This window comes from Providencia sp. PROV201, assembly GCF_028479545.1.
GTDB classification, from domain to species: Bacteria; Pseudomonadota; Gammaproteobacteria; order Enterobacterales; family Enterobacteriaceae; genus Providencia; species Providencia huaxiensis.
Map to the genome: position 1 here is coordinate 1 of NZ_JAMPNW010000033.1, position 43,978 is coordinate 43,978.

Consider the following 43,978-nt stretch of genomic DNA (forward strand, 5'->3'; position numbering starts at 1 on the left):
ACAAGCACCCTGTTTTTATTCTCTACTTATTTTTATTCAACTCACTTTGCCATTTCTATTTCGATTGCACCAGCAATCATATTAATATCAATGATATCAAAATAATCATAACCAACTGAATTTAAATATTTTTATTTAAAAAATGAACGACAAAAAGATTTGTTTAGAGTGAATTTTTGCTATGATTGCCGCGGGTGCTTGGATCATTTTGGTTCAAGCCTTGCGAGAGCCAAAAAGACGAAAGCCCCGAATTAGATGTTAATCTTAATCCGAGGCAGTCTCCAACTCTCAACAATTGGATTCTGTCTCCTTTTAAAAAAGGAGTCAAGAGGAATGGCCAAAATTGCCCTTCTGGGGCTAGTTACCGTGTGCCTTACGGTATTGTGTTTTTCGTTATTGATGCAAGAAAGGCTATGCTCTTTCAGTATCAGTAGCGGAAGCACGCTGGTTCAAGCTACGTTATTCTGCGATAACTAGCCTTGTGGGGGAGTTTTCCCCCACATTTCTCTCTGATGATGAGTTGGTGATGCAAGCACCCTGTTTTAAGCTACGGCCGATAAACCTTTATATTTTCATAACCTTGTTCCTTTAGGTATAGCGCTTGCAAGCGGCTCATTACCCCACGGTCACAATATAATAAGTAGGTTTTATCTTTTGGTAAGTCACCAAATTGCGTGCTCAACTTATAGAATGGAATATGCTTAACTTCCATTCCATCCACGTTTAATGGTTTATCTTCAAATTCATCAATTGAACGAATATCTAAAATCACTTCATTTTCAATTGAAAGCTCACTCACCATTTCAATTTCAGGGACTTTTTCAAGGCTTTCTTGTGCAATTTGGCGAATATCAATATTTTGCGCTTGTTCAACAACAGACTCTAAAATACCGAAATCAAAGTTGCCCTCTTCCGCTTCAATACGCGCTTTCACCGCTTTCACTGTTGGGCTTTTTGAAATCACACCACAATATTCAGGCATGGTTTTAGCAAAATCTTCAGTACCAATTTGGCGAGCTAGCTTGATAATGTGTTCTTTATCATGAGAAATTAGCGGCCTTAATACGAGGGTATCAGAAGCATTATCAATTAAGCGCAGGTTTGTTAGAGTCTGGCTTGACACCTGCCCCAGTGCTTCACCCGTAACAATCGCCTGAACGCCATAACGTTCTGCAACTTTAGATGCGGCTCTTACCATCATACGTTTGAGCACAACACCCATTTGGCCATCATCCACTTTTTCTAAAATTTCAGCCACAACTGGCTCAAAGTTGACAGCAATAAAACGAACTTTATGGGAGCTACCAAAACGGTTCCACAGATAATGTGCAATTTGTTTCACACCAATTTCATGTGCAGCGCCGCCTAAATTAAAGAAGCAATAGTGAACACGACAACCACGACGCATCAACATATAGCTCGAGACACCTGAATCAAAACCACCAGAAATGAGTGATAACACATCCTCTTGGGTCCCGATAGGGAAACCACCGATACCTTCAATACGTGCTTTAACTAAGATAAGTTTATCATCTTCGATTTCTAAGTGGATCGTGGTATCAGGATCCTTAAGCTTAACTTTTGCAGACGCAATGTGCTGGTTCAGCCCACCACCAATATAGCGTTCGGCATCGATGGATGAAAACTCATGTTTACCGCGACGTTTTACCCGCACACAGAATGTTTTATTTTCTAATGACTCACCATAGGCTTCGTGTGTCATTTCGTAAATATGATGTAGACTGGTAAATGGTTTTTCTTCCACTTCGAGAATATGGTGAATACCTGGGATACGCCCTAGCATGTCACAAATTTCGTCGTGTTTTGTTTCCCCCTTCACACGCACTTCAATGTTATCCCAATTACGGACAACCGAAATTTCTTCGCCAAGTGGTTTAAGCACGTTACGGATATTACTGGTCAAAATTTTAATGAAACGTAGCCTAACAGTTTGGCTTTTAATGGTAATTTCTGGGAATAACTTAATGATAAACTTCATAATAGCTGCATGTTCATGGTGGTTGGGGGCAAACGAATGTGCCTTAACAGAGACACATGACACGTTACCAATTGTCAATAATGAGGCGTATTATAACACTATCTTGCGGGTTGAATCTAAAAACCCCAATAATAAATTGTAACCGTAGCAAGACTGCGTTAGTCTGCTGAATATTTAAAATCCCTCGAATTAACTGATTTCACATTAGTGGCTAAATATTATGGCTAAAGAAAAAACTCAGCAAGTTCCAACTGTTAGTTTTGAAAACTCGCTTCAAGAGCTAGAGCAGATCGTCGCTCGCCTAGAATCTGGTGAGCTTCCCTTAGAAGATGCCCTTAATGAGTTTGAACGTGGTGTTCAAATTGCTAAACAAGGTCAAAAAGTACTACAGCAAGCTGAGCAACGTGTACAAATTTTGCTGAGTGATGACGAAAATAAACCTCTAGCCGATTTTTCACCTGATACTGAATAAATTATGTCTGAACAACATTTAGATAGCTTTACGCAGCAACAAAAACAGGCCTACGACAGAGTCAATCAATACCTATTAGATGCCTTAAACGCACTGCCATTTACAGACCTTCCACTTGCACAAGCAATGCGTTATGGCACATTATTAGGTGGAAAACGTTTACGCCCATTTTTAACTTATGCCATCGGCTCTATGTTTGGTGTTAGCCAAGAAAATCTTGATGCCCCTGCAGCCGCCGTCGAATGTATTCATGCTTATTCATTAATCCATGATGATTTACCTGCAATGGATGATGATGATTTGCGTCGCGGCCAACCGACTTGCCACATTAAATATGGTGAAGGTAATGCGGTACTTGCTGGAGATGCATTGCAAACATTGGCATTCCAACTGCTGTCATCGGCACCTATGCCAGATGTTACTGATAAAGACCGCATAGCGATGATTGCAGAGTTATCATACGCAAGCGGTTTAGCTGGTATGTGTGGTGGGCAAGCTCTTGATTTAGATGCGGAAGGAAAGCAAGTTAACCTTGAATCCCTCGAGCGCATTCATCAACATAAAACAGGTGCATTGATTCGTGCAGCAATCCGTCTTGGTGCTTTTGCAGCCGGTGAAAAAGGCCAACAATTACTGCCTGTTTTAGACAAATATGCACAATCCATCGGCCTTGCCTTTCAAGTACAGGACGATATCCTAGATGTTATCGGTGATAGTGAAGTTACGGGTAAACGCCAAGGAACGGATGCCGAACATGAAAAAAGCACCTACCCATCGCTATTAGGCCTTGAAGCAGCACAAAAAAAAGCACGTGAGCTATATCATGATGCGATAGATGCTTTAGAGACTCTCCAGTCCCATGGATATAATATAGAAATGCTAAGTGCTTTAGCTAATTTCATTATTGAGCGTAAAAGCTGACAATATGCTTTGCCTTTTAGCTACAAGAAGATCGATAATTACGGCAATTATTACCTTAATGCATCTTCGAATCATACCTATAGCCCCAAAAAATAGATGGATGACTTCTTAATCAATAGAGTTATAGGCAGACGATAAACGAAGGCAACCCAACAGCACATAGAAGCCTTATGTCGCTAAATACTGAGAATAGTCATTTTATTGTGGCTAAGTAAGTTGGGTTTTTTATTAATTATAAGTGAGCAACTAATGAGTATTGATATCGCTAAATATCCAACGCTAGCCTTGGCAGAGACACCAGATGAGCTTCGTCTGTTGCCTAAAGAGAGTTTGCCTAAGCTTTGTGATGAACTCAGACAATTTTTACTGAGTAGCGTGGGTCGCTCTAGCGGTCACTTTGCTTCTGGTCTCGGTGCTGTTGAACTCACCGTCGCATTGCATTATGTCTATAAAACTCCATTTGATAACCTTGTTTGGGATGTCGGCCACCAAGCCTACCCACATAAAATATTGACGGGTCGCCGTGACCGTATTGATACCATCCGTCAAAAAAATGGTTTGCATCCCTTTCCATGGCGTGAAGAAAGTGAATATGACATTTTAAGCGTTGGCCATTCCTCAACATCCATTAGTGCCGGTTTAGGTATGGCCATTGCCGCAGAAAAAGAGCAACAAAGCCGTAAGACGGTTTGTGTGATTGGTGATGGCGCGATCACTGCAGGAATGGCATTTGAAGCGATGAACCATGCAGGGGATGCCGCACCTGATATGTTGGTTATCTTAAACGATAACGAAATGTCTATTTCAGAAAATGTTGGCGCACTCAACAACCACTTAGCTCACTTGCTTTCTGGAAAGCTCTACACAACATTGCGTGAAGGTGGCAAAAAAGTTTTTTCTAACATGCCACCGATTAAAGAGCTACTGAAAAAGACAGAAGAACACATTAAAGGCATGGTTGTACCGGGAACCATGTTTGAAGAATTAGGTTTTAACTATATTGGCCCTGTTGACGGCCATGATGTTGTTGCCTTAGTTCAAACGTTAAAAAATATGCGTGATTTAAAAGGCCCGCAATTTTTACATATCATGACCAAGAAAGGCCGAGGTTATGAGCCGGCAGAAAAAGACCCTATTAGCTGGCACGCGGTTCCTAAATTTGACCCAAGCACATTCACTTTACCCAAAAGCAAAGAGACAGGGCCGACTTTCTCTAAAATTTTTGGTGATTGGCTATGTGAAGAGGCTAAAAATGATAGCAAATTGATGGCTATCACCCCTGCTATGCGTGAAGGGTCTGGTATGGTTCGCTTCTCTAAAGAATTCCCAGACCAATACTTCGATGTCGCGATCGCTGAACAACATGCGGTCACATTTGCAGCCGGCCTTGCCATTGGTGGCTATAAGCCTATCGTTGCCATCTATTCCACGTTCTTGCAACGCGGTTACGACCAAGTCATTCATGATGTGGCTATCCAGAAGGTTCCTGTCATGTTTGCGATTGACCGAGCTGGTGTTGTCGGGGCAGATGGGCAAACTCACCAAGGTTCTTTTGATATTTCATTTCTACGCTGTATACCAACAATGGTTATTATGGCCCCAAGTGATGAAAATGAGTGCCGCCAAATGCTACATACTGGCTACCATTACCAAGATGGCCCATGTGCAGTGCGTTACCCTCGAGGCACAGGAACAGGCGCTGAATTACAGCCATTATCACCACTACCTATTGGTAAAGGTATTATTCGTCGCCAAGGTGAAAAAGTCGCTATCTTATGCTTTGGCACATTATTAAGCCACGCATTAGTCGCTGCCGAGCAACTCAATGCAACTGTCATTGATATGCGCTTTGTGAAGCCTTTAGACGAAGCCCTGATCCTTGAAATAGCCGAGACTCATGATGTTCTTGTCACTCTCGAAGAAAATGCCATCATGGGTGGTGCAGGTAGCGGCGTGAATGAATTCTTAATGCATGAGAAAAAAATTATTCCAACCTTAAACCTTGGTTTACCTGATTATTTTATTTCTCAAGGTACCCAAGAGGAACTTATTGCTGAATTGGGCTTAGATTCCACTGGTATTGTTAATTCTATTAATAACTACTTAGCCAAATAATTTTTATCTTTAGGGCATTGCATTAACAATACAATGCCCTATTCAATCACAAAGCCAATCACTCTTATTCCTTTTCTTAATACACTAAAAAAGTATTTATCTCCCTGTTATTACTGACTCATTCATGTTCATTAAAAAAATATGTCACATTTTTATTATATTTCAAGATCATTAAAATAAAATATAAAACTAAATACAATCAGTTTATCTACAACAATATTCAGCTATTTACCTGAAATAAGAATATAAACAAAGCTTTTATCTTGAATGTGAGTTTTTACAATAAAGACATGCAAATTATTTTAAAATCTATTAATATGAACTTTGTCACTATAGGACTGAGTAATTTAGTCTCTGAGTTATATTCGTAAAATATCATTTTGAAAATGACAACTAATTTCTATAACGAATATATTATTTTAACAATTTTAACCGAAAATTAATAAGTAATTATTTTGTTTTCTTAATTAACAAACCAGGAAACAAATAAACGCTATTCCAACTACAATTTTCATATAGTTTATTTTTATTTAATCAATTTTAATAAATAGATTTGGGAGCGCTTATGTGTGGACAATTTATTAATGAACCCTTGTATTTATCTATTGCGAACTGGGTAATGAAACAAGGCCGCTGGACAACAGCTAGAGAGATATCTAACAACTTTGGTATCCCGCATCCTAATGCCGTCAATATTGTTTCTTATATTTTATCTGATGTTGCTGAAATTCAGTGTGAAGTAAAAATGATCCCAAATAAATTATCGGGACGAGGTTGCCAATGTCAGCGGCTTATTAAAGTTAAGAAAATTGATAACCAGCTTTATGCACGTTTAAGAAATCATCAAGCTGAAAAAGTCACTATCGATTCTCCTATAAAAGCAGCTTCTATGCCGCCAAGTGAATTAAATCGAGAGCAAAAATGGCAATGGATGCTATCAAAATCACAACGTCGCTAAACCTATTTCTTAGCTTCACACCAATAAAAAACGCAGACTTCACCAGCTGCGTTTTTTTATTTTACGGCCTTTTTGTGAATCACTGCCCCTTAGGTTTTACATCCGTTGTACCAAATAATTGGTGTCGATTAACTTCAAGCTCTGTTAAGGGCTGAGTTTCTTGTAGGTATTGCTGATACCGACCGGCTAAGTCTTGATATTCTTTAGTGTTTAACCGCTTCCAATGCAGTTCTTCATCAGTCACTGAGCGTAAAAAACGTGCTGGACTTCCGACTAACATCTGACGGCTTTCTCCTTGAAAACCGGCTTTAACAAAACTCATCGCAGCAACAATGCTTTCCTCACCAATCACAGCACCATCCATAACAACACTGTTCATTCCAACCAAAGCATCACGGCCAATAATGCATCCATGTAGAATAGCTCCGTGGCCTATATGTCCGCATTCATGGACAATGGTTTCTACATCACTGTAGCCATGCATGATGCAGCAGTCCTGAATATTCGCGCCTTTTTCTATGATCAATCGTCCATAATCCCCACGTAAAGAGGCGTTAGGCCCAATAAAAACTCCTTCGCCGATAATAACATCACCAATCACTACCGCTGATGGGTGTACATATGCGGTAGGGTGAACAACTGGGATCACCCCTTCAAAAGCGTAAAAGCTCAAAATTCACCTCGCTGCTAGCTTAACTAGCGCCCTTTCCAACTTGGTGAACGTTTTTCGGCAAATGCGAGTGGGCCTTCTGTTGCATCTTCGGAATGTAAAACCGCAGGGTAGTTTGTCAGTACACCGCTGCGCATGAGTTTATACCCCTCTTCAACAGTGAGCTCCCCTGTCGCACGGAAAATTTCTTTCAGTGCAGCGACAGCAAGTGGCGCACTTTGGGTGATTTGCTCCGCTAACTGACGCGCTTTGTCCATTAAGTTTTCAATTGGTACAACATCGTTAGCAATTCCCCAACGTAATGCTTCCTTCGCATCCATTCGCCTACCCGTCATTACCATTTCGTTCACAATGGGTGCTGGAAGAATTTTGGGTAAGCGTAAGACACCGCCGCTATCAGGTACAATGCCAAGTTGTGCTTCTGGTAATGCAAAGCTAGCATTTTCAGAACAAATAATCATATCTGCTGCTAAAGCCAGTTCGAAACCTCCACCAAACGCATAACCATTTACAGCTGCAATGACAGGCTTATTCAAATTGAAAATTTCAGTAAGCCCTGCAAAACCACCAGGACCAAAATCAGCATCTGGGGCTTCACCTTCTGCAGCAGATTTTAAATCCCAACCGGCAGAGAAGAACCGCTCGCCAGCACCGGTGATAATCGCAACGCGTAATGATGGGTCATCACGGAAGTTGAGAAAAACCTCACCCATTTTGAAACTGGTTTTCGCATCAATTGCATTCGCTTTAGGTCTATCAAGTACGATTTCTAAAATGGAGCCATTACGGGTAACTTTTAATGATTCGCTCATAGTGCAATCCTTTAGTGATCATGCGTTCGCATTTTGGCTGCAAATGGTTACAACCAAAACGTTCGCGTAATTAATAGAATTATTCGATTATTTCAGGTGTTTTTTCAGTACTTTCCCAGAACAGTTACGCGGTAAATCCTTACGTACCTCAACCCATGACGGCACTTTAAATTTCGCCATCTGCTTTTCACAGAAAGCGAAAAACTCTTCCTGCGTTAAGGTTTCACCCTCTTCTAGCACAATAAAGGCTTTAATTGCTTCATCACGAATTTCATCAGCAACACCTATCACGGCCACGTCAACGATAGCGGGATGTGAAGCAATGATATTTTCAATCTCACTGCACGAAACGTTTTCACCGCACCGTTTGATCATGTTCATGCTTCTATCCACAAAATAGAAAAAGCCATCGTCATCTTGATAAGCAAAGTCTCCGGTATGCATCCAGCCTTGTTTATCGAAAGCTTTCTCCGTTGCTTCTGGGTTGTTGTAATACTCTTTAAATAAGGTTTTTCCGCGTTCACCTTTAACACAGAGCTCGCCTACCACCCCTGCTGCAACAGGTTTGTTATTTTCATCCCTGATTTGTGCTTTATAGCAAAAACCGGGGCGGCCAATAGATGGCCAGCGACGAATATCACCGGGCCTATCGCCAATCAACCCCACGATGGTTTCCGTCATGCCATATGAGGTCAGAAAACTCTTCACCGCAAAACGCGCCATAAATTGTTCTTTTTCCTCATTACTCAAATTGAGATAGAACATCGCTTCACGTAAACAATGGTCTTTTTCGTTATCCGCCAGAGGTTGACTTAATAACGTGCGGATCATCATTGGGATCAACTCAACCACCGTCGCTCGATGTTTCACGACTTGTTGCCAAAAACGTCGTGCACTGTACCTTTCGAGTAACACAAAAGTAGCGCCCACCGAAAAGGCGGCCATGGACACGGTGCACTGGCAATCGATATGAAAAACAGGCATGACAGTCAGATAAATATCATCTGAGCGCAGGGTGTTCTGCCAAGAAGAGTAGTAACCCGCAAAACGTAAGTTATAGTGGGTAATGATCACCCCTTTGGGTTTTGAGGTCGTACCCGAAGTAAATAAAATTTCCGCAGTATCATCAACACTTAACGCAATGAGTTGTGTCAATTCAATGGGTTTTTGTGCTTGTTCAAGCAAAAAGTCTGAAACGCCGTTTTGTTGTTTAACGGGGGTATCTGAAATTAAAAAAATATGTTCAAGGCTGGTACTTTCATCATCAAGTACACGTTGATAAATATCTAAAAAAGTCGCACAAGTCACGACCATCCGTGGCTGGCAGTTTTGCATAATCCAAGCGGCTTCATTGTATTTATAACGTGCATTAACAGGGACCATAATCGCCCCAATTTTTGCCAAGCCAAACCAGCAAAAGAAAAACTCTGGGCAATTATCTAAATGTAAAGCAACCTTATCCCCTTTTTGAATGCCATAAGCTAAAAAGAGGTTTGCTGTGCGATTAATGTGTTCATTCATCTCTCTATAACTGAATTCACGAACATTTCCATCGCAGGATTCAAAGATAAGCGCCTTATTATTACCGTGGGTTAACGCTAAATCATCCCACATTTGACGCAAATTTTGTTTACCGATTACATCCATTAATTGCTTCCCATCATTTCCCTGATGAATATTCAGGCCAATGGATTAATTGACCTGAATATTCATTCAATTAATCCACTATTTTGGCCAGTCCTTTGTCGACTAACCCCCGAATATCTGTTTCGCTATATCCAATATTTTTCAATATATCAGTGGTATCCATGCCATGTGATGGCATACCGCGCCATATTTGGCCCGGATTATTTTTGAATTTTGGCATAACGTTTGGACCACGACATGTGCGCCCATCCATGGTCTGCCAACTGGTAATCGACTCCCGAGCTATGTATTGAGGGTTAGTATCTAGCTCAGGAATAGTTAATACTTTCGCACTTGCAATGTTCAGCTCAGCCAACCTTGCTAACACCTCATCAATCGAGCGTGCGCCTAGCCATTCATCGAGTTTTTCTTCCATTAAAGGTCCATAAGGACATTCAATTCGATGAATGAGCTGAGTCCCTTCGGGTATTTCTGGCGTTCCTAGTAAATGACCAAGACCAATATCTTTAAATATTTCTTGTACTTGAGTGATACCAACGACTTCCATCACAATATAGCCATCATTACAGCTATAGAGCCCACAACCCGCGTAGTACGGGTCTTTCCCTTTGGTCATACGTGGGCAAATTTCGCCACCATTGAAGTAATCCATCATGAAGTATTGCCCCATACGCAACATCACTTCGTACATGGCGATATCAATGCTTTCCCCTTTACCCGTTTCACGCGCTTTATACAGTGCTGCGAGAGCTGCTGTTGTGGCGGTCATGCCAGAAAAATAATCTGCGGTATAAGGGAAGGCAGGCATTGGCTGGTCTTTATCACCATTTTGGATAAGATAACCACTGAAAGCCTGTGCAATGGTATTGTAGGCCGCTAGGTTAGTGTATTGAGGGTCGCCATATTGTCCGAAGCCTGATAAATGAGCGATAACCAATTTTGGGTTGTGTTCCCAAAGTACCTCATCGGTGATCCCTCTACGGGCAAATGCGGGTCCTTTACTAGCCTCAATGAATATATCCGTTGTTTCCATTAGCTTCAGGAATGCTTCTCGCCCTTCATCTTTAAAGATATTCAGTGATAATGCACGCAGGTTACGCCTTGATAACTGAGGATAATTAGGCTGAACACGAATGGTATCCGCCCACGCTACGTTCTCTATCCAAATCACTTCTGCGCCCCACTCTGCAAACATTTGTCCTGCAAATGGGCCGGCTATTTCAATCCCTGAAAATACCACTCTGACCCCAGCTAATGGGCCAAACTCTGGCATAGGTAGATGCTCTGCCATGTTCTCGTCTCCTGTGAAACTTGGTTGGCTCGCTAAAAAAGCCAACCTATAAGCATTCAGTTATTAGCGGTACTGTTTCAGTACACTGCGGCCTAGTGTTAGTATTTGCATTTCATCTGAACCACCAGATACACGATCCACACGTAAGTCACGCCAGAAACGTGCAATTCGATGCTCACCTGCAATTCCGACACCGCCGAGTACTTGCATCGCAGAATCCACAACTTCAAACGCCGCATTTGCACAGAAGTATTTACACATCGCTGCATCACCCGAGGTGATCAATCCGTTGTCACTCTTCCATGCAGTTTCATATAACATGTTGCGCATTGAATTGAGCTTGATCGCCATATGTGCAAATTTTTCTTGAATTAATTGGTAACGACCAATTGCTTCACCGAATTGAACACGCTGATTTGCATAGCGAGCCGCGTCTTCGAACGCACACATTGCTGTACCGTAGTTAGTCAGAGCCACAAGGAAACGCTCGTGGTCAAACTCTTCTTTCACACGGTTGAAACCATTACCTTCACGGCCGAACATATCTTTTTCATCAAGTTCAACGTTATCAAACGTGATTTCACAGCAGCTATCCATGCGTAAACCCAGTTTCTCAAGTTTATTCACCTTGATACCCGGTTTGCTCATATCCAAGAACCACTCAGTAAAGACAGGTTTATCTGGCGAATCCGCATCACGGCTCATCACCACGATATACGGTGTGTAGGCACTACTGGTGATAAAGCATTTGCTACCATTAAGATAAACTTTGCCATTACGACGTTGATAAGTGGTTTGCAAGCTACCGACGTCAGAACCGGCACCCGGTTCAGTGATCGCAGAGTTCCACATTTGTTTACCTGTGCCGCGAAACGCCATAATTTTATCAATTTGCTCTTGAGTCCCTTCCCTCAGTACGGTGTTAAAACCACCCGGTAATTGGTACAGCACATAGGTTGGTGCACCTAGGCGGCCTAATTCCATCCATACTGCAGCTACCGTAATAAACCCTGCATCTAAGCCGCCATGTTCTTCTGGGATCAGCAGGTTATCGATTTCCATGTCCGCTAAGGCTTTTACAAAACGTTCAGGATATTGGCTGTCGCGGTCGCACTGTGCGAAATAGCTCTCCCAGTTTTCACTGGCCATCAGTTCACGGATCCCTGCGACAAACAACTCCTGCTCATCATTCAATCTAAAATCCATATCAATAACCTCTTACATGTTGTTTTTGAATAAATTAGTCATTTTTCCAATGCACTTTGGCATCTTTAATAAAGGAAAGCGTTACCATGATGTTGACGAAAAAAAGTGGGCATCCTCCAGCAATTATCGCGGTTTGTATTGGTTTTAATCCGCCTAGAGCCAGCAATACAATGCCGATAACACCGACTAAGACAGACCAACCGATACGTACTAATAATGGTGGCTCATCACCCTCTTTCACTGCGCGACAAGTCGACATAGCGAGAGTGTATGAACAAGCATTAATCAGTGTGACCGTGGCGATAAAGCAGAGGATGAAGAAGCCCCAAATTGTTACAGTGCTCAAAGGTAAGGCAGCCCATGTCTCAATGATGGCGCGTGCAACGCCGAATTCTTCAATCAGTTTTGGAATGTTGATAATGTCTTTATCAATCAGTTGTAGAGTATTACTTCCTAAAATAGTCCAAATTAATGTCGATCCTGCGGTTAAACCCGCAACCATACCAATACACAATTCACGGACAGTACGGCCTTTCGATATACGTGCGAGGAAGATACACATTTGAATGGCATAGATAACCCACCATGCCCAGTAAAATACTGTCCAGCCCTGTGGGAAACCACTTTTACCAACCGCATCTGTATAGAACAGCATACGTGGCATATACATCATTAGGACACCGATAGAATCGGTAAAGTAGTTAACAATAAAGCTAGCACCACCAACGATAAATACCCATCCCAACATCAAGAAACTGAGATAACTACGTACGTCACTGGCAATCTTCACCCCTTTTTGCAGGCCGAAAGCCACACAAATTGCATTTAGAATGATCCAGCAGAAAATGATGATGGCATCAAGTTGTAAGGTATGTGGAATACCAAATAAATATTGAATACATTCAGTAACCAACGGTGTTGCTAACCCTAGACTGGTTCCCATTGCTAATATCAAAGCAACGAGATAGAAGTTATCAACAAGAGTCCCAAACCAACCATTGACACGTTTTTCCCCTACCAGAGGAACTAACGTACTACTTGGACGAATAACATCCATTTTGCGGACAAAGAAGAAATAACCGAATGCGACAGATAAGAAGCTATAGGTCGCCCATGGTAATGGCCCCCAATGGAACAAGCTGTATGCAAGCCCGATATTTTTGGCCTCGTTTGAATAAGATTCAAAGCCAAAAGGCGGTGTAGAAACATAATAATAGATTTCAATCGACCCCCAAAAAAGTACCGCTGCAGAGGTACAAGATGCGAACATCATGAAAATCCAGCTCGCACGGCTAAATTCCGGCTTCTCTTCTCCTAAACGTTTTTTGGCATAAGGCCCCAAAATTAGCCAGAACCATCCACCAAACATCACAACCATGTACCACTCAAATGCCCAGCCCCACACATTAGTGACATAGCTGAAGACTTGGTTGATCACTTCATTTGAAGCATCAAGGTCACGGACAGTTAGCCAACACAATAGTCCAACAATGATCAACGGTGGAAAAAAAACTTTTGGTTCTATTCCACCCTTTTTATTTTCTTTGCTCATAGTTCGTTCCCAATTTATTATTTAATATATAAGCTTTAAGAATAGATATTATTTAACACCTCATTACTTATTTATTATTAAATCCCATAAACCCCTAAAAATTCAATTCCGCATTAATTCAATCACTATTCAAATCATGTCGATTCGTCATTAACAATTCTGTTATTAAGGTCACAATATTATTCGTGATAAATAATTGTTATTATTTATTCCATTTGAAATGATTTTAAATACCAATAAATACATAGAGATAAAATATTGTGTAACATTAATGTTATTAAATACCTTCAGTATTGGTGATTAGGGTAGCAATATTGAACATTTCGTTGATAACTTGATGATTTTTACAGTATTGGTGAGTAGGGTATCAGTATGAATATTTAAACCGACTTTATTTTAAGGTTTTCAATATTGGTGACCTAGGTTTTATTTTTAAATATCCAGTTCATGATAATTATATAATCCGAAACCGAAACGGATCATATTTATTAATATTATTTTAGGAGATGTAATGAATATTATTACATGCTATAAATCTGTTCCTGATGAACAAGATATTATTGTAAATAGCGCAGATGGTTCTTTAGATTTTTCACGTGCTGATACCAAAATCAGTCAATATGATTTAAATGCAATTGAAACCGCTAATCAAATAAAAGCGCAGCAAGCTGACAGTAAAGTGATTGCGTTAAGTGTCGGTGGTAAAGCACTGACCAACATGAAAGCACGTAAAGACGTTTTATCTCGTGGCCCAGATGAACTTGTGGTTGTTATTGATGACCAACTGGAACAAGCCTTACCACATCAAACGGCTCTGGCCTTGAGCTCTGCAGCTCAAAAAGTCGGTTTTGATTTAATTATTTGTGGTGATGGTTCCGCTGATTTAAATGCACAACAAGTCAGTATCTTGATGGGCGAAACACTGCAAGTTCCTGCCATCAACGGTGTGAAGAAAATCGTTTCAATCACCGCTGACACGGTAGTTATAGAGCGTGAGCTAGAAGATGAAATTGAAACGCTGTCCATACCATTACCAGCCATTGTCGCTGTTACCTCCGATATTAACGTTCCCGTTATTCCATCAATGAAAGCAATTTTAGGCGCGGCTAAAAAACCCGTTCAAGCTTGGACGATGGCTGATATTGGTTTAGATAACGTTGCAGCTCTTTCTGCGCAATCTATTGCGGCACCTAAGCAAAAAGTCCGCCAGCGCATCATCATTGAAGGTGATGGCGAAGACCAAATTGCACAATTTGCTGAACATTTAAGAAAAATTATTTAATCGGAGGCGTTATGAGCAAATTATCAACCGTTTGGGTATTTAGTGACATGACTTCTCGCTTACCTGAACTTATCGGTGGCGCCCTTGCTCTAGGAGAGCAAGTCAATGTATTAGCACTTGATGACACACAAAGCTCACAAGCTTTCCAACTCGGTGCAACGCAAGTTTTTCAACTGGCAGGTAAACCTGACGATCGCATTATTGAAGATTATGCGGACACTATCGTTTCAACCATCAAACAGCATGGCGATAACGGTTTATTGCTATTACCTAACACCCGTAGGGGTAAATTATTAGCAGCACGTTTAGGCGCTAGACTGCAAGCAGCCGTTTCTAACGATGCGGCAGCAATTACAGTCGAATCAGGAAAACCCGTTATTAAACATATGGTTTACGGTGGTCTAGCCTTTGGTCAAGAAACCTTAGAGAGCTCATTTTCGATTGCCACCCTCGCGACAGGCACATTTGAAGCTGCACAAAATGATGCATCACGTAGCGGTACGGCTCAAGCTGTACAATGGGTCGAACCAAAACAATCTATTGTACGTACCTCGGTTCAGAAAAAAGCAGGTAACTCCGTTGAACTAGACAAAGCGCGTCTGGTAGTCAGTGTGGGTCGTGGGATTGGTAGCCAAGAGAACATTGCAATAGCCAAAACATTAGCAGATACCATTGGTGCTGAAATTGCCTGTTCACGCCCAGTCGCAGAAAATGAAAAATGGATGGAACATGAGCGCTACGTTGGGATCTCCAATTTGATGCTCAAACCAGAGCTTTATCTCGCAGTAGGGATTTCAGGTCAAATCCAGCACATGGTTGGTGCAAATGGAGCCCAAATTATTGTGGCCATTAACAAAGACAAAAATGCCCCTATTTTCCAATTCGCAGACTATGGGATCGTTGGGGATTTATTCAAAATCCTCCCGGTACTCACTCAACAACTGGCTAAATAAACCAAATAACAGTGGGGCTTTAGCCTCGCTGTTTAGTGACCTTTGGAGAAACTATGTCCGACGATATTTTTGATGCGATCATTGTAGGCGCTGGCCTAGCTGGTTCGGTTGCTGCACTGGTACTTGCCCGTGAAGGTGCTCAAGTTCTCCTAATTGAACGAGGAAACTACGCGGGCGGTAAAAACGTAACGGGTGGGCGAATGTATGCCCATAGTTTAGAACGGATCATTCCTGGGTTTACCCAAGACGCACCTATCGAACGCATGATCACCCGAGAAAAGCTGTCATTCATGACAGAAACTGGCGCTGTAACCGTCGATTTCCAAAATGCAGCTGAACAAAAACCAGAGGAAACCTCTTGGTCTGTGCTACGTGGCAAACTCGACCCATGGCTAGTTGAACAAGCTGAAAATGCTGGTGCACAGTGTATTACGGGGATTCGAGTTGATAAGTTAGTTGAACGCGATGGCAAGGTAGTTGGTGTTGAGGCTGATGGAGACGTACTTGAAGCTAAAGTGGTCATTTTAGCGGATGGCGTCAATTCACTGCTTGCCGAACAACTTGGTATGACAAAACGCGTCAGTGCGGAACATGTCGCGGTTGGAGTAAAAGAGCTTATTGAACTACCGAAAGATATCCTGGCTAACCGTTTTAATCTTAAAGAAAAAGAAGGTGTTGCATGGTTATTTGCAGGGGCTCCTACTGATGGCCTAATGGGAGGCGGCTTCCTATATACCAACGAAGATACGGTTTCTTTAGGTCTAGTTTGTGGTTTACACCACATAAAAGACGCCAAAAAGTCTGTTCCTCAAATGTTAGAAGACTTTAAGAATCACCCTGCCGTCGCCCCCCTAATTGAAGGCGGGAAAATGCTCGAATATGCCGCACACGTCGTCCCTGAAGCGGGTCTAAAAATGCAATCCGAATTGGTACGCGATGGTGTTTTAATTGCTGGTGATGCTGCGGGTATGTGTATGAACTTAGGCTTTACCATTCGCGGAATGGACTTAGCGGTCGCTTCAGGTGAAGCCGCGGCAAATGCAGTACTCAACGCGATGAAAAAAGAGGACTTTAGTAAACAAGGACTCTGTGAGTACCTCAAATTACTCAACGAAGGCCCTCTTCGAGATATGAACATGTACCAAAAAATGCCTGAATTTTTGGATAATCCACGCATGTTCTCTGCCTATCCAGAAATGGCTGTCGGTATTGCGAAAAAGCTATTCACTATTTCAGATGAAGCTCCTATCCCGCTGCGTAAGACCATGTTACAACACGCGAAAAAAGTGGGCTTTATGAATTTGCTCAAGGATGGAATCAAAGGAGTCAGAGCAATATGAGTAATCCAGTCAACGTTGATATCAAACTCGGTATTAATAAATTTAATGTCGATGAAGAAAACCCACATATTGTTGTGAAAGAGCATCCAGACATGCAGGTGCTTGAAACATTAACCAAAGCCTGCCCAGCAGGTTTGTATAAAAAACAAGAAGATGGTTCAGTTCGTTTCGACTATGCAGGCTGCCTTGAATGTGGCACTTGCCGTATTCTAGGCCTAGATAGTGCATTAGAAAAATGGGAATACCCACGCGGCACATTTGGCATTGAATTTCGTTACGGCTGATTATTTCGTATTACTCTCGAAGTGACATGCTTCGAGAGCTTTTGAGCGGTTATTTGCGCTGATACAGGGATGCATAATGAAACCAAAAAGTTTTGATGACATTCAATTTTCTTCCGTTCACCGGCGGATCATGCTGTGGGGTAGCGGTGGGCCTTTTCTGGATGGTTATGTGTTAGTCCTGATTGGCGTTGCTTTAGAACAACTTACCCCTGTATTAAGCTTAAGTAGCGAATGGATTGGCTTACTCGGAGCAGCAACACTTGCGGGTCTCTTCATAGGAACCTCCCTATTCGGCTATATTTGTGACCAAGTCGGTCGCCGCAAAATGTTCTTAATTGATATTGTTGCCATTGGTGCTATTTCTGTTGCGACCATGTTTGTCTCAACACCGATGGAGCTGCTCATCATGCGGTTCTTAATCGGGATAGTAATTGGTGCAGATTACCCGATTGCAACGTCAATGATCACCGAATTCTCTAATACCAAACAACGCGCATTTGCTGTCGGTTTTATTGCGGCAATGTGGTATGTGGGCGCAACCTGTGCCAATCTCGTCGGTTATATGCTGTATGACGTTCAAGATGGCTGGCGCTGGATGCTTGGCAGTGCAGTTATCCCCTGCATCGTCATTTTAATAGGCCGTTTTGATTTACCGGAGTCCCCTCTTTGGCTTATTCGTAAAGGCCGGGTCAAAGAGTGCGAAAAAATGATGGAAAAGCTGTTTGGCCAGCCCGTGGTATTCGAAGCTGAAGAACAACAAAAAACACATTTCCTCCAGTTATTCACTAAGCGCCATTTTTCTTTCGTTCTATTCACTGCCATTATTTGGACCTGCCAAGTGATCCCGATGTTTGCAATTTACACCTTTGGCCCACAAATTGTTGGCCAGCTCGGTTGGGATCAAGGGAAAAATGCCGCACTGGGTAACGTGGTTATCAGCTTATTCTTTATGTTAGGCTGCTTACCCGCGATGTATTGGCTAAATAAAATGGGACGGCGGCCACTATTGATTGGTAGTTTTGCCATTATGACTCTTGCACTGGCGATACTTGGGCTATTCTCAAACCTCGGTATTTGCCTTGTGATTATTATGTTTGGCATTTACGCATTCTTTTCAGGCGGTCCCGGTATTTTACAATGGCTCTATCCTAATGAACTATTCCCAACAGATATCCGTGCCTCTGCCGTTGGGGTAATTATGTCCATCAGCAGGATTGGAACCATTTTTTCAACATGGGCACTACCGCTATTTATCACTAAATACGGCGTCAGTTCGGTAGTGCTGATGGGGGCGGGTGTTTCACTTATAGGGTTGATTGTCTCAGTTCTATTTGCCCCCGAAACCAAAGGCTTAACCTTAGCGCAAACCTCAGTGATGGGTATTCGGCGTGGAAAGAAGTAAGAGAAGCAAGAGAAGTTACTACGATGAGCAATTATATCCAATACGCTAAATAGTTTGGGTTGTGGCTAGGCGGCAAGTGAATAAGACCCTAGGAGCATACAAAAGTATGTGACTAGGGCGAATGAACGCGGCCAACAACGCCACAGCGCAAAATATGACGCGTATTTAGTTGGTTGAGAATGGCATGATCTCATACCAAACCAGCAACCAAATAGTCACATAGGCAAAAATCGCGGCAATAATATCATCAATCATAATACCAAAACCGCCGCTGACTTTTCGGTCAAAAAACCGTATCGGCCATGGCTTCCACATGTCATAAATGCGGAAAATAAAGAATGCGGTGATGACCCACTCATAATCAACAACAGGGATCGCCATTAGCGTAATCCACATCCCGATAAATTCATCCCAAACAATACTGCCATGGTCATGAATTTTCATATCGTCGGAAGTGCGCTGGCAAATTAGGCAACCAATCCAAAAACCCACGACAATGAGTACCCACACACTCCAAATTGGCATATTTGCCATTAATAACCAAAAAGGTATCGCAGCAAGAGAGCCCATTGTGCCAGGTACAATAGGCGAAAGGCCACTACCAAACCCCGTAGCCAATAAGTGCCAAGGATTACGCATATTTAGCCGTTTTTTTGCTTCTGCTTTTTCTTGGCGACTTGCCATTCTATGCACCTTCCGAAACAAAATGATCGAAACCTTTTAGGTTTACATCAACTTCTTGGTTATTGCAAAAGTAGCTAATTCCTTCAGACTGCGGCTTAATTTGCCCGATACACGTAAAGCCTGATCCCGTATGCGCTAATGCCATCTCTAACGCCCCACGATTAATTTCAGGAACGGTAAAACAGAGTTCGTAATCTTCACCACCACTCAAAGACCATAAGCGCCCTTGCTCAATACTACAACTTTGTTTCAACGCTTCTGATTGAGGCAATGCATCTAAATTAATGCGTGCGCCACAACCACTCGCTTTCAAGATATGGTTAAGATCAGAAACTAAACCATCCGAAATATCAATTGCTGAAGAAGCAAGGTTTCTCAACGCTTGGCCTTGTAAAATACGTGGCTGCGGACGTAAATGACGCGCAATTAGCCATTCTTGATGTTCTACATTTTTAACATTCAGCTTATCTTGCAAAATAGCTAAGCCAGCTGCGCTATCACCTAGAGTACCCGTGACATAAATCCAATCACCATTGCGCGCCCCTGCGCGAGACATCGCCTTACCATTCGGTACTAAGCCATGAACCGTGTAGGTTAAACTCATTGGTCCGCGTGTTGTATCACCACCAATCAATTGCATTCCATAATAGTTAAGCTGTTCAAACAAACTATCACTAAAGGATTGCAACCAATCACAATCAACGCAAGGCAATGTAATTGCTAAAGAAACCCATGCAGGATCCGCCCCCATCGCCGCAAGGTCACTTAAATTAGAGGCTAATGATTTATAAGCAAGATCAGCTGGTGAAATGGTTGGTAGGAAGTGAATACCAGAAACAAGAGTGTCAGTGCTTACAGCAAGTTGCTGTTTTTCTGGAATGGTCATCAACGCACAGTCATCCCCAATACCGATATTAACATCACGTCGGTTAGTGGTTTGACGGTTAAAATAACGCGCGATGAGGTCAAATTCGCCATATGACATGGTAGATTTTCCGTTTTCGCTATATCTATTTTCGTTTGAGACGAAGCAAATAATTTACACCCTAATAATTCAATAATAGGTAAATAATGCATAATTGCTAACCTAAATAACGTATCTAATTGGCCACAATTATTTTTCGCTCACCTATCATTGAAATATCGCGAGCATATAAACACAAAGGTAGACTGGAACCCAGCCTACCTATTCATTACCGTAGTGCAACAGGAGGGAACCCTGGTATTATTATTTTTTACGGCGAACCGCAGGTGCAGCTTTATCTAATACACCGTTAACGAATTTATGGCTATCTTCTGCGCCAAAAACTTTCGCTAATTCAATACCTTCATTGATTGCAACTTTATAAGGTACATCTTCACGGAAACTTAATTCAAACATGGAGACACGTAAAATCGCTTTTTCTACCTGCCCTAACTCTTCGAGCTGACGAGATAAATAAGGCGCCATCAGTTGATCAAGTTTTGTCGCGTTGGTCGCAACACCTGATAACAGTTCACGAAAATAGTTTACGTCAACGTCTGACATGTCCTGTTCAGCAATAAACTCATATTCGACTTCAGCAATTGGATTGCCAGATAATTGCCATGAATAAATGGCCTGTACAGCACACTCACGAGCGCGGCGACGAGCAGCAGGTTTCACAAGATTCCCCTTAAATTTAAAAACTGTACACAAAAAACACTTGTTGCATTGCGTTATCTACACCATTGTGGCGAAAAAACGGCAACATAGAGCTAATTGTGTATTATTTGCCTTTGATGGCCTTAATTACATTAATCATTTCCAGTGCTGTCAGTGCAGCTTCAGCACCTTTATTACCTGCTTTAGTACCCGCACGTTCAATGGCTTGTTCGATATTTTCAGTGGTTAACACACCAAAAGTCACTGGCACTTCACTGTTCATCGCGACATGGGATAGGCCGGAGCTACATTCACCTGCAACATATTCAAAGTGAGCGGTACCGCCACGAATAACCGTACCTAATGCAATGACTGCATCGTATTTATTCGTTTCAACTAATGCTTTTGTGGTCAACGGCAGCTCATAAGCGCCTGGAACCCACACAATTGTAATGTTGTCATTTGAAACCTGACCAATGCGTTCTAACGCATCAACAGCACCTTCCAGCAGACTATCATTAATAAAGTTGTTAAAACGAGCGATAGCGATAGCAACACGCGCTTGTGGCGCAGCAACAACACCTTTAATTACGTTCATAGCCTTCCTCTAATATTAATTATAACCCGCGGGGCGCGGATTTTATCACATTCTTTCGTGTATCGTACGTATGATTTTCAAAAAAACCACTTACCATACGGGACGAAGCCTGACACGTAGGTCTGGCCCAACTTGTGTCACTTCTGTAAATTCAAACTTTGGCGCATCAATAAGGGCATTAAGCGGTGGGAAGTCCACTAGGCCTCGAGCGCTATTTCCTAATAATTTAGGCGCAATATAGACAATCAGCTCATCCACTAAACCTAACTTAAGCAATGAGCCTGCAAGTTTTGCCCCTGCCTCAACCCAAATGCTATTCACATTACGTTTAGCCAGTTGCATCATCAAAATGACGAGGTCAGTGCCGTTTTCATCTGCAGGAATAGCGATTTGCTCAACTTGCCCCTGCCATACTGCATTTTCATCTGGGTTTGAACGCACTAACCAACATTCGCCATCTAATTGAGTGACACGATGCTCAGAAGTCACTCGATTGTGGTTATCTAGCACAATACGGATGGGTTGACGGACTTGTTCTTCAGGGTAAATTTGCTGAATATTACTAGGTAATTCTTTCCAACGTACCGTTAAAGAAGGGTCATCGGCAACCACGGTGCTGCTGGTACTTAAGATAGCACTAGCCTCGGCTCGAAGAGCTTGCACATCTTTGCGAGCTGCGGGGCTGGTGATCCATTTACTTTCCCCAGTTCCAAGGGCGGTTTTGCCATCTAGTGAAGCGGCGAGTTTTAATTGAATATAGGGAAAGCCAGTACGCATACGTTTTAAGAAGCCGCGGTTAGCCGCTTCTGCATCATCTAATAAAACATTACTGCGCGTTTCAATTCCTGCTTGCGACAACATATACAAACCGCGGCCCGCAACTTGAGGGTTTGGGTCTTGCATGGCAGCGACGACTCGGCTTACACCTGCATTGATCAGCGCTTCTGCGCAAGGCGGGGTACGGCCGTGATGGCTACAAGGCTCAAGAGTGACATAAGCTGTTGCCCCTTGCGCTTTATCACCGGCCATTCTTAATGCGTGAACCTCAGCATGGGGTTCACCTGCTTTTTGGTGATACCCCTCACCAACAATGACACCATCACGCACAATCACGCACCCAACATTTGGATTAGGTGATGTGGTAAAACGCCCTTTTCGTGCCAATTCAAAGGCACGAGCCATATAAATGTTGTCTTGTTCAATCATTGGCGTTAATCCTGTAATTTAGCGATTTCTTCGCCAAACTCACGCACATCTTCAAAACTGCGATAAACAGAAGCAAAACGGATATAGGCAACTTTATCGAGCTTTTTCAGCTCATCCATAACCAAACCGCCAATTAATTTCGACGGAACTTCACGTTCCCCGGTTGCCCGAAGCTGGGATTTAATCGAAATAATAGCTTGTTCAATGGCATCAGAACTTACAGGTCGTTTTTCTAATGCCTTTTGCATACCCCGATTAAGCTTTTCTTCATCAAAAGGTTCGCGGATATCATCGCTTTTAATGACCCTAGGCATGACCAGTTCAGCAACTTCAAAGGTTGTGAAGCGCTCATGACAAAGTAAACATTGGCGGCGTCTACGGACTTGGGACCCTTCACCGACCAGACGCGAGTCAATAACTTTCGTATCTACAGCTGAGCAGAATGGGCAGTGCATAGCGTTTCCTGAATCTATTTAGGGGGAGGTAGTTTACCCTACTATGCAAGAAAAAACACCCTAGAAGATGTCTCCTAGGGTGTTCGTAACTCTTCATATTTCCCGTTGTAGGGGTGTTGGCATCGCTTATTAACCCTAGTCACATACTTTTGTATGCTCCTAGGGATATCGTTCACTTGCTGCCTACTCACAACACGAACTATTTTGAGTGCTAATTGACTTAGTTATTCATCGTTTTTAAAACTAAGGCAGTAATGACTCTTGGTCTGCGCCTTCTTTTTCGACTTTCGCTTGCATCAAGTGTTCACGTTTCATACCCATCTTCAGTGCTAATGCAGAAGCCACATAAATAGATGAGATAGTACCGATAGTTACACCGATTAACATAACCAATGAGAAGCCTTCCAGCATTGCACCGCCAAATAGGTACAGCATCAGAACCACTAATAATGTGGTGGCTGATGTCATGATGGTACGGCTCAATGTTTGCGTCAAAGAGACGTTCATGATTTCATATGGTGTACCACGGCGAATTTTACGGAAGTTCTCACGGATACGGTCTGATACAACGATACTGTCGTTCAGTGAGTAACCGATAACCGACATCAATGATGCCACGATAGTCATATCTATCTCAATATGGAACAGAGACAGAATTCCTAAAGTAATTATCACGTCATGCGCGAGTGACAATACCGCACCCGCAGCTAAGCGCCATTCAAAACGGAAGCCGACATAAATCAAGATACAAATCAACGCAGTTAACAGAGCCAAAGCCCCTGTTTGCGCCAACTCAGCACCGACACTCGGCCCAACGAATTCAATACGCTTAACGGTTGCTTTATCATCTACACTCTGGTTGATGATTGTGATAATTTCTTTCCCAACTTCTTGACCCGCAGTGCCTTCAATTGGCGGAATGCGGATCATGATGTCGCGGCTGCTACCAAAGTTTTGGATTAATGGATCTTTATGGTTCGAGTTAGACAAGCTATCACGAATTTTATCCAAATCAGCTGGCTGACTTAAGTTGATTTCAATGACCGTACCACCAGTGAAATCTAAGCCCCAGTTAAAACCTTTGACGCCAATAATCACAAAAGAAGCAATCAGTAATACGATAGAAATACTAAAGGCAACGTTGTCCCAGCGCATAAAGTCATAGACTTTACGACCATAGTTCAATTGTTCAACAGTATAATCCTGTGCCACAACGTGCTCCTTAAATTGACAGCTTGTTAATACGTTTACCGCCGTAAAGCAGGTTCACGATAGCACGTGTACCGACGATAGCTGTAAACATAGAGGTTGCGACACCAATCGCTGTCGTAATCGCAAAGCCTTTAATCGACCCAGTACCCACTGCATAAAGAATAATCGCAGTGATAAGTGTCGTTAAGTTTGCGTCTGTAATACTTGAGAAGGCGCCTTTATAGCCTTCATGAATCGCTTGCTGGACAGACCGCCCATTTCGCAGCTCTTCTTTTATCCGCTCATTGATAAGAACGTTCGCATCGACGGCAACCGCAAGGGTTAACACGATACCGGCTATACCTGGCATGGTGAGTGTCGCGCCCGGTAATAAGGACATTACACCAACAATTAACACCAAGTTTGCCAACAGCGCACTACTCGCAATCAAACCAAATTTACGATAGTAAATAATCATAAATAGGATAGAAGCTAACAGGCCTGCGATACAAGCTTTTAGCCCTTGCTCGATATTTTGCATACCCAGTGTTGGACCAATGGTTCGTTCTTCAACAATTTGGATTGGTGCAATCAACGCACCCGCACGTAACAGTAATGAAAGCTGGCGAGCTTCAGTGCCGTTAGTAATACCGGTAATACGGAATTTACTACCAAAACGCGCAGAAATACGTGCCGCATTGATGACTTTTTCATCTTTCACCAAAATTGAACGGCCTGTTGCGTCTTTTTTGCCACTGTCTTTGTATTCAACAAACAGCGTTGCCATCAGCTTGTCTTGGTTATCACGCGTAAAGTCAGACATGATAGAGCCACCAGCACTATCTAGGCTGATACTCACTTGTGGTTGACCATTTTCATCCGCTTCAGAGGTTGAATCGGTAATATGGTCACCCGTTAAGATCACACGCTTATATAATACGTAAGGCATGCCTTCACGGTCATATTTAACTTCTGAGTCACCTGGTACACGACCACTTTCTGCTGCTGAAGAATCGACTGAAGTATTCACCAAACGGAATTCTAATGTCGCTGTCGCACCTAAAATTTCTTTTGCGCGAGCGGTATCTTGAATACCCGGTAATTCAACGACAATTCGGTCAGCACCTTGGCGTTGAACAAGTGGCTCCGCAACACCTAATTGGTTTACACGGTTGCGAATAATAGTAATGTTCTGAGAAACAGCATAGTTACGTGCTTCACGTAAGCGCTCGTCGGTCATAACAGCAATCATAGTGTTATCGCTGCCATCACTAAAGACTAAGTCTGGGTATTTACGAGACAATGCTTTTTCAGCTTGGCTACGATCATCCGCGTTACGGAAGCGAACTTCCACGCTGTAATCATTGCCTTTACGAATAGAAGAGTACGCAATGCCTTCTTGACGCAGGTCATTACGCAAACCATCCATGTTTTGTTCCTGCAATTTACCTAATGCAGTGTCCATATCAACTTCCATCAGGAAGTGAACCCCACCACGCAGATCAAGACCAAGCTTCATCGGTTCACCACCGACAGCTTCAAGCCACTTAGGCGTTGCAGGTGCAAGGTTTAATGCAACAACATACTGGTCACCCAGTGCATTCATGATCACTTCACGCGCACGTAACTGAACATCAGAGTTGTTGAATCGGGCTAAAATCGCCCCATTTTCTAGAGAGATAGATTTACTCTCAATTTTATCGTCTTTTAACGATTTTTGGACTTGGATCAGCGTTTGTTCATTGGCGGCGGTTCCCCGCACGCCAGTGATCTGAACAGCCGGATCCTCACCATATAGGTTTGGAAGCGCATAAAGCAAACCGATGAGGATCGCACAGATCAACATCAGATACTTCCACAAAGGATAACGGTTTAGCACGGCAGTTCCCTTCGGGAGAATCAGAATTAAATTGCTTTCATTGTGCCTTTAGGTAAAACAGCAGCAACGAAATCACGTTTGATGGTTACTTCTGTGTTCTCACTCAGCTCAAGAACCACATAACCGGTTTCAGACACTTTAGTTACACGTCCGATTAAACCACCAGTTGTTAAAACTTCATCACCTTTAGTGATAGATTCCATCAATTTACGGTGTTCTTTCGCACGTTTTTGCTGTGGACGCAAAATCATGAAATAGAAGATCAGCGCGAAAACAACAAGCATGATAACCATCGTGTATGGACTACCTTGCGCTGGTGCACCTGCTGATGCCGCTGCTTCAGAAATAAAAAAACTCATTCAACTTTCCTCATTGTTTTATTGAAAGCAATTTTACATACAAAAAAGCTAAGTTTGATATGCTACACAGATTAGTGGCATTTCGCACTTAAATTCACTCGATATTTAATGAAGGTTCGGGTTTACCAATCTTTTGGTAAAAATCTTTAGCAAACTCTTCAAAATTCCCATTTTCAATAGCTTGGCGAATACCGGCCATCAAGCGTTGGTAATAACGTAAATTATGAATGGTATTGAGCCTTGCACCAAGAATTTCATTACATCTATCAAGGTGATGCAGGTAAGCACGGCTATAATGACGACAAGTATAGCAGTCACAATCAGCATCCAGTGTTGATGTGTCTGATTTATACTTAGCATTACGAATTTTTACCACGCCATTTGTCACAAATAAATGTCCATTTCGTGCATTTCGCGTTGGCATCACGCAATCGAACATATCAATACCGCGGCGAACACCTTCCACTAAGTCTTCCGGTTTTCCTACGCCCATTAAATAGCGTGGTTTTTCTGCCGGAATTTGCGGGCAAACATGTTCTAAAATACGGTGCATATCTTCTTTCGGTTCGCCTACGGCTAAGCCGCCTACAGCGTACCCATCAAAGCCGATTTCCACCAGCCCCTTAACTGAAATATCACGTAAATCTTCGTAAACACTGCCTTGAATGATACCAAACAGTGCATTTTTGTTGTTCAGTTCGTCAAAACGTTGACGGCTACGTGCAGCCCAACGCAGCGACATTTCCATTGATGTCTTTGCATAGTCCCAATCCGCAGGGTATGGCGTACATTCGTCAAAAATCATGACAATGTCTGAGCCGAGGTCATACTGGATTTCCATCGACTTTTCAGGGCTTAAGAAGACCTTTTCACCGTTGATAGGGTTACGGAAGTGCACACCTTCTTCTTTAATTTTACGCATCGCACCAAGGCTAAAGACCTGAAAACCACCTGAGTCGGTCAAAATTGGGCCTTGCCATTGCATAAAGTCATGGAGGTCGCCATGTAACTTCATGATTTCTTGACCTGGGCGTAACCACAGATGGAAAGTATTCCCCAATAAGATTTGCGCGCCAGTCTCTTTGACTTCTTCGGGAGTCATGCCTTTAACCGTACCGTAGGTTCCTACTGGCATAAATGCAGGGGTTTCCACCACGCCGCGCTCAAACACTAAGCGACCACGGCGTGCATTGCCATCGGTCGTCTGTAATTCGTATTTCACATTTGCCTCCTAGCAGCAGAAAAACAGTCTGTTGCTATCGATAATATTAATTTGCTAAGCAAGCAGCTGCTGCCACCGCTTAAAACTGATTACTCACCAATTTTCTCGGAACTGGCATGCGCATTCGGCGTGATGAACATCGCATCACCGTAACTAAAGAAACGGTATTTTTGTTCCACCGCTTCTTTATACGCATTCATGGTGTTTTTGTATCCAGCAAACGCAGAAACCAACATAATTAATGTAGATTCAGGTAAGTGGAAGTTGGTGATTAGCGCATCTATCACCTGATATTCATACCCAGGGTAAATAAAGATTTGGGTATCATCAAAAAATGGAGCAATTAAAGCACCTTGGCTCACTTTTGCGGCACTTTCTAGCGACCGAACAGACGTCGTTCCAACAGCAATAACGCGATTGCCTCGTGCTTTACAGGCTAAAACAGCGTCTACGACCTCTTGTGGCACTTCTGCATATTCCGAATGCATAATGTGATCTTCGATAGTATCAACACGCACAGGTTGAAAAGTACCGGCTCCCACATGCAATGTCACAAACGCCATTTCTACGCCTTTTTGGCGCAATGCTTCAAGTAACGGTTCATCAAAGTGCAAGCCTGCCGTTGGTGCTGCAACAGCACCCGGTTTTTCGCTATACACGGTTTGATAAAGTTCTTTATCTGACTCTTCATCAGGGCGATCGATATAAGGCGGCAGAGGCATATGACCAATTTGGTTTAGAATGCTTAATACATCACGTTCATCGTCGAAACGTAGTTCAAACAATGCACCATGACGCGCAACCATCGTTGCCTTCACGCTTTCATCTTCGCCTAGCAGTAATTCAGCCCCTTCTTTTGGTGCTTTTGATGCCCTAACATGAGCAAGTACGCGGTGTTCATCCAACATACGCTCAATCAAAACTTCAATTTTACCGCCGCTAACTTTACGCCCAAATAACCGTGCAGGGATCACGCGAGTGTTATTGAACACCAGCAAGTCACCGCGCTCCAATTTTTCTAGAATATCGGTAAAAACACCATGCGTGAGCTGCCCTGAGCCACCATCTAAGCTTAATAAGCGGCAAGCGCTACGCTCAGCCTGTGGATAATGGGCAATTAGTTCTTCAGGTAATTCAAAAGTAAAATCAGAAACACGCATTGTATTGACATCAATCTAAAAAAACAGGCGACTAGTCTAGTGCCGCACCGACTTTGGCGCAAGAAATAAGCGCAAAATCGCACAAAAAAACACCATTATTTAACAAATATTTTGTTAGTAAAAAATTCTGTACGCTATTTATCCATTCAAAGAATGAATTATTTCAATTTTACTCAACTTTTATGACACATTAATTTCCGTCTTTTTTCTTTTTCTTTTTCTTTTTCTTTTTCTTTTTCTTTTTCTTTTTCTTTTTCTACTAAATAAATATACCCCATGAATTTCGAATTAGAGCAAGGCAGCAAGCAAATTGATCCCTAGGAGCATACATCAGTATGTGACTAGGGTCGGTTTGTGCAGCTAACACGGCTATAATTTGAAAGGCATCGGGTATATCATAGGAGGATGAATTACCTAGCTCACCTCCACCTGGCCCACCTCGCTGACAGCTCCTTGCTCGGCAACATCATGGCTGACTACGTCCGCGGTAACCCTACGGGCCTTTATTCATCCGACATTGTCTCTGGTATCTTTATGCATCGAGCCGTCGACCGCATTACAGATACCCACCCTTTAGTCAAAGAAGCTAAACTACTGTTTCGCGAGGAATACCGTCGGGTCGCTCCTATTACATTAGATTTAGTTTGGGACCATTTTTTATCTTTGCATTGGTCAACTATTGAGCCATCAATACCGCTAGCGGACTTTGTACGGGACTGCCGAAAAATAATTGAGCCTCAGCTTTGTCATACCCCTGAAAAGTTTCAGGAGCTAAATGAATATCTTTGGCCCCAACAGTGGCTGATACACTACGCAGATAAGAATTATATTGGAAAATCACTCAATGGAATGGCAAAACGGCGCCCCAAGCTCAGTGCGTTAAGTGGTTCATTTAACGACTTTTTATTGCAGTATGATGCGTTGGAAAATATTTTTTTTCAATTTTACCCACAAATGATGGCCAATGCGCTGCAACATTTTTTTGTACAGAGTGTCACAATTAACACAAAGGAATAAATTAAAGCTTGCACTTTAGTGGAATAAAACTATCTTATTGATATTAATTTGATAAACCAGTATTATTGATAGTCAAAACCTATCACAATAATCGGTTTAAATGTCTTTATTATCAAAAGATATTTTTCTATTCTTTTAGAAGTCTATGTCCACATTATTTATCAGTGATTAAATCATCGGTGATAAATAGACAGGACAAAAAACTTTAATTCAAACTCATAGGAGTAAATTATGGTTCTGGTAACACGTCAAGCCCCTGACTTTACTGCTGCAGCTGTTTTAGGTAATGGTGAAATTGTTGATAACTTCAACCTGAAAACCCACCTGAACGGCCGTCCAGCTGTGATCTTCTTCTGGCCAATGGACTTTACTTTCGTTTGTCCGTCAGAACTGATCGCATTCGACCACCGCTACGAAGAATTCAAAAAACGTGGCGTAGAAGTTGTTGGTGTTTCTTTTGACTCTGAGTTTGTTCATAACGCATGGCGTAAAACACCTGTCGATAACGGCGGTATTGGTGAAGTTAAATACCCAATGGTTGCTGATATCAAACGTGAAATCATCAAAGCTTACGGTATCGAACACCCAGATGCAGGCGTTGCACTGCGTGGTTCTTTCCTCGTTGACAAAAACGGCGTTGTCCGTCACCAAGTCGTTAATGACCTGCCATTAGGCCGTAACATTGACGAAATGCTGCGTATGGTTGACGCGCTGCAATTCCACGAAGAGCACGGTGATGTTTGCCCAGCTCAGTGGGAAAAAGGCCAAGAAGGTATGAATGCATCTCCAAAAGGCGTTGCTGACTACCTGACTAAAAACTCTGCAAAACTGTAATTCGTTACGCGAGTTTTTGAAAAGCGGGCATTAGGCCCGCTTTTTACTTTTTGTGAACCAAGTCTATCTTTTCTCTTCCTACTCGCAATTATTCCACTCAGTTAACAATTCTTAACTCAAATACTCAATGTTTTGTATTATTGTGTGCTATACATTAAAAACACAAATAATTAACAAATTATTCATATTGAATATTTGTGCAATAGAACACCTCAATTAACCTTAACTGGGAGATACGAATGATAAAAACATCATTACGCCCTGCGGTTCTACTTCTTTCCTTATTCCTTACCAGTCAACTATATGCCGCCTCCGAACCTGCGGTTGAAGCGAAAAAAGGCATGGTTGTTTCTTCCCAACACTTAGCATCACAAATTGGAGCGGATATTCTAAAGTCAGGCGGCAATGCCATTGATGCAGCGGTTGCGGTAGGGTATGCACAAGCGGTTGTTAACCCTTGTTGTGGCAATATCGGTGGTGGTGGCTTTATGACCATTCACCTAGCAGATGGCAAAGATTTATTCATCAACTTTAGAGAAACTGCCCCCGGTGCCGCTAGCGCAGATATGTATCTAGATAAAGATGGTCAGCTTATCAAAGATGCCAGCTTGTATGGCTACCTCGCATCTGGCGTACCCGGAACAGTCAAAGGCCTCGATTATGCCTTAGAAAAATATGGTACGATGAGCCGCCAGCAGGTGATGGCTCCTGCTATCAAATTAGCAAGGGAAGGTTTTACTCTAACCCGTGCAGATACCGATGTTCTCGACACCACAACAGAACGTTTTAAACAAGACCCAGAAGTCGCGCGTATCTTCTTAAAACCAGATGGCAGTGCCTTCCAACCAGGCGACTTATTAGTCCAAACCGATTTAGCTAACACACTAGAAAAAATTGCCAAAAATGGCCCATCGGCCTTTTATGAAGGAGAAATCCCCAAAATTGTTGAAGAAGCGTCCAAGAAAAATGGCGGGATTTTGACAGCAAAAGATTTTGCGGATTTTACCATCACAGATACAGCGCCAGTGAGCTGCACCTATAGAGGATATCAATTTATTTCAGCACCACCTCCTAGTTCAGGCGGGGTAACTATCTGCCAAACGCTTAATATCTTAGAAGGGTATGACCTCAAAGAAATGGGCTTTAACTCTGCGGACTATATTCATACTCTTACAGAAGCAATGCGCCATGCTTACATGGATAGAAATACCTTCTTAGGTGACCCTAAATTTGTCGATAACCCGACGGAAAAATTACTGAGTAAAGCCTATGCGGAAGAGTTACGTAAAGAAATCAAACCCAACCAAGCAACGCCATCAACCCAAGTTCAACCGGGAATAGGGCCACACGAAAAACCAGAGACAACGCATTACTCTGTAGTAGATGAAAAAGGAAATGCTGTTTCAACGACTTACACGATTAATGGCCGGTTTGGTTCCGTCGTTATCCCTCCGGGGACAGGGTTCTTCTTAAACGATGAAATGGATGATTTCACCACGAAGGTCGGCGAGAAGAATTTATATGGCTTAGTACAAGGGGAACGCAACTCTATTGCACCGGGTAAACGCCCATTATCATCCATGAGCCCGACTATCGTGACGAAAGATGGCAAGGTATTTTTAGTTCTTGGTTCACCGGGAGGCTCACGGATTATTTCAATTACGCTGCAAACCGCTTTAAATATTATCGACTATGGTATGCCGCCACAAGAAGCGGTTAATGCACCACGCATTCACCACCAGTGGCTCCCTGACGAGGTTTATTATGAGCAAAGAGGCGTTTCTAAAGACACCTTAGTGCTGCTGGACAAAATGGGATACAAGATGGTTGAACAAACACCATGGGGTGCCGCTGAGTTGATTATGGTCGCGATCCCAGAAGGCGCGGGCGTCAGTGCTAAATCATCTGGTAATGATTCAGCTGTATCTGGAAAAGTACGCGAAGGCTTTATTTATGGCTCTAACGATGTACGCCGTCCAGCAGGTAGTGCAGTTGGGGTTGATTAACGGGCAAATAAAATAGAAATAGAAAAAAAGGAGCTATTCAGCTCCTTTTTTAATAATATCAAACAATTAAGCTTGTTTATGTTGTACTGATGGCGATACCAACTTATCGCATAAAATCGCAATAACCATCACAACAATAGTGGGTAATACCCAGACTAAATCTTGTTTATACAGTGGCATTGCGGTCATCCATTCAGGGATATAACCTTTAAGATGATCTGACGCTTTTACCGCACCAATTAAACCAACCACAAAACTGACTAACATTGTCGGTGCAATCACTATCGTAGGGTTTTTCCACCACTTCAAAGTAAAGCTTAATAAAATTAATACGATACAAGGTGGATAAATTGAAACTAGCACCGGTAATGAGAAGGCGATTAGCTTACTTAAACCTAAGTTTGAGATCACCATAGAGAACACACCCAGGATCAGCACCAGTTTACGGTAAGAGATCGGTACATAGCGGCTAAAGAACTCTGCACAAGCACACGTTAAGCCTACAGCCGTTACCATACAAGCAACAAAGATTAATACCGCAAGGAAGAAGCTACCATAATTACCAAAAGTATATTGGACATAGGTATGTAAAATATCAGCGCCATCCGCAGGGTTTGGAATTAACGAACCACTATTCTCACCTAACTTAAACAGTGACAAATAGACCAGCGTTAATAATACCCCTGCAATTAACCCTGCCCACATAGTATAACGGGTTAATAATGAAGAATTTTCGATACCCCTTGAACGCGCAGCATTAACAATAACGATACCAAATACCATCGCACCGAGGGTATCCATTGTCAGGTAACCATTGATAAAGCCGTTCGAGAAAGCCATCTCACGGTATTCTATTGTAGAAGGGATCGGGTCCCCCGCTGGCCACATAACAGCCGCAATACCCAAAATAGCCAGAGCTAACATTTTTACAGGCGCTAAAATGTGCCCAACGCTATCGAGCAATTTTCCTGGGTATAATGAAATACCGATAACGAGAACGAAGTAAACCACGCTGTAGATCAGTAACAGCAAATCGGACTCACCACCGAATAAAGGTGCGATGCCGACTTTATAGGACACAGTTGCCGTTCTTGGTGTGGCAAATAGTGGCCCTACCGACAAATAAGCAACAACAGCCAATAGTAGCCCTGCAGTTTTGCCGACAGGCGTACTGAGCGCTTCAATGCCCCCACCTACTTTAGCCAGCGCAATAACCGTTAAAACAGGTAGACCCACACCAGTAACCAAAAAACCTAGTGCGGCAGTCCAAACTTGCTCCCCTGCCTGCAAACCAACCATAGGGGGAAAGATAATGTTCCCTGCCCCGACGAATAACGCAAAAGTCATAAAGCCTAATGCGATGATATCTCTTGATGATAAACGATGAGCCATATTATGTTATTTTTAAGTGACAAAATAGAAAATTATGGGTTTACACTTAGCAACCCTTTGAAATATATATAGCGAGATAGAATTCTGATAAACATACTGTTAACAATATAAAAAAGTATATTTGCTTGCATCATACGAAATGAAAAGTCAAAAAACAGAAAAATTCGCCAATAACTGACAACAAGTAGAACTTTTATAGGGCAAAAAGGCAATAGCAAACCGAAAAACAAGAATAAATAACTAAACTAATTTTCAGAACTAGTGATTACTTTCAGTAAAATCCCAATACTCGTTATATGCCTTGCTCGAAAAATGAACAACTCATCTTTTTCTGGTGATTATAATTGATTATTTAACAGAGCATATAATTAACATGATGGCAATTATCAGCATTAAATATATATATTTTGAATGGAACACATAAATGCATTGATAAATAGAAATAATCCACTTCATTAATACCTTGATTATATTAATAAAGTGGATTTATTTACTCACTTTTAAGTTTTTTATCATCAACAATTAGCACTGGCGGTAAAGTAAATGAAAACTCACTACCTTTACCTAACTGGCTTGTCACCACCAATTGGCTGCTATGATGTTGTAATGCATGTTTAACAATAGCTAACCCAAGGCCAGTACCTCCACCGCCTTGGCGAGAGCGCGCTTTATCTACCCGATAAAAACGTTCCGTTAAACGAGGGATATGCTCTGCAGGTATCCCTTGCCCGTTATCTCTCACACTAAAGCGAGCCCCTTGCCCACTTCTTTGCCAATCAACCCAAATTTTTGTGCCCTCAGGCGTATGGCTAATCGCGTTATAGACTAAATTTGCCACTGCACTTCGTAATTGTTCTTCATTACCATGGACACGCAATTTTTCATCAACATGAAATTCAAACTGGTGGCGCCCTTGGCTTAAACTGAGTGCTTCTTGTTCAATCATTTTGAGAGTAACAGGGATATTCACTTGCTCATCAAGGTTAATTTGAGGAGCAACTTCGATACGTGACAACTGCAAAAGCTGTTTAACTAAGTTATCCATACGGTGCGTTTGTTCTTGCATGACATGCAGTGCTTTCTTATTAACCGCAGTCACGTTTTCTTGGTCGTCCATCACCTCAAGATAACCTTGAATAACCGTAAGAGGCGTCCGTAATTCGTGGCTCACATTTGCAAAGAAGTCCCTACGCGCCTTTTCCAAACGACGTTTTTCTGTCACATCCCGCGCAACCATCAATAACTGCCCTTCGGTATACGGCAAGATACGAAACTCAACGATTTCACCACTATTGAGCTCAATAGTTAGCGCTTGGTCATAACGTTTAATGGTGAAGTAGCGGCTAAAGTCTGGGTAACGTAATAAATTAAAAATATGCTGTCCGTTATCTTCAGGCCAACGAAAGCCGAGTAAAGCCTGAGCATGGCGATTACACCAAAAGATATTCCCTTCGGTTGTCATCATTACGACGGCATCAGGTAGTGATTCTGCACCACTACGAAACCGTTTAATTAACTGACCTAATTCACGACGGCGTTTTCGATTACGTTGCTGCATCTGGTAGATACCATAAAATATCGGTTCCCACCCACCTCGCCCTTCGGGGGGGAGCATACTTCTATCTAACCATAACCAGTAAGAAAGCTTGAGCAAGTTATACCCATGCCATATCAGTGCAGCAAGTAGCGAGATCACTAATAGCCACGCTAGGTGGCCAATAAAAACCGATAAGATAAGGGCGGGTAAGATAAATAAAAACAGCCCCCAAATCAGCTGCTTAATCGATAAACGTTCAAGCACGCATGGCTCTCCCTTTGTGGTCTTTAGTAACGGACAGAAAAACGATAACCTGTACCACGTACAGTTTGCACCATTTTATCATGGCCTTCCGTCTCTAGTGCCTTTCTTAGCCGCCGAATATGCACGTCAACAGTTCTATCCTCCACATACACATTGGCACCCCATACATAGTTCAATAGCTGTTCTCTACTATATACGCGTTCAGGGTGAGTCATAAAGAAATGGAGTAATTTATATTCAGTTGGGCCCATATCGATAGGGATTTCATTGCTGGTGACACGATGAGAGGTAGGGTCTAACATTAACCCATTCATTTCAATAATGTCTTCCGTCGCCATTGGGGAGATACGACGTAAGATTGCTTTTACCCGAGCAATTAATTCCTTCGGTGAAAATGGCTTAATAAGATAGTCATCCGCGCCAACTTCCAAACCTTTTACGCGGTCTTCTTCTTCTCCTCGTGCAGTTAACATCATGACAGGAACGTCACGTGTTGCGCTATCACGTTTCATATGTTTAATGACTTGGATCCCAGAGCCACCGGGGATCATCCAATCCAGTAGTACGAGGTCAGGTAGCGGGTCAACGAGTTGTGCAATCGCACTGTCATAATCATCAGCTTCAATAGGCTGAAAACCATTCTGTTCTAATACAAAACAAACCATTTCTCGGATGGGCGCTTCATCTTCAACAACTAGAATGCGTCTTGCCATGATTGTTCCTGTAAAATTAAGAAGACATTTAAAATGTGAAAGCATTATGCGTCACTTTTATGACAGAATTATGAATATCAATGGGTGAAACTCATATTAATCTTTATTTTAACGGTTAAATGTCATTTAAGTGAAATATTTCCGCAACATAGTTCTGCGACGACATAGTTCCGCAATATAGTAATAGGTAATAAAGTCGCAAACATCCCTCAACGAGTGATATGGATCGGGTATACTTAATTATCGAACGTTCATGCACATTATTGATGATAGGAATTGATAACTCATGCGCATTATTCACACCTCAGACTGGCACCTTGGTCAGTATTTTTTTACCAAAAGCCGTGCGCCTGAGCACCAACATTTCTTGAATTGGTTAGTTGAACAAGTGGAATTACACCAAGTTGATGCTGTCATCGTTGCAGGTGATATCTTCGATACCGGTTCGCCACCGAGCTATGCACGTGAACTGTATAATAAATTTATTGTTGATTTACAAAAAACAGGCTGCCAGCTAGTAATTTTAAGTGGTAATCACGACTCGGTTTCTGTACTCAATGAATCAAGCGCTCTACTTAGTTATTTGAATACACAGGTTATTACGTCTGGAAGTGAACCGCATGTCATTACTTTAGTAAATAAACAGGAACAACCTATTGGTCTCGTCTGTGCCATCCCTTTTTTACGTCCTCGAGATATCCAGCTCAGTATTGCAGGGCAAAATATTGAAGATAAACAACGCTCACTACAAACCGCTATTCATGATCATTACCAAGCCAGCTACCAACTCGCGCTAGAACAGCGAACCGCATTGGGGCTGGATATTCCAATTATTGCCACTGGCCATTTAACGGTTGTCGGTGCAGCCTTAACGGACTCCGTTCGAGATATTTATATTGGTACGTTAGATGCGTTTCCTTCTGGGGCTTTTCCCCCTGCTGACTATATTGCCCTTGGCCATATTCACCGTCCCCAAGTGATTGGAGGGCAAGAAAATATTCGCTACTGTGGCTCACCTATTGCATTGAGTTTTGACGAAACAGCACAACAAAAAAGTGTCTGCCTTGTTGAATTCACCGGAAGCGAATTGACTCAAATCACCCCATTGGACATCCCTATTATTCAGCCATTGCAAAGCATTAAAGGCTCCTTAAGCCAAATAGAACAGCAATTAGAAGCATGGAAAGATTACCTAGGAGATAAACCTGTTTGGTTAGATATTGAAGTTGCTTCACAAGATTACCTCGCTGATATCCAACAGCGTATTGAAGCGTTGACACAAGATCTCCCTGTTGAAGTCGTGATACTGCGCCGTGCACGTAAGCAAATACAGGGACAAAGCCAAACCTTGGCCAATGAAACATTAAGTGAACTCACCGTAGAAGACGTTTTTTTACGTCGCCTTGCCCAAGAGTCTTTAGAGGATCCTGAGCGTGAACAGCGCCTAGTGCAGCTATTTCAACAATCTTATGACGCATTACAAATGAGCAAGGAAAGTTAATATGAAGATTCTAAGTTTACGTTTAAAAAATATTAACTCTCTTCGAGGTGAGTGGAAAATTGATTTCACTGCGGAGCCATTTGTTAGCAATGGCTTATTTGCCATTACAGGTGCCACTGGTGCAGGAAAAACCACCTTATTGGATGCGATTTGCCTTGCGCTTTATCACCGAACACCGCGTTTAAAAACCATTTCTAACGCACAAAATGAACTGATGACTCGCCACACTGGGGAATGCCTTGCTGAGGTGGAGTTTGAGGTCAAAGGCAAAGCTTATCGCGCCTTTTGGAGCCAACGACGAGCAGGAGGAAAGCCTGATGGCAATTTACAACAGCCTAAGGCGGAGCTTGCAACGGTTACTGATGGTAAAATATTGACCGTAAAAATCACAGAGATAAAAGAATTAATAGCAAAAATAACTGGGCTTGATTATGAACGTTTTACCAAATCAATTTTACTCTCTCAAGGTGATTTCGCTGCGTTTTTAAATGCTTCAGAAAAAGAACGCGCTGATTTACTTGAAGAAATTACAGGCACCGAAATTTATAGCCAGATTTCAATTTATGTTTTTAATCAACACAAGCAAGCCAAAATTGACTTAGATTTGCTAAAGGCAAAGGCACAAAGCATTAATTTACTCACTGAAGCAGAACACCAAGAGTTATTAGTACAGCAAAACCATTTACTTGAACAAGAGACTCAAACCAAGCAACAGCGGGCTCGCCACCAACAAGGCGTCAATTGGTGGCAACAATATCACCAACTCACCCAGCGCATGCAATCACTTGATGATGAACTCAAAAAAAATGAGCTTGAGTTTCAATCCGCACAGCCTCAGTTGAAAAGATTGGCTGATAGCGCCCCTGCGGAGTCGCTTCGCCCGTTATGGCAGGACGTTGAGCGCCAGCAACAACAACTCACTGAATACATAAATAAACAACAACAGCTGAAACTTAGCTTGCAAACCCAGCAAGCTGAACGTGCCCCACTGCAAGAGAAGTTGTTGAAATCACAATCCGAGTATCAACAACATCTTGATTTTGCCAAACAACAACATCAATTGATTGATGAAACTGTCAGGCCTCTGGATAACCAAATTGCACAATTGAAACAACAACAGACTGAAATTACGCAACAAATTGAACAACAGCACACAACTCTTCAGCAAAAAAAACACTTAGTTAATGAGACTCAAAGTCAGATCCAAACTGCGCACCTTGAGTTAAAGAAACACAACCTATTCCTAGAAGAACACCCAAAAGACGCTGAGCTCAATGCGCACATCGGTAGCTGGCAGCAACAAGGCCATTTTATATTCGAATTAGCTGATAAACTGGCGAGTTTGCATAAAAAACAACAAATTATTTCAAATGAAGTTACACAATTACAGCGACAACAACAGCAGAAAACTGAAAAACTATCCCAAAAACGTCTCGAGTTAGAACACAGCACTGTCACGTTCAAAAAACAAGAAGAAATCTACAAACAAAACCAAGAAAAACATGATATTAACGCTATCAATCAACACATTGAACAGCTACAAGCACGCTTACAACATGCTAAATTATTGCCATTAATATTATCTCAATGCCTTAATGCACAAACGCAAAAACAAAAACAGACCCAAAAAGATGTTGAATTAGCACAAGATATCACCACCACGCAAAAAACATTGAGCATTGCCCTAACACGCATTAATGAATTGACGCCACTCATCAAGCTAACCAATGACAAATTACAATTAGAACAAAAAATTGTTAGCCTAGAGCATGAACGTCAGCAACTCATAGCGGGTAACCCCTGCCCATTATGCGGTGCAACAGAGCACCCTGCCGTTAACGATTATCAATCAATTCACCTCAGTGAAACACAGCAACAACTCATTGAGCTTACAAATAAACTCGACCAATTAAAGCAACAACAAACTCAGTTAGAATCACAACTTTATACACAAAAACAACGCCAAAACGAAAATTTACAACAACAGCAGCAAATCAGAGAACAACTCGATGCCTTTAACTATCAATGGCAAAAGACATGTGAGCAAGCACTCACACCTGAGTTAGCCCAAAATGAACAAGCCGTTACGCTCTTTGTTAATCAATTAACGGAGCAATTAGCTACGCAACAGAAAATAGTGACCGATATGACCGCGCTAGAGCGCGAATATCAGCAAACCAAGTATCAACTACACGAGCAACAAGCAGGCTTTACCCAATGGCAATCTGATTTGTCATTGATTGAAGAGCGTTTAAAAAACCAAACACAACAACTTGATGAGATCCAAAAAGAATATAACCAATTTCAACAGCGTAAGCAGATACAATTAGATAAATGGCAATCCACTCTTATGCCATTTAACTTAAATGTGCCTGATAAAGATAAATTCGATGAATGGGTTAACGAGATCAGCCAACGCAGTGAGCACTTCAACAACCAAAAAGTGATGGCGCAAACACTTAGCCAACAAATTGAAGTCAATAAAGCCACATTAAAAGTTGAGTTAGAACAACTCGATATTCTTACTCAACAAATTGAACAAGAAAGAAATCGTCTTAAACAAATTGAGCTAGATTTAGAGCAAAAAGCAGCACAACGAAAAACACTGCTTTCAGGTCTAACTATCAACCAATTCATTCAGAAATTGAATGACAAACAAACCATGCTTTTCCAAGCTCAGGAACAATTAAGTAAACAACTCAATGAGACTGATAAAACCATCGCGTCAATGAATGGAAGTTATCAAGCGCTCATAGATGCCAGCGAAAAAACAAAACTGGCACAAACGCAAGCCAATACCCTGTTTACTCAAGCACTTACCGATAGCCCATTTAGTGATCAACACACTTTCCTTAAGGCGTTAATAAGCCATGAAGAAAAACAACAATTGGAAGCACTAAAACAACGCATTAACCAAGCACGTATACAGTGTGAAACGCGTTATAAAGAGGGGTTACAGGCCATTGAAGTGCTAAATCAACAACGTATTACTGATTTAGCGACACTGACTGAAACGCAATTACAAACAATTGTTGCCCAACTCGATGAAGAAATTAAGCAAATAAATCAGAGACAAGGCCAGATAATTAACCAGCTCAATACCGATAAGCAACTGCGCCACCAGCAACAAGATTTACTGCAAGAAATAGAGAAAAGTCAGTTAAGTTACGATGATTGGAGCTATCTCAGCTTACTTATCGGTTCCGCTGAAGGGGATAAATTCCGACGTTATGCACAAGGCCTAACGTTGGATTGTTTAGTTTCTCTAGCTAATCAACAGCTTGAAAAACTTCATGGCCGTTATTTATTACAGCGTAGCCACCAAGCAAACCTTGAGTTACAAGTTATTGATGGCTGGCAAGCGGATAGCATTCGAGATATTAAAACGCTTTCTGGTGGGGAAAGCTTTTTAGTTAGTTTAGCATTGGCCCTAGCGCTATCCGATATGGTAAGTCATCGTACACAATTAGAATCACTCTTTTTAGATGAAGGTTTTGGTACTTTAGATGCAGAAACGTTAGATATTGCCCTTGATGCATTAGAAAGCTTGAATGCATCTGGCAAAACTATTGGCGTAATTAGCCATGTGGAAGCAATGAAAGAACGTATTCCTGTACAAATTGCCGTGAAAAAAGGCAATGGGCTTGGCTTTAGCGAACTTCCCGCACAATTTCGTATCATTTAAACCGCATAATTTAACTCAATTCTGTGACTATTCGGGGTGGGGAAAACTCCCCCCCCTAAAATTAACTGCTAATTTAAAGATAGCTAAGTTGTTTAAAAAACGAAATGCATCCGCTTTATTATTCCCTACATTGGTAGAGAAAGTTGAGCCCGCTTCAGCGTACTATTTTTGATTAATTTGATACTCTACCTAGGCGCTTTCATTCTCATCTATTTTATCCTCAATTATTTTCTATACATATTATTCTTTTGTGCTTATTAATGCAGTTCATCACCATAAATCGCCACAAAAACTAGCGTTAACATATTGATTTTAATCAAATAAAAACACCTTATTAACTTAGCGCAAAAATTTGAACCTTATCGTTAAATTTTTTTTCTATGATTTTCCATTCGCCAAGTTATAGTAATAACCATTGAAACACACTACGGCTTCTAAGATTTATTCAATAACATGCCGTGCGCTAATGAAAAGCTAGGAGACTAAAATGTCTAACGCATTTATCGAAATGATTAAAAATCGTCGTACTATCTATAACCTCGGCGATGCTTTACCTGTATCAGAAGAACACGTCACGAGATTAATTAAAGAAGCAGTTAAACACTCACCATCATCATTTAACTCACAAACATCTCGCGTCGTGATTTTATTTGGTGCTGAACACCAAAAATTATGGAATATGACCAAAGAAGCACTGCGTAAAATTGTTCCTGAGCAAGCCTTTGCTTCAACAGAGCAAAAAATTGATAGTTTTGCTGCGGGAGCCGGTTCTATTCTGTTTTTTGAAGACCAAGATATTGTTAAAGGTTTGCAAGAGCAATTCCCTTTATATGCAGATAACTTCCCAATTTGGTCTGAACAAGCCAGTGGTATCGCACAATTCGCAGTCTGGACTGCATTGTCACAAGAAAATATCGGTGCATCTTTACAACACTACAATCCACTGATTGATAATGACGTACAAACAGCATGGAATGTTCCAGCTAACTGGATATTACGCGCTCAAATGGTATTTGGTTCAATTAATGAGCCAGCGGGTGATAAAGACTTTATGGACGACGATGTTCGTTTCAAAGTTTTCAAATAAACTAAAATACTAAGAATTTAAATAATCCTTTCGTAATATATTTACGAGAGGATTTCATTTATTTGATATTATCAAAGTGAATAATTCAACATCATCACTTATGATACCTCCAATTTAAAATTATCACTTATTCTAAATTAACCTGAACTCACAATAAAACATATTTACTCAAAATAGTTCATCGAAACAAAAAGAAACATTCACAATTATACTATTATTATTACACTCGTGTTACCGCCTGATTATTAATTGATCACAAAAAATCCAATAGACATATAATTTGATATTTATCAATACATTAACCAACCACCCATCTAAACTCTAAGTATATTTTCATTTTTAGTTTTGCATTATAGATATTTGAACTACACTAAAAGTGAGAGCACAAAAACACGTCCCATCGTGTAAAGTGTTATTAAGGAGGTGGACTATGAAAGGTTTATCTTTACTAACATTTGTTGTTACTATAATCATTTCAAGTTGTTCTTTCACCTATGCAAGTAATAACTCATCAGGAGGTACAATTTCATTTTCAGGTTATATCTATGAGCCACAATGTTCAGTCAAAGTTGAACATAAAGAGCGAGTTAATATTACGTGTTACCGAAAAGGTAAAGATGTATCAATAACAGGTTCTTTAAAAAATGGCCAAAAGGTAGT

37 protein-coding genes are annotated in these 43,978 nt (G+C 41.8%); 16 read left to right on the forward strand and 21 right to left on the reverse strand.

Going from position 1 to position 43,978, the window contains the following annotated elements:
* Window positions 1-547 precede the first annotated feature (547 nt).
* Window positions 548-1,999, reverse strand: coding sequence for a tRNA uracil 4-sulfurtransferase ThiI (gene thiI / locus PR809_RS18975; protein WP_195698218.1), 1,452 nt, complete (start codon window positions 1,997-1,999; stop codon window positions 548-550).
* A 220-nt stretch (window positions 2,000-2,219) separates the two neighbouring features.
* Here thiI and xseB point away from each other — a divergent pair, with 220 nt between their 5' ends.
* The 4 genes from xseB to caiF all read left to right on the forward strand — a co-directional run bounded on the left by xseB (window position 2,220) and on the right by caiF (window position 6,465).
* On the forward strand, window positions 2,220-2,471 hold the full coding sequence (gene xseB, locus PR809_RS18980) for an exodeoxyribonuclease VII small subunit (protein WP_004914571.1): 252 nt from the start codon (window positions 2,220-2,222) through the stop codon (window positions 2,469-2,471).
* 3 nt (window positions 2,472-2,474) lie between these two features.
* On the forward strand, window positions 2,475-3,392 hold the full coding sequence (ispA, locus tag PR809_RS18985) for a (2E,6E)-farnesyl diphosphate synthase (RefSeq protein ID WP_102139032.1): 918 nt from the start codon (window positions 2,475-2,477) through the stop codon (window positions 3,390-3,392).
* A gap of 249 nt (window positions 3,393-3,641) precedes the next feature.
* The gene (dxs, locus tag PR809_RS18990; protein WP_166266705.1) at window positions 3,642-5,507 is read left to right on the forward strand and encodes a 1-deoxy-D-xylulose-5-phosphate synthase; all 1,866 of its coding nucleotides are present in this window, start codon (window positions 3,642-3,644) and stop codon (window positions 5,505-5,507) included.
* 565 nt (window positions 5,508-6,072) lie between these two features.
* Window positions 6,073-6,465, forward strand: a complete 393-nt coding sequence (gene caiF, locus PR809_RS18995; RefSeq protein WP_166266703.1) for a carnitine metabolism transcriptional regulator CaiF — start codon at window positions 6,073-6,075, stop codon at window positions 6,463-6,465.
* A 79-nt stretch (window positions 6,466-6,544) separates the two neighbouring features.
* On the opposite strand, the gene caiE is transcribed toward caiF, so the two are convergent.
* The 6 genes from caiE to caiT all read right to left on the reverse strand — a co-directional run bounded on the left by caiE (window position 6,545) and on the right by caiT (window position 13,643).
* Entirely contained in the window at window positions 6,545-7,138 is a 594-nt protein-coding gene (gene caiE, locus PR809_RS19000) for a carnitine operon protein CaiE (protein ID WP_166266701.1), read from the reverse strand.
* 23 nt (window positions 7,139-7,161) lie between these two features.
* Window positions 7,162-7,947, reverse strand: coding sequence for a crotonobetainyl-CoA hydratase (gene caiD / locus PR809_RS19005; RefSeq protein WP_102139028.1), 786 nt, complete (start codon window positions 7,945-7,947; stop codon window positions 7,162-7,164).
* Between the two features lie 87 nt (window positions 7,948-8,034).
* Entirely contained in the window at window positions 8,035-9,594 is a 1,560-nt protein-coding gene (gene caiC / locus PR809_RS19010) for a crotonobetaine/carnitine-CoA ligase (RefSeq protein WP_206276475.1), read from the reverse strand.
* A 70-nt stretch (window positions 9,595-9,664) separates the two neighbouring features.
* On the reverse strand, window positions 9,665-10,885 hold the full coding sequence (gene caiB, locus PR809_RS19015) for an L-carnitine CoA-transferase (RefSeq protein ID WP_166266695.1): 1,221 nt from the start codon (window positions 10,883-10,885) through the stop codon (window positions 9,665-9,667).
* 63 nt (window positions 10,886-10,948) lie between these two features.
* On the reverse strand, window positions 10,949-12,091 hold the full coding sequence (gene caiA, locus PR809_RS19020) for a crotonobetainyl-CoA dehydrogenase (protein WP_102139025.1): 1,143 nt from the start codon (window positions 12,089-12,091) through the stop codon (window positions 10,949-10,951).
* A 34-nt stretch (window positions 12,092-12,125) separates the two neighbouring features.
* Window positions 12,126-13,643: an L-carnitine/gamma-butyrobetaine antiporter gene (caiT, locus tag PR809_RS19025; RefSeq protein WP_102139024.1), complete on the reverse strand. Its 1,518-nt coding sequence runs from the start codon at window positions 13,641-13,643 to the stop codon at window positions 12,126-12,128.
* Window positions 13,644-14,154: 511 nt separating this feature from the next.
* On the opposite strand from caiT, the gene fixA reads away from it, so the two are divergent.
* The 5 genes from fixA to PR809_RS19050 all read left to right on the forward strand — a co-directional run bounded on the left by fixA (window position 14,155) and on the right by PR809_RS19050 (window position 18,904).
* Entirely contained in the window at window positions 14,155-14,925 is a 771-nt protein-coding gene (fixA, locus tag PR809_RS19030) for a putative electron transfer flavoprotein FixA (protein ID WP_206276474.1), read from the forward strand.
* Between the two features lie 11 nt (window positions 14,926-14,936).
* Window positions 14,937-15,878, forward strand: a complete 942-nt coding sequence (locus PR809_RS19035; protein ID WP_206276473.1) for an FAD-binding protein — start codon at window positions 14,937-14,939, stop codon at window positions 15,876-15,878.
* 53 nt (window positions 15,879-15,931) lie between these two features.
* Entirely contained in the window at window positions 15,932-17,218 is a 1,287-nt protein-coding gene (gene fixC / locus PR809_RS19040; RefSeq protein ID WP_166266687.1) for an FAD-dependent oxidoreductase FixC, read from the forward strand.
* Window positions 17,215-17,502: a ferredoxin-like protein FixX gene (fixX, locus tag PR809_RS19045; protein ID WP_102139020.1), complete on the forward strand. Its 288-nt coding sequence runs from the start codon at window positions 17,215-17,217 to the stop codon at window positions 17,500-17,502. The genes fixC and fixX overlap by 4 nt, the downstream gene beginning before the upstream one ends.
* Window positions 17,503-17,578: 76 nt before the next feature.
* Complete coding sequence (locus PR809_RS19050; RefSeq protein ID WP_241098700.1) at window positions 17,579-18,904, forward strand: MFS transporter; 1,326 nt, start codon at window positions 17,579-17,581, stop codon at window positions 18,902-18,904.
* A 165-nt stretch (window positions 18,905-19,069) separates the two neighbouring features.
* On the opposite strand, the gene pgpA is transcribed toward PR809_RS19050, so the two are convergent.
* From pgpA to queA, 11 genes are all read right to left on the reverse strand, one after another.
* Window positions 19,070-19,588 carry a phosphatidylglycerophosphatase A gene (pgpA, locus tag PR809_RS19055; RefSeq protein ID WP_102139017.1) on the reverse strand — a complete coding sequence of 173 codons (519 nt, stop codon included), beginning with the start codon at window positions 19,586-19,588 and terminating at the stop codon, window positions 19,070-19,072.
* A 1-nt stretch (window position 19,589) separates the two neighbouring features.
* Complete coding sequence (gene thiL / locus PR809_RS19060) at window positions 19,590-20,573, reverse strand: thiamine-phosphate kinase (protein ID WP_181490045.1); 984 nt, start codon at window positions 20,571-20,573, stop codon at window positions 19,590-19,592.
* A gap of 243 nt (window positions 20,574-20,816) precedes the next feature.
* Window positions 20,817-21,233 (reverse strand): transcription antitermination factor NusB, encoded by a 417-nt coding sequence (nusB, locus tag PR809_RS19065; protein WP_036958557.1) that lies wholly within the window; start codon window positions 21,231-21,233, stop codon window positions 20,817-20,819.
* Window positions 21,234-21,336: 103 nt separating this feature from the next.
* The gene (gene ribH / locus PR809_RS19070; RefSeq protein WP_004905531.1) at window positions 21,337-21,810 is read right to left on the reverse strand and encodes a 6,7-dimethyl-8-ribityllumazine synthase; all 474 of its coding nucleotides are present in this window, start codon (window positions 21,808-21,810) and stop codon (window positions 21,337-21,339) included.
* A gap of 90 nt (window positions 21,811-21,900) precedes the next feature.
* Window positions 21,901-23,016 carry a bifunctional diaminohydroxyphosphoribosylaminopyrimidine deaminase/5-amino-6-(5-phosphoribosylamino)uracil reductase RibD gene (gene ribD / locus PR809_RS19075; protein WP_102139015.1) on the reverse strand — a complete coding sequence of 372 codons (1,116 nt, stop codon included), beginning with the start codon at window positions 23,014-23,016 and terminating at the stop codon, window positions 21,901-21,903.
* 5 nt (window positions 23,017-23,021) lie between these two features.
* Complete coding sequence (gene nrdR / locus PR809_RS19080; protein WP_125891953.1) at window positions 23,022-23,471, reverse strand: transcriptional regulator NrdR; 450 nt, start codon at window positions 23,469-23,471, stop codon at window positions 23,022-23,024.
* Window positions 23,472-23,714: 243 nt separating this feature from the next.
* Entirely contained in the window at window positions 23,715-24,683 is a 969-nt protein-coding gene (secF, locus tag PR809_RS19085) for a protein translocase subunit SecF (RefSeq protein ID WP_195698213.1), read from the reverse strand.
* 10 nt (window positions 24,684-24,693) lie between these two features.
* Window positions 24,694-26,541, reverse strand: coding sequence for a protein translocase subunit SecD (gene secD, locus PR809_RS19090; protein ID WP_166266681.1), 1,848 nt, complete (start codon window positions 26,539-26,541; stop codon window positions 24,694-24,696).
* A gap of 26 nt (window positions 26,542-26,567) precedes the next feature.
* The gene (yajC, locus tag PR809_RS19095) at window positions 26,568-26,900 is read right to left on the reverse strand and encodes a preprotein translocase subunit YajC (RefSeq protein WP_004905542.1); all 333 of its coding nucleotides are present in this window, start codon (window positions 26,898-26,900) and stop codon (window positions 26,568-26,570) included.
* 94 nt (window positions 26,901-26,994) lie between these two features.
* Window positions 26,995-28,122 (reverse strand): tRNA guanosine(34) transglycosylase Tgt, encoded by a 1,128-nt coding sequence (gene tgt / locus PR809_RS19100; RefSeq protein WP_102139012.1) that lies wholly within the window; start codon window positions 28,120-28,122, stop codon window positions 26,995-26,997.
* 89 nt (window positions 28,123-28,211) lie between these two features.
* Entirely contained in the window at window positions 28,212-29,282 is a 1,071-nt protein-coding gene (queA, locus tag PR809_RS19105) for a tRNA preQ1(34) S-adenosylmethionine ribosyltransferase-isomerase QueA (protein WP_102139011.1), read from the reverse strand.
* A gap of 405 nt (window positions 29,283-29,687) precedes the next feature.
* On the opposite strand from queA, the gene PR809_RS19110 reads away from it, so the two are divergent.
* From PR809_RS19110 to ggt, 3 genes are all read left to right on the forward strand, one after another.
* Complete coding sequence (locus tag PR809_RS19110; RefSeq protein ID WP_166266679.1) at window positions 29,688-30,299, forward strand: acyl carrier protein phosphodiesterase; 612 nt, start codon at window positions 29,688-29,690, stop codon at window positions 30,297-30,299.
* A gap of 231 nt (window positions 30,300-30,530) precedes the next feature.
* On the forward strand, window positions 30,531-31,133 hold the full coding sequence (locus PR809_RS19115; protein WP_004905550.1) for a peroxiredoxin C: 603 nt from the start codon (window positions 30,531-30,533) through the stop codon (window positions 31,131-31,133).
* Window positions 31,134-31,372: 239 nt separating this feature from the next.
* Window positions 31,373-33,139: a gamma-glutamyltransferase gene (gene ggt / locus PR809_RS19120; protein ID WP_206276472.1), complete on the forward strand. Its 1,767-nt coding sequence runs from the start codon at window positions 31,373-31,375 to the stop codon at window positions 33,137-33,139.
* Window positions 33,140-33,205: 66 nt separating this feature from the next.
* Here ggt and brnQ read toward each other — a convergent pair whose 3' ends face one another.
* The 3 genes from brnQ to phoB all read right to left on the reverse strand — a co-directional run bounded on the left by brnQ (window position 33,206) and on the right by phoB (window position 37,045).
* Window positions 33,206-34,531 carry a branched-chain amino acid transport system II carrier protein gene (gene brnQ / locus PR809_RS19125; RefSeq protein ID WP_206276471.1) on the reverse strand — a complete coding sequence of 442 codons (1,326 nt, stop codon included), beginning with the start codon at window positions 34,529-34,531 and terminating at the stop codon, window positions 33,206-33,208.
* 490 nt (window positions 34,532-35,021) lie between these two features.
* Entirely contained in the window at window positions 35,022-36,332 is a 1,311-nt protein-coding gene (phoR, locus tag PR809_RS19130) for a phosphate regulon sensor histidine kinase PhoR (protein ID WP_102139007.1), read from the reverse strand.
* A 23-nt stretch (window positions 36,333-36,355) separates the two neighbouring features.
* Entirely contained in the window at window positions 36,356-37,045 is a 690-nt protein-coding gene (phoB, locus tag PR809_RS19135; protein WP_102139006.1) for a phosphate regulon transcriptional regulator PhoB, read from the reverse strand.
* Between the two features lie 286 nt (window positions 37,046-37,331).
* Between phoB and sbcD the strand changes: the two genes are divergently transcribed.
* The 4 genes from sbcD to PR809_RS19155 form a co-directional block, all read left to right on the forward strand.
* Window positions 37,332-38,546 carry an exonuclease subunit SbcD gene (gene sbcD, locus PR809_RS19140; protein ID WP_166266673.1) on the forward strand — a complete coding sequence of 405 codons (1,215 nt, stop codon included), beginning with the start codon at window positions 37,332-37,334 and terminating at the stop codon, window positions 38,544-38,546.
* Between the two features lies 1 nt (window position 38,547).
* Window positions 38,548-42,231: an AAA family ATPase gene (locus PR809_RS19145; RefSeq protein ID WP_206276470.1), complete on the forward strand. Its 3,684-nt coding sequence runs from the start codon at window positions 38,548-38,550 to the stop codon at window positions 42,229-42,231.
* A 487-nt stretch (window positions 42,232-42,718) separates the two neighbouring features.
* Window positions 42,719-43,318, forward strand: coding sequence for a nitroreductase family protein (locus PR809_RS19150; protein ID WP_102139003.1), 600 nt, complete (start codon window positions 42,719-42,721; stop codon window positions 43,316-43,318).
* A gap of 430 nt (window positions 43,319-43,748) precedes the next feature.
* Window positions 43,749-43,978: hypothetical protein (locus PR809_RS19155; RefSeq protein WP_272524646.1), on the forward strand; the 230-nt coding region annotated here is incomplete at its 3' end.

Excerpts from the sequence above, each read along its gene's own strand:
- dxs (WP_166266705.1), top strand. The coding sequence starts at position 3,642 with ATGAGTATTGATATCGCTAAATATCCAACGCTAGCCTTGGCAGAGACA.
- thiL (WP_181490045.1), bottom strand. The coding sequence starts at position 20,573 with ATGTCATATGGCGAATTTGACCTCATCGCGCGTTATTTTAACCGTCAA.
- PR809_RS19050 (WP_241098700.1), top strand. The coding sequence starts at position 17,579 with ATGAAACCAAAAAGTTTTGATGACATTCAATTTTCTTCCGTTCACCGG.
- phoB (WP_102139006.1), bottom strand. The coding sequence starts at position 37,045 with ATGGCAAGACGCATTCTAGTTGTTGAAGATGAAGCGCCCATCCGAGAA.
- pgpA (WP_102139017.1), bottom strand. The coding sequence starts at position 19,588 with ATGGCAAGTCGCCAAGAAAAAGCAGAAGCAAAAAAACGGCTAAATATG.
- xseB (WP_004914571.1), top strand. The coding sequence starts at position 2,220 with ATGGCTAAAGAAAAAACTCAGCAAGTTCCAACTGTTAGTTTTGAAAAC.
- PR809_RS19150 (WP_102139003.1), top strand. The coding sequence starts at position 42,719 with ATGTCTAACGCATTTATCGAAATGATTAAAAATCGTCGTACTATCTAT.
- caiC (WP_206276475.1), bottom strand. The coding sequence starts at position 9,594 with ATGGATGTAATCGGTAAACAAAATTTGCGTCAAATGTGGGATGATTTA.
- PR809_RS19145 (WP_206276470.1), top strand. The coding sequence starts at position 38,548 with ATGAAGATTCTAAGTTTACGTTTAAAAAATATTAACTCTCTTCGAGGT.
- ispA (WP_102139032.1), top strand. The coding sequence starts at position 2,475 with ATGTCTGAACAACATTTAGATAGCTTTACGCAGCAACAAAAACAGGCC.
- PR809_RS19035 (WP_206276473.1), top strand. The coding sequence starts at position 14,937 with ATGAGCAAATTATCAACCGTTTGGGTATTTAGTGACATGACTTCTCGC.
- PR809_RS19110 (WP_166266679.1), top strand. The coding sequence starts at position 29,688 with ATGAATTACCTAGCTCACCTCCACCTGGCCCACCTCGCTGACAGCTCC.
- nrdR (WP_125891953.1), bottom strand. The coding sequence starts at position 23,471 with ATGCACTGCCCATTCTGCTCAGCTGTAGATACGAAAGTTATTGACTCG.
- ribD (WP_102139015.1), bottom strand. The coding sequence starts at position 23,016 with ATGATTGAACAAGACAACATTTATATGGCTCGTGCCTTTGAATTGGCA.
- fixA (WP_206276474.1), top strand. The coding sequence starts at position 14,155 with ATGAATATTATTACATGCTATAAATCTGTTCCTGATGAACAAGATATT.
- caiA (WP_102139025.1), bottom strand. The coding sequence starts at position 12,091 with ATGGATTTTAGATTGAATGATGAGCAGGAGTTGTTTGTCGCAGGGATC.
- fixC (WP_166266687.1), top strand. The coding sequence starts at position 15,932 with ATGTCCGACGATATTTTTGATGCGATCATTGTAGGCGCTGGCCTAGCT.
- ggt (WP_206276472.1), top strand. The coding sequence starts at position 31,373 with ATGATAAAAACATCATTACGCCCTGCGGTTCTACTTCTTTCCTTATTC.
- fixX (WP_102139020.1), top strand. The coding sequence starts at position 17,215 with ATGAGTAATCCAGTCAACGTTGATATCAAACTCGGTATTAATAAATTT.
- PR809_RS19115 (WP_004905550.1), top strand. The coding sequence starts at position 30,531 with ATGGTTCTGGTAACACGTCAAGCCCCTGACTTTACTGCTGCAGCTGTT.
- caiB (WP_166266695.1), bottom strand. The coding sequence starts at position 10,885 with ATGGCAGAGCATCTACCTATGCCAGAGTTTGGCCCATTAGCTGGGGTC.
- brnQ (WP_206276471.1), bottom strand. The coding sequence starts at position 34,531 with ATGGCTCATCGTTTATCATCAAGAGATATCATCGCATTAGGCTTTATG.
- caiF (WP_166266703.1), top strand. The coding sequence starts at position 6,073 with ATGTGTGGACAATTTATTAATGAACCCTTGTATTTATCTATTGCGAAC.
- queA (WP_102139011.1), bottom strand. The coding sequence starts at position 29,282 with ATGCGTGTTTCTGATTTTACTTTTGAATTACCTGAAGAACTAATTGCC.
- yajC (WP_004905542.1), bottom strand. The coding sequence starts at position 26,900 with ATGAGTTTTTTTATTTCTGAAGCAGCGGCATCAGCAGGTGCACCAGCG.
- caiD (WP_102139028.1), bottom strand. The coding sequence starts at position 7,947 with ATGAGCGAATCATTAAAAGTTACCCGTAATGGCTCCATTTTAGAAATC.
- caiT (WP_102139024.1), bottom strand. The coding sequence starts at position 13,643 with ATGAGCAAAGAAAATAAAAAGGGTGGAATAGAACCAAAAGTTTTTTTT.
- sbcD (WP_166266673.1), top strand. The coding sequence starts at position 37,332 with ATGCGCATTATTCACACCTCAGACTGGCACCTTGGTCAGTATTTTTTT.
- ribH (WP_004905531.1), bottom strand. The coding sequence starts at position 21,810 with ATGAACGTAATTAAAGGTGTTGTTGCTGCGCCACAAGCGCGTGTTGCT.
- thiI (WP_195698218.1), bottom strand. The coding sequence starts at position 1,999 with ATGAAGTTTATCATTAAGTTATTCCCAGAAATTACCATTAAAAGCCAA.